Genomic DNA, 55,429 nt, shown 5'->3' on the forward strand with positions numbered 1-55,429 from the left:
GCGCACAAGACGGTCGCATCGTCGAGGCGGTAACGATCGCAACGCCGCTCTGGCAAGGCCTGCACAAGCTGGCTTCAGCCCTCGACGAAACGGCTCCGATCTACGGGGGTGCGGATCTCAACGCATTCACCATGACAGGCGAACTGTCGGACATCTTTCCGTCCCGCGATGTCGGCGTAGCGGCTCTGCTGGGTCAGATTTCCACCCATTTCCCCACAGACAAAAAGCTGGTCTATGCCGGACCATCCGGTTTCGTCGGGGTCGAGCAGGCAGCGCAGTTAGGCGCCGATGTGGCTTCCGCCAATTGGCACGCGACAGCCTTGTTGGTGGCAAAACTCGCCGGCGATGCCCTGTTCATCGACATGGGCTCCACCACCACCGATATCATTGCCATCAAGAACGGCGCCGTGGCCAATGACGGCTACACCGATGCCGGACGGCTTCTAACCGGCGAATTGGTCTATACCGGCTTTACCAGGACATTCCTGTTCGGCGTAGCCTCGTCGGCTCCCGTCCATGGCAGGCTAACGCCGCTGATGAATGAGTATTTCGCCTCGATCGCCGACGCGCATCGCATCCTGGGCGTGCTCGACGAGGACGACGACAGGCACCCTCCCGCCGACGGCAAGGAAAAGACCGTGGACGGCTCGATCGCGAGGCTGGCGCGCATGGTGGGGCGCGACGCCACTGACCTGACCCCGCCGGAATGGGGTGAAGTCGCGCGCTGGTTCAGCGAGCAGCAACTGCGCAAAGTGCACGATGCAGCGTCTCTGGTTGCCGGGACCTTGCCGCGGGATGTCCCGATCGTCGGGGCCGGAATCGGTCGCTGGCAGATCAGGCGACTGGCCGAACGCATGGAACGCAGCTACGTCGATTTCGCCGACATCATCCCCGCCGATGACACCGTTCGCGGGCAAGCGAGCAGCGCGGCCCCCGCGTCCGCGGTAGCGCTTTTGGCGGGATATCCGTTGTAAGCAGGGTGCGGCGCTCGGCCTAACCCCGCGCGTCCTCGCTCCGGGAATCTTTGGCGGTCAAGTGATCGCTGACACGCTGCATCAGCCAGCCCCAGGCTTCCTTTTCACCGTCGCCTGCCGTCTTTTCGATGGCGATCGAAAGGTAGGCGATTTCCGCCTCGATCTTGTCGCGCGGCAGCATGCCGAGCCGGCTGACCAGGATGGCCAGCTCAAGCACCGCCGCCTTGGCTCGATTGAGGCCGGTGAACGGCGCAAGCGCTTCCTCCCGCACCACGCGGCAGAAATGGCGGGGGCGCACGCCATTGTCATCGACCGCCTGGACTTGGAGACCCGAATACGCCAGCGACGCCTCGAGCCTCGGGACCGGAAACCCGTCAACCGGAACGGTTGGCCAGTGCTTGCGGCCTGTCAGGCAGCCGGCAAAGACACGCACGTCGTCGGTATAATTGGCGATGGCGAACGGCACTTCGGCGAGATTGTCGAGCGTGACCGACGGCCGGAAGGGCGCAATCACCCAGCCGTCATTCTCGGCGATAATGCCGATCGGCGCGATGTGGACGTTGCCTGCCTTGTTGACCGTCGTGATGATCGATTCGCGAATGTAGGGCATGGTCCTAGCGCTCCTTCCTTGCGCGGAGCGTCTGGCCCGGCTCGGCAAGACGGGTACGGTCGGTTTCAGGAGCCGGCGCGGCAACGCCCCATGCGAGCGGTTCGTCCTGCACATAACGCTTGCCGAGGCGCCACGCGATCTCCGCTTTCATCAGTTCCGCGCCGAGATAAAAAGCGTGTGCGCCATCGGCGTTGACGTCCAGCCCGGCAAAAAGTTCGAACGCATCCGTGGCAACCGCATGCCCTTTGCTATTGAAAACATGGATGCCGTCCTCCGCTACCGCGATCCGGAAGTTGGCGTCGCGCACCTGGGCCGCCAATGCCTCGATATCGTCGGTTGAGGCTGTGAAAGGCTTGCGATCGTGGACCTGCAACAGGCCTGGGTGATAGCCGCGCGGCAACGCGCCGTCCGTGCAAGCAGCCAACATGACGCGGCGGGCGATATCGTGCTCCTCGATCGTCCGCACCGTGTGTGGGCTGACATGCACCGCCAGCACGTTTCGGATCCGGAGTTCCGAGCAGAGTCCCGCTAGAACGGCCGTAACACCGGAACTGTCCGCGTCGGTCAATTCGGTGAGATTGCCGGTACCCATCAGCAATTCGGCGTCCGGCCAGCGGCGCCGCGCCTCGATGAAGCGCCCGAGTGAAACGGCGAAGCCGAAATGGATCGGGTCGAGCACGGGATCGGCAATGAAGGCAACGCCGGCCTTTTGAGCGGCTTCGATGGCCCGGCCGAGCGAATCCAGATCGCCGGGCGTGGACGGTATCAACACTGCCGTAGCCCTATGGTCGAAGATCAACGGCAGCGTGTTCTCATCGAGGCTGAGAAGATAGTCCGCGCCGGCGCGTGCCCCGATCGTCAGTTCGTCCACGCTGGCCGAATCGACGCTGACCATAAATCCCCGTGCCTTGAGCGCTCGCACAGCCTCCGGCAGCAATGGAAACGGCGTCTCCGGCAGGCAGCCCAGATCGATGACATCGGCGCCGGCCGCGGCCAACATCGAGGCCCTCGCCATCAGCGCCTCGACCGGCAGCATCGGCGCATCGACGATCTCGGCGAAGATGCGCATATCGTGGCGCGTCAGATCCGGCGGTTTGCCCGCCCGGCCAAGGAAGGCCGGCAGGTCAGCTATCTCGTCGGGGCCGCGCACAAAGGGCACGCCGAAATGCTCCGACAGGTGCTCGATGTTTCCCCGATAGCGTCCGGGCAGGATGACGCGGCCGACGTCTCCTGTCAGAGTGAGGCGACGCTTCACAATTTCCTCGCTCATCAGCGCGGCGACCTTGACGCCGACGTCGACGATTTCCCACGCGAATGCGGTTCTGCCCAGCCCGGCCAGCAGCCGTTCCAGCCGCGCCTTGGCCAGATGGCCGGTAAGAAAAACCAGCCGCTCAGCCATCGCTTGCGAGTTCGGCCCGGCGCCGTGTGAGCGAGGCTTCGAGATCAGCGAGCGATTCGACCACCTGGGTCCGCTCGAAACTCTTCAACTGCTTGGTATTTTCCAGGTCGATCCTGCGCGGATAGACCTTGACCAGCCCGTGCGGTGCCTGGGTCTCGAGTTCCGGCGCGGTGTCGCAAGCAAAGACGATGGCTGGCACACGGCACTTTCCGGCTTGGGCAAAGACATTGGTGGCGAGCGTGTCGGAAATGCCATGCACGCATTTGGCGACCGTGTTGGACGTGGCCGGCGCCACCACGACCGTGTGATAGACACCGTGGTAGAATTCGCCGACAGGGATCGCACTCGCGGTCTTGTCGTGCAGCACGCGCGTCGTCTCCGGGAAATCAAGTTTGAGCTTGTACATGCGCAACACTTCGTTGGCAGCCTTCGACACGAAGACATCGCAATGTTCGAGTTGGCGAACAAGTGCGAAGCTCTCCGTAAAGAAATGCCCGGAACCCGTCAAAACCCATGCCCAGCGCGGCACATGCAGCTTCACCATCGGCTATCCCGCCTTCTTTGCCGACGACCCTGTTGAAGCCACGATCCTGGTGCCGGGCAGCTTGCCCAACGCGAGCATCGCGCCGGCCTCGGCAGCATCCTTCGGACCGGCGAGATGGAAATCGACGCCGTCGGGCAGCATGGCGGCAAAGCCGGGGTCGACAATGCCTCGGGTCCTCAGGCTGTCAGCTGTATCGCTGTCGAAGAATGCACCGGTCTGCTTGATAAGCAACAGCGCGTTTGCGCCAAGCTTGCCTGCAAGCCAGGCGGCCAGAGAATCGGAGGTAATGTCCCACGAGGCCGGAACATCCAGCGCCGGCAGTGCCAGGGATGACGGCAGCCACACCGGAACCTTGCCCGCCTCCAACGCTCGCCCGATCTCGTCCAGCGACCGTGCCGGCGTCAGCCTTTCGTCCCGGTCGAGGATGACATGGCCGAACTGTTCCATGGCCAGGATCGCCATGGCATGAGCGGCGGTATCGGAAAAATCCATGCGTGTCTGCGTCTCGCGCACATGGTCGGCAAAGAGGCCGCCGCCGGGTACGATGACGATCGGCAGCCTGGAACCCGCCAGCGCTGCGATCCAGCTCTTCATCTCCGCCGCATGGGCCGTGCTGCCGCCAAGCTTGACGATGGCCCGTCGGAGCATTTCGGGGCGCTCCTGGCGCGGCCGGAAAACAACGCTCCGGTCTTTTCGGCCGGCAGTGCCGGAGGCAGCGCCGCGTCCCGCCGATTGGCGCTTGCGTTCGATCTCGACGCCGACGCCGCCAGGGCCGAGCTCGAGCTTTTCCACCCTTACCGTGACGCGCACGACACGCTGGTTCTCCAAGACGTGCGCTGCCACCTGCTCGGCCAAAGCCTCGCTGAGCTGGATATGGCCTCGGGCGACGATGGTGCGAATGCCGTCCATGATGATGTCGTAGGAGAACACATGGCGCATGTCCTCGGGATGGTCGGTAATTTGCAGCACGTCGGCGGTCACATCAAAGCGCACTTTTTGAGTATGGCCATGCTCGAAGCTGTAGGCACCGATCTGGACCGGCAGAACAAAATCCCGCACAAAAATCCTGTCCGTGCCCAGTGTCGGGTCGGTGTCCGGCGAATAGCCTCTCGCCGCCAACAGGCGATAGTCGATACTCGATTGACCGCCGGTCCCGGATTCCGCCGGGATCAACTCGCGAATCTGCGAGACCGCCTCGGCGCTGATCGAACTCGTGCGACCGGAATGGCCACACAGCGCCCCCCGAAAGCCGAGAAAATCGGGAGCAAAAGGCAAGACGCGCGGAATATCCGGAGCTTCCAGCGATCCACTCAGGCCGACAATCAGACCGAGCGATTTCGTGCGATCGACGAATCCCGGAATACGCTCCGGCGGCAGATGATCGAGCAGCCGGCCCTTCCCCTTTTGCGCGGTATCGACCATCACGCCATGGAAGCGATGCCTGGCGAATATCGGCAGAAGTTCGAAGTCCGGCGCCAGATCGGCAAACAGCACGGCAATCAGCTTCGTTCGTGCGGCGAGCGGTTCGAGCGCCTGTGCGCAGGCGGAGATATTTGCCGAAGGAAAAAATCCGATCTTCACATAGTCGACGCCGGTCGCCGCGATCTCTTCGGCCTTGATGCGGATCGTTTCGGGCTCCATCGGCAGGTCGCCGCAGACCGCGCTGACCGGAGCCCGACCAGCGATGAACGAAATCGTTCGGCGCATGGTTTCCGTGGACACCGCGCCCAGAGCTCCCGCCTTCGGGTCCTTCAGGTCGACGATGTCGACACCACCAGAAAGAGCGATCTCCGCCTCTTCGATGCCGGTGACGCTTGCCAGCATTCTGGTCATTTGAACAGTTTCTCCAGTTTGGAGGACAAGACGTTTTTATAGAGGCAGTCGATCCCCCTGCGCCACGTCTCGCCGGTGTTGCCATGCGAATCGACGCTGGCGACCTTCCGCACCGTTCTGGCAGGCGCGAAAAGTCTTCCGATAGGGTTTGATAAATTTTGCGGGTCGGCTAAGTTGATCATGGGCACCTTGACTTGGCGCGGGTCCGGCAACCGTCGAACCTTTGCGCAAGAATGGGTAATTACTATCGATGACGAGCGCGGTGCCAGGCACTCTCGCTGCCTTTTTGTGCTTTTTTTCCCTGACCGTCAACGTTTCCGACGCGACAGGCCAGGAAACGGTGGCGAAGCCGGAAAAAAAGACAACCGAAATCAAGATAGGCTATTTGCGGGCCTACGCACCGCAATTGACGCTTTCCATGCTCGACCTGCCGCCACGTGACGAAGGTGTCGCCGGCGCCGAGGTGGCGATCGGCGACAACAATACGACCGGAAAGTTCACCAACCAGAAATTCAGCCTCGACGTGACCGAGATCAAGCCCGACGGCGACGCGGTTCAGGCATTCGAAGGCATGATCGCCAAGGGCGACCACTATGTGGTCGCCGATCTTTCAGCCAAACAATTGCTGTCGATCGCCGACATCGCCCGCGACAAAGGCGTGCTGATCTTCAACGTCGGCGCCACCGACGACAGCCTTCGCGAGGAGGACTGCCGCATCAACGTTTTCCATATCGCGCCGACGCGCAGCATGCTGGCCGATGCGCTGGCGCAGTATCTCATGGTGAAGAAGTGGCCGAATTGGGTGCTGCTCTATGGATCGCATGAGCAGGATCGTCTCTACGCCGATGCGTTGCGCCGCGCGGCAACCCGCTTCGGCGGCCAGATCGTCGCCGAGAAGGAATTCAAGGATACCGGCACAGCCAGGCGCACCGACACCGGCGCAACGCAGATACAGCAGCAGATTTCCGTGTTCACGCAAGATCTCCCGGAGCATGACGTGGTGCTTGTCGCCGACGAAAGCGAGGTTTTCGGGACCTACGTGCCCTATCGCACCTGGACGCCGCGGCTGGTCGCCGGCACGGCCGGTCTGGTTGCATCGTCATGGCATCCCGCCAGCGAACAATGGGGCGGCATCCAGATGCAGAGCCGCTTCTTGAAGACGGCGAGCCGGCGGATGCTTTCAAAGGACATGTCGGCCTGGACAGCGGTGCGTGCCGTCGGCGAGGCCACCACGCGCACCAAGGGCGACGATGCGAAAAAGATCAGCGACTACATGCGCTCGGACGACTTTTCGGTTGCTGCTTTCAAGGGGCAGAAGCTGACCTTCCGCAAATGGAACCTCCAGCTTCGCCAGCCGATCTTGCTTGGCGATACCAAGTCCGTCGTCTCGACATCGCCACAAGAGGGCTATCTTCACCAAGTCTCCGAACTCGACACGCTCGGTGTCGATCAGCCGGAAACGAAATGCGCTCTCAAGTAGAGTCAATCGGGAGGAATTTGCGTGCAGAAACGAGCTTGCGCATTCGCCATTCTCGCGGCCGGCCTGACGGCCAGTCCGGCATCGGCCTATACGGCCTACGTTTCCAACGAGAAGGACAACACGATGACCGTCGTCGACACGGCGACGATGCAGGTGGTGAAGACAGTTGAAGTCGGCCAGAGACCGCGCGGCATCACCATCTCGCATGACGGCAAGTTCGTCTACCTATGCGCCAGCGATGACGATACGGTCCAGATCATCGATACCGCGACGCTTGAAATCGTCGGTACGCTGCCATCCGGCCCCGATCCCGAATTGTTCGTGCTCTCGCCGGACGGCAAGACGCTTTATGTCGCCAATGAGGACGATAATCTCGTCACCGCCATCGACGTCGAAAGCAAGCAGGTCCTGGCCGAGATTCCGGTCGGTGTGGAACCGGAAGGCATGGGTGTCAGCCCCGATGGCAAGACCATGGTCAACACCTCGGAAACCACCAGCATGGCGCATTTCATCGACACCAGCACGCATGAGGTGACCGACAACGTGCTGGTCGACACGCGCCCGCGCTTCGCCGACTTCAAGCCCGACGGCTCCCAGGTCTGGGTCAGCGCCGAGGTCGGTGGCACTGTCAGCGTCATCGACAACGCCAAACGCGAAGTGGTGAAGAAGATCCAGTTCGCGATTCAGGGACTGCGGGCCGAAACCATCCAGCCGGTAGGCATCGCCATCACCGCCGATGGCAAGAAAGCCTATGTCGCGCTCGGCCCGGCGAACCATGTCGCGGTGATCAATACCGACACCTACGAGGTGGAGAAATACATCCTCGTCGGCCAGCGCGTCTGGCATCTGGCCTTCACGCCCGACCAGAAAACGCTGATCACCACGAATGGCAATTCCAACGATATCACCTTCATCGACACGGCCACCGACGAGCCGGTCCAATCGCTCACCGTGGGCCAGCAGCCCTGGGGTGTGGTCATTTCGCCCAAATAGCAGACATTGATCATCGGGAGGCTCAAGACATGAAACTTTTCCGCAGGTTTTTCTTCGCCGCCCTCGCCGGATTCGTCCTTGCTCCGACCGGAGCAAGCGCCGACGACGCAACACCAAAACCGTCGCGTGCCAGCAAGAACCTGCCGGAACTGATTATTGGTTCGGCCGATTCCACTTACGCCGTCAATCAGAAGGATTTCGAGCTGATCGCCGGCCAGGGCTATCGCTGGAAGATCACCTCCAAGGGCGGTTTCGAGTACAAGTTCGTCACCGACCTCTTCCGCAATGTCTGGATGGACCAGATCGTCATCAACGATTTGGAAGTGCATATGGACGGCGGACCAGCCTGGCTGGAATTCGACGACGCGGGGACGATCCAGGTGCAGTTCCATACCGTTCGCCCGGGCGAATATACCTGGTCGGTTCCCGACCTTGCCGACAAGGGACTGAAGGGCAAGATTACGATCAAGTGAGACAAAAGGCGATCAAGGCGCCAGATAGCCAACGCGTCCTGAAGGAGCGGCCCGGCATGCAGCATATGAGGAAAAGCGGTCCGGGAGAAGAGGTGGCGGCGCTCGATGTCGGTGCCGTCAGCCATTCCTATGGCCAGAAGCGGGCGCTCAACGACGTCTCCTTCTCGATCGCGCCGGCGACTTTCACCGTTCTGCTCGGCCTCAACGGGGCCGGCAAGACAACGCTGTTCTCACTGATAAGCCACCTCTACGACACGCGTCACGGATCGATCCGCATCTTCGGCCATGACATCCGCCGCGCATCCGGCGGAGCACTCAGACGCGTCGGCATCGTGTTCCAGGCACGCACGCTCGACCTCGACCTCAGCGTCTACCAGAACCTCTCATACCACGCCTCGCTGCATGGCATTGGCGGACGCGAAGCTCGCCAGCGCATTGCCGCGCTGCTTGAAACGGTCGACATGCAGGGCCGCCAGCATGACAAAGCACGCAGCCTCTCCGGCGGTCAGATGCGGCGCATCGAAATCGCCCGGGCGCTGTTGCACCGCCCTTCCCTGCTCCTGCTTGACGAGGCGACCGTAGGCCTCGACATTGAGTCTCGCGCGGGCATCCTCGCCACCATCCGCAAGCTCGTCCAAGCCGAGGGCATCGGCGTGCTCTGGGCCACGCATCTGATCGACGAAGTCGAAGACGCCGACCATGTCGTCATACTGCGGCGGGGTGATCTGGTCGCGAGCGGCAAGGTGTCGGATGTGATCCGTGCGAATGGTGGAAATTCGATTCGCGAAACCTTTTCGAAGCTCAGCCGCGTCGATGCGGCGGGCATGGCGGAGACGTCGCCATGAGCGCTCCTGCGATGCCTGGAAAGCTCGCCGGCATCATGCCGGTGAGGTCTGAGCCATTCGGCCTGCGCCACTATCTCATTTGCCTGAAAGGTGTCGTCCTGCGCGAGTGCCTGCGCTTCCTGCACCAGCGCGAACGCTTCATTTCCTCGCTGGTCCGGCCGCTCGTCTGGCTGTTCATCTTCGCCGCCGGCTTTCGCCAGGTGCTCGGCGTGTCGATCATCCCACCCTACAAGACGTATGTGCTCTACGAGGTCTATATCACGCCGGGCCTTTGCGGCATGATCCTGCTGTTTTCCGGCATGCAGTCTTCGCTGTCGATGGTCTACGACCGCGAGATGGGCAACATGCGCATCCTGCTGGTCAGCCCGTTTCCGCGCTGGTTCCTGCTGGTGTCGAAGATGCTCGCGGGCGTGGCCGTATCGATCGTGCAGGTCTACGCGTTCCTGATCGTTGCCTGGTTGTGGGGAGTCAAGGCGCCGCCACTCGGCTACCTCTATGTGCTGCCGGCACTGTTCCTGTCGGGCATGATGCTTTGCGCGCTCGGCATGCTCTTGTCTTCGCTGATCAAGCAGCTCGAAAACTTCGCCGGCATCATGAACTTCGTCATCTTTCCCGGCTATTTCGCGTCTCCGGCGCTCTATCCCTTGTGGCGCATCCAGGAGGCGAGCCCGCTGCTCTACAAGATCTGCCTCTGCAACCCGTTCACCTATGCCGTCGAACTGATCCGCTTTGCCTTTTACGGGCAGATCGAATGGCTGTCGCTGGGCATCGTGGCCGGCTGCACGCTGCTGTTTCTGGGCGGCGCCATCATCGCATACGACCCTTCGCGCGGTTTGGTGATCCGCAAGCAGGACATGGGAGGAAACGCCTGATGGCGCGAATGAGACTTGTTCACACTCTCGTTGTGGTCGCCACGCTTGCCTTCATGGGAGGCGCCGGCGCGGCAAACACCGATCCCGACTGGCCCTGCATACAGCGTAAGGTGCCACGGCTCTCGCTTGGCCAGATCTGGAATGGGCCGGAGCTTCCCGCGACCGCGAAAGATTGGGCGAAGGATGCCCGTGTGTCGGCGCTTGTCGAGGCGGTGGCAGCCCGGCGGACGCCGATTGCCGAAGCCCAGAAAGAGATCAAGGATTTCGCGACTTCCCTGCCGCCCGAACAGGTCGCACCAAAAATGACGATGCTGGTGCAGGGAATGTTCGACCATATGGACGCCGAGCGTTCGCACGTGATCTCCGGCATCTCCCGCTATGCGCACAAACAGCTCGAAATGGCGGCACAGTTGCGCAAGGAAGCATCCGAAGTCGACGCGCTGCGCGCCAAGGCCGATGCGGATCCGGACGAAGTCGAACGGCGAACCGACCAGCTGAATTTCGCGACGCGAATTTTCACCGAACGGGTCCAGTCGCTGACTTATGTCTGCGATGTGCCCACGATAATCGAGCAGCGGCTTTACCAGTTGTCGAAGACCGTCTCGGAAACGCTCGTCGTCAAGAAATAGACCTTGGCCGCCTGCCTCATGACCCCCTGCCAGGCAGCACACGCCAGCGCTGCACGAAATAACCGGGATGCGTCTCGATCCACCGAGCCACCAGCGGCTGCGCCTGCATGAAGGCAGTCCCGGGATTCATCGCCAGACCGTCTACCATTTGTTCGCGTTGTTCGCAGGTCCGCGGTACATCCGTCAGACAGACCATCATAACGAGTGTGTAAAGCATTACCCCTTTTCCCCATCGAATTCCCGAACCCTACCCGGGAGGTTTCCGAACAGTCTGCAGGGGTTGCACATACAGATCGCTTACGGGTGTGAAAGGACGTGGCCCCCGCTCTTTCGCACTGCAACATAACATGTCGCTTATATAACACCAACGATCGCGGGCGTTCTCCACCGGACTTTCGTCCGTTGCGTTCGTAAAATGTCATCCCGCCTTGTCTGGATACAGCTTTCCGAAAAGGGGCAGGTACATCGCGCCCTTGCGCATCAGGAAATCGTTGAACGTGGCCATGGCCGGCGAGATTGCGTGATCGGTTCGCATCACCGAGAACCATTGCCGGCGGATCGGCATGCCGACAACGTCGAGGATGACAAGCCGGCCTGCTTCGGTTTCCGCAGCGATGGTGTGGGCAGAGATGAAGGCGATGCCCAGACCAGCCATCACCGCCTGCTTGATCGTTTCGTTCGAGGCCATCTCGACACCAAGGTCGTCGATGCGCCCAGGCACGTCGCTCAGGAATATTTCCAACGAGATGCGGGTTCCGGAGCCGGGCTCGCGAATAAGGAAATGCTCCTCCGCGATCCGCTCCTTAGAGATATCTCGCGCCGCGACCAACGGATGGTCGGGCGGCGCGATGATGACCAGCGGGTGATCGCCGAAGACCGAAGCACGCACCGGAACCTCTTTCGCCGGGCGCCCCATCAGCGCGATGTCGATGTCGTGGTTCCTGAGGTTGTCGATCGTCTGGGCGCGGTTGCCGATGGCGAGCCGCATGTCGATGTCGGGATGGTCCTTCATGAACGCAGCCATCAGCCGCGGCGCGAAATATTTGGCGGTGGAAACGACGCCGAGCCTCAAGCTGCCGGTGCGTACGCCCTTGATGGCATCCATCTTGTCTTCGAGCAAACCGAGATGCTCCTCGATAGCCTGCGCTGTCTCGACGAAAGCCCGACCTGCGGCAGTGGGACGCATGCCGTCCGACGTTCGGTCGAACAGAGCCAGCTGGAATTCTTCCTCCACTTGCCGCAACTGGATTGTCAGCGCTGGAGGAGACAGGCCTAACATCTTGGCCGCGCTGACAATTTTGCCGCACTTGATGATTGCCTGGACGGTCTTGAAATGCTTGAGCGTGAGGTTCCTCATGCCGCATACTAAATTATTTTTAGTGGCTAGGTAAAGTTATTGAATTTTACTTATCTCGCGACGTTTGTTTCCATTCCTCCAGTCCAGCCGCTCCGAGGAGATGCGGCCGGACCGGGAGGTTACGATGCCAGCGGCAACGCTCGACGCTTTTCTGAACTCCTATCTCGGCCAGCCTGACGAATTCCGCTCGGGAGTTGTGACGACCGTCCGTCAGTTGACACAGGCCGCCATCAAGGTCCGCAACACCATCAATCAAGGGGTGCTCGGCGCCGCCTTTGCCGAAACCCGTGGCGCCAATGCCGATGGCGACGTCCAGAAGGATCTCGACGTCTTCTCCGACGACATCTTCCTCGACGCCATGCGCCGCGCACCGGTCGCGCTTTACGCCTCCGAGGAACTGGAGCAGCCGGTCCTGCTCGACAGGCAAGCGCCACTCGCCATTGCGATCGATCCGCTCGACGGCTCGTCCAACATCGACACCAACGTGTCGATCGGAACGATCTTCTCGCTCCTGACCGCAACTGGCGCGCCGGACGCTGATCCGGCCGCCTCTTTCCTGCAGGCGGGCGTGAACCAGCTAGGCGCCGGTTTCTTCATCTATGGGCCGCAGCTGGCACTCGTCCTGTCGCTCGGCAGCGGCACACATGTCTTCGTCTTCTCGACAAGGCTCGGCACCTTCGTCCAGGCCTATGAAAGCCGGATCATTCCGCAACGCACTCAGGAGTTCGCCATCAACGCCGCCAACTACCGGCACTGGGACGAGGCCGTGCGGCTCTATGTCGACGACTGCCTGGAGGGCACCGAAGGACCGCGCGAGAAGGATTTCAACATGCGCTGGATCGCCTCTCTGGTTGCCGACTGTTACCGCATTTTGATGCGCGGCGGCGTCTTTCTCTACCCCGGCGATCGACGCAAGGGCTATGGTCAGGGACGGTTGCGCCTCGTCTACGAGGCCAACCCGATCGCCTATCTCATAGAACAGGCTGGTGGTGCCGCCACCGATGCGATCAACCGCATCCTGGAAATCGAACCCGAGAGCCTGCATCAGCGCGTGCCGATGATCTTCGGGTCGGCGCGGGAAGTCGCGCGCATCACCCGCTACCACACAGAGCCGAGCAACATCGGTGAGCGTGCGCCGCTGTTCAGCCGCCGCGGCCTGTTCAGAGCCTGAGCAGCACCATGTCAGCCAAGCACCCCATCATCACCATCACCGGGTCGTCGGGCGCCGGCACGACCTCGGTCAAGCGCATCTTCGATCTGATTTTCCGGCGCGAGAACATCGAGGCCGCTTTCATCGAAGGCGACGCCTTCCACCGCTACGATCGCGCGGCGATGAAGGCAAAGGTGGCCGAGGAGGAAAAGGCCGGCAACCCGAACTTCACCCATTTCAATGCCGCGGCCAACGAACTCGGAATTCTCGAAGAGGTGTTCGCGGAATATGGCCGCCGCGGAACGGGCAAGACCCGCACCTATATTCATGATGAGGAAGAGGAAAAGCAGCACGGCACGCCACCGGGAACCTTTACCGAATGGCGCGAATTCGCTCCCAGCGACCTGCTCTTCTACGAGGGGCTGCACGGCTGTGTCGTCACCGACACGATCAATTTGGCCAAGCATGCGGATCTCAAGATCGGCGTCGTGCCGGTCATCAATCTCGAATGGATCCAGAAGATCCATCGCGACCGTTCGACACGCGGCTATTCCACCGAGGCGGTGATGGACGTGATCCTGCGCCGGATGCCCGACTATGTCCGCAACATCGTCCCGCAATTCTCGCAGACCGCCATCAACTTCCAGCGCGTGCCGATCGTCGACACGTCCAACCCGTTCATCGCGCGCTGGATCCCGACGCCCGACGAATCGATGCTGGTTATCCGCTTCGCCAATCCGCGGGGCATCGATTTTCCGTATCTGCTGTCGATGATCCACGACTCGTTCATGTCGCGGCCAAATTCCATTGTGGTGCCAGGCAACAAGCTCGATCTTGCCATGCAGTTGATCCTGACGCCGCTCATCCTGCAATTGATTGAACGCAAGAGCCGTGTGTCGTGAGGAGGATGCAATGACCAGCCAAACAGCACTGAAGCCCGTCACCACAACCGCTCCCGTCTCGGAGCGCGACATGGCGAACGCCATTCGCGCGCTGGCGATGGACAGCGTTCAAAAGGCGAATTCGGGTCACCCTGGCATGCCGATGGGCATGGCCGACGTCGCAACGGTGCTGTTCAACCGCTTCATCAATATCGATCCGTCGAGGCCGGACTGGCCCGACCGTGACCGTTTCGTGCTTTCAGCCGGCCACGGCTCGATGCTGCAATACGCACTGCATCATCTGCTCGGCTATGAAGACATGCAGATCGAGGAATTGCAGCGATTTCGGCAGTTGGGCAGCCGCACCGCCGGACATCCGGAATACGGCCATGCGCTTGGCGTGGAGACCACCACCGGACCGCTCGGACAGGGCATTTCCACGGCGGTCGGCATGGCGCTGGCGGAACGTATGCTTGCCGCCCGCTACGGTGCCGATCTGGTCGATCATCATACCTATGTCATTGCGGGCGACGGCTGCCTTCAGGAGGGCATCAGTCACGAGGCGATAGACCTCGCTGGTCACCTGAAGCTTTCCCGCCTGATTGTTTTCTGGGACGACAATGCGATTTCCATTGACGGGCCGACCTCCCTCTCCACGTCGATGGACCAGCCGGCGCGCTTCAAGGCCGCCGGCTGGGATGTCCAAAGCGTCGCCGGCCACGACATGGAGGCAGTCGCCGCGGCAATCGAGGCGGCGCGGCGGTCGGATCGGCCATCGCTGATTGCCTGCCGCACAGTGATCGGCATGGGTGCCCCCAATCTCGGCGGTTCGGAAAAGACGCACGGCGCACCGCTGGGTGAAGCAGAGATCGCCGCGACGCGCGAAAACATCGGCTGGGCCCACGCACCGTTCGATGTGCCGGATGATATCCTTTTCACCTGGCGCGAGATTGCCGGTCGCGGCGAAGCGATGCGGCGCGCCTGGGAGCAGCGGCTTGCCGCCTCGCCGCGGCGCGAGGCCTTCGAGAGCGCCGTCGCCGCCGAACTGCCCGACACGGTCTTCGAAGCGCTCGACGCCTTTCGTCGCGAACATGTCGAGAAGGCAACCAAGGTGGCGACGCGAAAAGCCTCCGAAATGGCGCTGGAGGCCATCAATGGCGCAACGGAGTTGACCGTCGGCGGCTCGGCCGATCTGACGCATTCGAATCTGACGATCACCAAGGACATGAACCGCATTGCACCGGGTGACTATGCCGGCCGCTATATTCACTACGGCATTCGTGAGCACGGCATGGCGGCCGCCATGAACGGCATCGCGCTGCATGGCGGTTTCGTGCCCTATGGCGGGACGTTCCTGTGCTTCGCCGATTATGCGCGCGGCGCGATGCGGCTCTCGGCGCTCATGGGCCAGCGCGTCATCTATGTGATGACACACGATTCCATCGGCCTCGGCGAGGACGGCCCGACGCACCAGCCGGTCGAGCACCTTGCGATGCTGCGTGCCACGCCTAATCTCAACGTCTTCCGCCCGGCGGATGTCATCGAAACGGCGGAGTGCTGGGAACTCGCGCTAAAGAGCAAGGATCGGCCGAGCGTCCTGGTGCTGTCGCGCCAGAACCTGCCGATGCTGCGTCGGTCGCACAGCGACGAGAACCGCTCCTGCCAGGGCGCTTACATCCTGCGGGAGCCGGCAAGGCACCGCGCCGTCACCCTGATCGCCACCGGCTCGGAGGTCGAGATCGCGGTTGCTGCCGCCGAAAGGCTGGAGACTGAGCATGGCGTCGCCGCCGCCGTCGTGTCGATGCCGTGCTGGGAGCTTTTCGAGGAGCAGGAAAGCGCCACCCGCAAGGCCGTCCTCGGCTCGGCGCCGCGCGTCGCGGTCGAAGCAGCAGCCCGGCTGGGCTGGGACCGCTGGATCGGCGAGACCGGTGCTTTCGTCGGCATGACCGGCTTCGGCGCCAGCGCCCCTGCCCCCGACCTCTACCGGCATTTCAACATAACGTCCGAAGCGGTTGCTGCAGCGGCACTGAAGCTCATCATCTAGGAGGATTCACAATGGCTCGCATCACCCTTCGCCAGCTTCTCGACCATGCCGCCGAGCACGGCTACGGCGTACCGGCATTCAACATCAACAACATGGAACAGGGCCTCGCCATCATGGAAGCGGCCAAGGCCTGCGACGCGCCTGTCATCATCCAGGCTTCGCGTGGCGCCCGATCCTATGCCAACGACATCATGCTGGCCAAGATGATGGAGGCGCTGACCGAAATCCACCCGACCATCCCGCTATGCATCCATCAAGACCACGGCAACAGCGAGGCCACCTGCCTTTCCGCGATCCGCCACGGCTTCACCTCGGTGATGATGGACGGATCCTTGATGGCGGACGCCAAGACGCCGGCCAGCTACGACTACAACGTCGCCATAACCGAACGCGTCGCACGCATGGCGCATTGGGTCGGCGCTTCCGTCGAAGGCGAACTGGGTGTGCTCGGCTCGCTGGAAACCGGTCAAAGCGAGGCAGAGGATGGCCACGGCGCCGAAGGCGCGCTTTCCCACGACCAGTTGTTGACCGATCCCGATCAGGCGGTCGACTTTGTGACCGCAACCCAGGTCGACGCGCTGGCGATCGCCTGCGGCACCTCGCACGGCGCCTACAAATTCACCCGCAAGCCGGACGGCGATATCCTGGCCATGCAGGTGATCGAGGCGATCCACGAAAAGCTGCCCAACACGCATCTGGTCATGCACGGCTCGTCCTCGGTGCCGCAGGAGCTGCAGGACATTATCAACAGATACGGCGGCGAGATGCCCCAGACCTTTGGCGTTCCGGTCGAGGAGATCGAGCGCGGCATCCGCTACGGCGTGCGCAAGGTCAACATCGACACCGATTGCCGCATGGCCATGGCCGGGCAGTTCCGCCGCGTCGCGACGGAAGACCCGCGCGAGTTCGATCCCCGTAAATTCCTGAAACCCGCCATGGACGCCTTGCGCGACCTTTGCCGGGACCGGTTCGAGCGTTTCGGCACGGCGTCCAACGCCTCGAAGATCAAGGTCATCGCCATGGACGAGATGGCGAAACGTTACGCCGCGGGAAAACTCGATCCCCATATCGCAATCGCGAAAGCCGCCTGAGCAACAAACAGGAGACCTGTCATGAACAAGATCGACATACTGCCAGCGGGGACGCTCAAGGAAGGCAAGGAACGCTACAAGTCAGGGGTCATCCCCTACAAGAAGATGGGTTACTGGGAGCCGGACTACAGGCCCAAGGAGACCGATCTGATCGCCATGTTCCGGATCACGCCGCAGCCGGGCGTCGACCACGAGGAGGCGGCCGCGGCCATCGCCGGCGAATCCTCCACCGCGACGTGGACCGTGGTGTGGACCGACCGACTGACGGCTTGCGAGCTCTATCGCGCCAAGGCGTTCAGATCCGAGCCGGTGCCGAACACCGGTCCCGGAACCAAGACCGAGCAACAGTACTTCGCCTACATCGCCTACGACCTCGACCTGTTCGAGCCGGGCTCGATCGCCAATTTGACCGCATCGATCATCGGCAATGTGTTCGGCTTCAAGGCAGTCAAGGCGCTGCGGCTGGAAGACATGCGTATCCCGGTGGCGTACCTCAAAACCTTCCAGGGGCCGGCGACAGGCATCGTGGTGGAGCGTGAGCGGCTCGACAAGTTCGGCCGGCCGCTGCTCGGCGCGACGACGAAGCCGAAGCTCGGCCTGTCGGGCCGCAATTACGGCCGCGTCGTTTACGAAGCGCTGAAGGGGGGCCTCGACTTCGTCAAGGACGACGAGAATATCAACTCGCAGCCCTTCATGCACTGGCGCGACCGCTTCCTCTACTGCATGGAGGCCGTGAACAAGGCGTCGGCTGCCACCGGCGAGGTCAAGGGCCATTATCTCAACGTCACCGCCGGCACGATGGAGGAGATGTACGAGCGCGCCGAATTCGCCAAGCAGCTTGGTTCCTGCATCGTCATGATCGACCTCGTCATCGGCTACACGGCGATCCAGTCGATGGCCAAGTGGGCACGCCGCAACGACATGATCCTGCACCTGCACCGTGCCGGCAACTCGACCTATTCGCGCCAGAAGAACCACGGCATGAATTTCCGCGTCATCTGCAAATGGATGCGCATGGCCGGCGTCGACCACATCCATGCCGGCACGGTGGTCGGCAAGCTGGAAGGCGACCCGCTCATGATCAAGGGATTTTATGACACGCTGCGCGAGGAGCGCACGCCGCAGAACCTCGAAACCGGGCTGTTCTTCGATCAGGAATGGGCCTCGCTCAACAAGGTGATGCCCGTCGCCTCGGGCGGCATCCATGCCGGCCAGATGCACCAGTTGATCCACTATCTCGGCGAGGACGTCATCCTGCAGTTCGGCGGCGGCACAATCGGCCATCCGGACGGCATCCAGGCAGGCGCGACGGCCAATCGCGTCGCCTTGGAAGCGATGATCCTGGCCCGCAACGAGGGGCGCGATTATTTGCGCGAAGGGACCAAGATCCTCGAACAGGCGGCCAGATGGTGCACGCCGCTGAAGGCTGCCCTGGAGACCTGGAAGGACGTCACCTTCAACTACGAATCGACCGACACGGCCGACTTCGTGCCAACAGCAACGCCCAGCTTCTAGACGAAAGGAACCATCGTCATGATGACCAATCCGGGAAACAAGGTCACACAGGGGCAGTTCTCGTTCCTGCCCGATCTGACCGACGAACAGATTTCGGCGCAGATCAAATACGCGCTGAAGAACCATTGGGCGGTCAGCGTCGAGTACACGGACGATCCGCATCCGCGAAATACCTATTGGGAAATGTACGGCAACCCGATGTTCGACTTGAAAGATCCGGCGGGCATACTGCTCGAGGTCAACGCTTGCCGGAAAGCCTGTCCGAACATGTATGTGCGGGTAACCGCCTTCGATTCGACCAAGGGCTGGGAAGCCCCGCGCATGTCGTTCATTGTCAACCGGCCGCCCAGCGAACCCGGGTTCCGGCTGCTGCGCCAGGAGCGCGACGGCCGCAGCCAGGGTTATTCGATCGTGCCTTATGCGACCGACAGGCCCGAGGGCGAGCGGAGCTAGCTGAACCATGCTGAACGCGATGACCAAGGACACTGCCGCACAGGACGCGACGGTTGATCTGCAGGCCGAGTTCGAGGCGTCCAACATCGACGAGGTCATGGACAAACTCGACCGTGAACTCGTTGGCCTGAAGCCGGTCAAGACCCGCATCCGCGAGATCGCCGCTCTCCTCCTGGTCGACCGGCTTCGCCGCAAGTTCGGGCTGACCTCGGGCGCCCCGACGCTGCACATGAACTTTACGGGAAATCCCGGCACCGGAAAGACCACCGTGGCGCTGAGGATGGCCGAAATCCTGCATCGTCTGGGCTATGTCCGCGAAGGCCACATGGTCGCCGTGACGCGCGACGATCTCGTCGGGCAGTATGTGGGCCACACCGCGCCCAAGACCCGCGAGGTGATCAAGCGTGCCATGGGCGGCGTGCTTTTCATCGACGAGGCCTACTATCTCTACAAGCCCGAGAACGAACGCGACTACGGCCAGGAATCGATCGAAATCCTGCTGCAGTGCATGGAGAACAACCGTGACGATCTGGTTGTGATCCTTGCCGGCTACAAGAACAAGATGGACCGCTTCTTCGACAGCAATCCCGGCATGCGTTCGCGCATCGCCCATCACCTCGATTTCCCCGACTATGGCGTCAGCGAACTGAAATCGATCGCCGAGATCATGCTCGCGGAGCAGAATTATCGCCTCAGCGAGGCGGCGTCCCGTGCGCTCGAAGAGTATCTTCCGATCCGTATGAGGCTGCCGCATTTCTCCAACGCGCGTTCGGTCCGCAATGGGCTCGACCGGGCACGGCTGCGGCAGGCCAACCGGCTTTTCGCATCGCGCAGCCAGGTGTTGACCAAAGCCGATCTTATCACCATCGAGGAATCCGACATTCGCGGCAGCCGCGTGTTCGCGGAAGGGAAACTCGAAGGCGAACCGGAGACGAAGATGCGCTGACGGGATGGAGCCGGCTGGCGCAGCGACCAACACCCGCAGACAGAATTGGAGACGACGACCATGGTCACCAGGACAATCATCGCACCCTCCGTGCTTTCCGCGGATTTCTCGCGGCTCGGCGACGAGGTCGAAGCTGTCGTGCGGGCGGGTGCCGACTGGATCCATCTCGACGTGATGGACGGCCATTTCGTGCCCAACATCACCTTCGGTCCGCCGGTGATCAAGGCGATCCGCGACCGAACGGACAAAATTTTCGACTGCCATCTGATGATCGCGCCGGCCGACCCCTATCTGGCCGCCTTCGCCGACGCCGGCTGCGACATCATCACGGTGCACGCCGAGGCCGGGCCGCATCTCGATCGTTCCCTGCAGGCGATCAAAAATCTCGGCAAGAAGGCCGGCGTATCGCTGAATCCTTCGACGCCGGAGAGCGCCATCGAATATGTGCTCGACAGGCTCGACCTGGTGCTTCTGATGACGGTCAATCCAGGCTTTGGCGGCCAGGCCTTCATTTCCGCGGTCATCGAGAAGATCAGGCGAATCAAGGCACTGGTTGGCCACCGCCCGATTGACATCGAAATCGATGGCGGCGTCACGGCCGAAACCGCCCCGCTGGTCGCCGCGGCCGGCGCCAATGTGCTGGTCGCCGGGTCGGCCGTGTTCAAGGGGGGCACCGAGGCAGCCTATCGCGCCAACATTGGAGCCATCCGACAGACGGCCGACGGTGCGATCCGGAAAGCCGCATAACCATTCCATCGGAGGCAAGCATGGCGGCCGTCCCCCCTGTGTGCGATTTCGACTGGCGCGCCATCGATGCCGTTTTGCCTGGCGTCGACGGCAGGTCGCATTCGATCTTCAGCCAGGCCGGCCCGAACGGCCTGGTCGTGGCCTTCATCTGCAATCACTGCCCTTATGTGAAGGCGGTGATTTCACGTATCGTGTGCGATGCCAACGATCTTAAGGCCGAAGGTATCGGCTTTGTCGCGATCAACTCAAACGATGCCGACACCTACCCGGAGGATTCCTTCGACCAAATGAAGCTCTTCGCCACGACGAACGGCTTTAGCTTCCCTTACCTGCACGACCACCGCCAAACTGTGGCGCGCGATTACGCAGCCGTGTGCACTCCCGATTTCTTCGGGTTCAACAGCGAGTTGGGACTGCAATATCGCGGTCGGCTGGACGCCTCGCGACGAGAAGCCGGAGCGCCCGGGCTGAGACGCGACCTGTTCGAGGCGATGAAGCAGGTTGCCCGAACCGGCGACGGGCCGCTGGACCAGATCGCCTCGATCGGCTGCTCGATCAAGTGGAAGGATGCCGCATGAACGTCGGTGCAGGTAGGCCGCTTCGATCGCCGAAGGCGATCCTGTTCGATCTCGACGGCACGCTGGTCGACTCGGCACCGGACATAGCGGCCGCCGTCAACGAACTGCTGGCCAGTCGCGGTCTGCCGCCGCTGCGCCTGGATCAGGTCACGGCCATGATCGGCGGCGGCGTCAGGAAATTGATCGAGCGAGCCTTCGCGGCGTCGGGAGCGCCACTGCTCGGCAACGCTCTCGATGAGGCCAACCGCGTCATGGCGCCTATCTACCGCCGGCATCTGACCGGCCTGACAAGGCTGATGCCTGGAGTCAGGGAGGCTCTCACCCACTTTCATTTGGGCGGAGTAAGCATGGGGGTGGCAACCAACAAACCGCAGTTGGCGACCCGCGAAATCCTGCTTCATTTCGGATTGACGGAATATTTCGGCGCAATCGTTGGCGGAGACGCGGTGACATTCCTGAAACCGGCGCCCGATGCCCTGCTGCTGGCGTTGGCACAGCTTGGGGTCGACCCCGGTGACGCGCTGCTGGTCGGAGACAGTGGCGCCGACCTGGGTGCCGCACGCGCCGCCGGCATGCCCGTCATTCTGTTGCGCGGCGGCTACAGCCACATTCCGGTGGAAGAGCTTGGCGCCGACCTCGTTTGCGACAGCCTTTTCGATCTGCCTTCGGCCATGCAGAGGCTGCAAGCCGATGCGTGATCAAGGCGTCCGCCGGCCGAACGCAAATTCGAACGGCCGGCTGCGCTCTATTTCGAGAATTGCTTCAGATAGGCAATGACATTGGCGATGTCTTCGTCCTGCTTCAGGCCGACAAACGCCATCTTTGTTCCTTTGACCATGGCCTTGGGATCGTGAAGATAGGTCTTCAGCGTGGGTTCATCCCATTTGACGCCGGACTTGCCTGCCGCGACCATCGCCTGAGAATAGCTGAACCCCGGGTGCGTGCCGGCCGTTCGGCCGATGACGCCGTTCAACGACGGGCCGACCTTGTTCTTGTCCTGGTCGGCGGTATGGCAGACCTTGCATTTGGCGAAGACCTTCTCACCAGCCGCCGCATCCTGTGCCTGGGATTGGCTCGCGATGAAGGGCACAACGGACATGACTGCGAAAAATGCGATTGCGCGCATGGTATTTCCTCATTGATCGTCTGGGTGCCCTGGACGATTTGCGCATGCCGATCCTTTGATCCGTCGGTATGCGCCTTACGCGGTGGAGTGGAAATTCCGCTTCTCCCGTGAAGCCGCGCCGCGTGACTCGGAAGCTAATTGGCATGTTGTGAAAGTCAATCGTACAAAGGTTTAGGGGCCTGCGAGCTCAAGAGACCTTTCCATTCGTCTTTGTTGACGGCTATCGGGCGAGCGCGTAGCTTGACCTCATTCCGGTTTCTCCATTGGCACCTCGGGAAATCCGGCAAGTGGCGGTTTGTCCTGGCTCCTGGTTGGGCTGGACCCGCCGAGATGGGCGTTTGGGAACGCGCAAGAGGTGCTGAATGGACATGGTCGATCTCATATTGACGGTTTGCCTCAGCGCCAATCCGAGCAATTGCCGAGACGAACATCTCTATTTCGAGAGCCGCGGCACTCTGTTCCAATGCATGATCCTTGCCCCCAGCGAAATCGCGAAATGGTCTCAAGAACACCCGAACCTCAAGGTCATGCGCTGGAAATGCGCATTTCCGAGCAAGGAACGAGCCATCTGATTTGGCAGCGCGGAACCCTGGGGAGGAGGTGTCATGATGGTTTCACGGCGCATGACGCTGCGTCTGGCGGTTCTCGGGACAGCCGCTGTTCTTGCTACCAGGCCGGTCGTTGCGGCAGCCAGGATTCGCCTCGGTGTGCTGAAGTTTGGAACCGTGAGTTGGGAACTCGATACACTAAGGCAGCACAAATTCGATGCCGCCAACGGGATCGATCTGGAGATCATCGACTTCGCCGGCGAGGATGCAACCAACGTCGCGATGCTGGCTGGCGCGATCGACATGATCGTCTCCGACTGGCTGTGGGTCTCGCGCCAGCGCTCCGAAGGCGGCGACCTCACATTGACCCCCTATTCGACCGCCGTGGGGGCGATCATGGTGAAGGAGGATTCGCCGATCCGGACGATCGCCGATCTCAAGGACAAGAAAATCGGCGTCGCCGGCGGCCCGCTCGACAAGAGTTGGCTGCTTATACAAGCGCTGACCAGACGCGACCTCGGCGTCGACCTGTCGGCAGCCAGCGACATCGTCTTTGGCGCGCCGCCGCTGATTTCGGAAAAGGCGATACAGGGCGAACTCGATGCGGTGCTGAATTTCTGGCATTTTTGCGCGCGTCTCGAGGCCAATGGCTTCCGTCGATTGATCGGCGTGAACGACGCGGCAAAAGCGCTTGGGGCTCTGGGACCCGTGTCGGCGCTCGGTTACGTCTTCCATGACCAATGGGCGAGCGAAAACCCCGATGCCGTCAGGGGTTTCGTGAGGGCTTCCGCGCAAGCCAAGGACTTGCTGGCCAGATCCGATGACGAATGGCTGCGCCTGGCGCCGATCACTCGCGCGGAAGGCAAGGAACTGGAAAAGCTGCGCGATCGCTACCGCCAAGGCATTCCCAGACGGTCGGTCGCCGAGGAAGCGGCCGACGCCGGCAGGCTATACCATGTGCTTGCGGCGATCGGCGGCGCGAAACTTGTCGGCAGCGCGCCGGAGATGGCGCCCGGCACGTTCTGGCCGGGACCCGAGAAATGACCGCATTGGGAACCGACGGCACGCGTGACGCCCCGCCGAGCATGTCCGGCCGACGCAGCCTGGCGACGGCACTGGTGCCCGCGCTGACCGTAGCGGTTTCCCTGCTCGCGCTTTGCCTGCTGTGGAACCTTGCGGCAAGCGTCTGGCCAAGCCGTGCCTTTCCAGGACCTGCGCAGGTCTGGCAGGTGCTTCTCAGGGAGGCTGCGGGCGGCGACCTCTTTTACCATCTCGGCGTGACTCTCGGCCGGGTCGCCGCGGCATATATCGTCGCCATGATCATCGGATCCGTCATCGGCGTTTTGCTCGGCAGCCATCGTCGCGTCGACCGTTTTTTCAACCCGTGGGTGATCCTGTTCCTCAACATCCCGGCGCTGGTGGTCATCGTCCTCGGCTACATCTGGTTCGGCCTCAACGAGGCGGCGGCGATCGGCGCGGTGGCGGTGAACAAGATCCCGAATGTCGTGGTGACGATGCGCGAAGGCGCTAGGGCGCTTGATCCAAGTTACGCCGAAATGGCCACCGTCTATCGCTTCGGCCGCCTTGAACGCATCCGCCATATCCTGCTGCCGCAATTGCAGCCCTATCTTGCCGCCGCATCGCGATCCGGCATTGCCCTCATCTGGAAGATCGTCCTGGTCGTCGAACTGCTCGGCCGCTCGAACGGTGTCGGCTTCCAGATCCATCTCTATTTCCAGCTCTTCGATGTCGCCGCCATCCTTGCCTACACGCTGGCTTTCGTGGCGGTGATGCTTGTCATTGAACTTCTCCTGGTGCAGCCCGTTGAACGACATGCAACCCGTTGGCGCCGTCGTCCCGCTTAAGGTCGACATCGCCGAAAAGACCTTCAGGTCCACGCGAGGCGTCTCGATCACGGCGCTTCAGGACCTTTCCTTCGAGGTCCGGCAAGGCGAATTCGCCTGCTTGCTGGGACCGTCGGGCTGCGGCAAAACCACGACGCTGCGTATCCTGCTTGGCTTGGACCAAGACTTTTCCGGCTCCTTTCAGTTGCCGCAAGGAGGTTCGAACCGCATCGCCGCCGTATTCCAGGAACCGACCCTGCTGCCGTGGCGAACGGTGGAACAGAATGTCAGGCTGGCGTTGCCGAAAAGCTTGAGAGCGAAAAATCTGGACGGGCTGTTCGACACGCTCGGCCTCGCCGGCATGCGCTCGCTCTATCCTGCCGAACTGTCGCTCGGCCTTGCGCGCAGGGCAGCACTTGCCAGGGCTTTCGCCACCGAGCCGGCGGTGCTTTTCCTGGACGAACCTTTTGTCTCGCTCGACGAACAGACCGCCGAGCGGCTTCGGCATCTACTTTTGACCGTGTGGTCGGCACGGCCAACGACCGCCTTGATGGTGACGCATAATCTACGCGAGGCACTGATGCTGTCGGACCGCATCATCGTGCTCGCGCCACGGCCAACCCATGTGCTCGGCGTGTTCGACGTACGGCTGCCACGGCAACATCGCAATTCGCAGGTGATGAGCGACCTCCTGCGGTCGTTCCATCATAGATTTCCGGACGTCACCTGATCGCCTGCAGGCGAGATGCATATCGGAGACCTTCATGTCGATCGATCGGCTAAGACGCAGGCTTGTGAGTGGCTTCACCTGCACCGCTGCCAGCGCCGCCTTGCTGCCATGCTGCCTCGGACGAGCCGTTCTGGCCGCAGGCGGCCGCTTGCGGTTCTCGACCAGGCAAATCGCCGACGGCGTCTTCGCCTTCCAGGGCGCGGATGAATTGATGACCGCCGCCAACAACGGTGCGATCTGCAATCTGGGCGCCGTCATCGGCACCGATGCGGTTGCCGTCATCGACAGCGGTGGCAGCCTGATCGAGGCGCACGCCTTTCTCGCCGCGATCGGAAAGGTAACAGCAAAGCCGGTTCGCTTCCTGATCAACACCCACATGCACCCCGACCACATCTTCGGCAATGCGGCATTCCGGGAGATCGGCGCGACGATCGTCGGTCATCGCAATCTGCCGCGCGCCCTCGACGCGCGTGGAGCGTTCTATCTGCACAACTATCGCGAACAGCTTGGCGAGGCGTTGATGGAGGGGATCGAGATCGTGCCGCCGACCATGCTGGTCGACGATCGCCTGCAACTCGACCTCGGCGGGCGCATGATCGAACTGCGGGCATGGAAGGCGGCGCACACCGACAACGACCTGACCGTATTCGATACCGCGACGAGAACGCTCTTTGCCGGCGATCTCGTGTTCATGGGCTCCTTGCCGACGCTCGACGGATCACTGCTTGGATGGCTCCGCCAGATGGATGCGCTCACCGCGATCGACGCCGCGCGCGTCGTTCCAGGTCATGGTCCTGTAACGGCCGACTGGCCACAAGCGCTGGCGGGGGAGCGACGCTATTTCGAGATTCTGGCGCGCGATATCCGCAAGGCGATCGCCGACGGAACGCCGCTGCGCGAAGCAGTCAAAACCGCTGGCGAAACCGAACGGGATAATTGGCACCTGTTCGACGATTACAACGAGCGCAACGCAACGGCCGCATTTGCCGAACTCGAATGGGAATAGACGATGCCGACATGCGTCCAGCACTGTAAGGCACGGCGATTTGCCAAGACGTCGCCAAAGGCTTATCCTCAACGCCAGCCTGGGCACCACCTCTCTTGCATTGGTGGAGGCATCGAAATGCAAAATCACGCTTACTCGAGCCGGCAGCTCGCTTTGCTGCTCGCATCCGTTTTTGTCGCGATCATCTTGGCCATCGGTACGCTGCTCGGCTCCTCGGGAACCGCCAGCGCACAGCAAACAACCGCGTCCTCGGACAGGATCTGGCAGGATTTGAAGGGCGACGTGTTCGGCGATCGGGCAATTCTGGTCGATACCGGCGTCGTCAGGATCGAAGCGCCGAAGCGGGCGCAGGATGCCGCCATCGTGCCCGTCGACATCTATCTCGATCCAGCCAAGGCGCCGGACGGCATCAAATCCGTTACCTTGATCATCGATGCCAACCCTGCACCGGTGGCGGCAACGTTCCAGTTCGGCAAGGATGCCGGCGTGACGCATCTGTCGACGCGCGTGCGCGTCAACGACTATTCCTATCTGCGTGCCATCGCTGAGACGCAGGGCGGCCAACTCCATATGATGCAGACCTTCGTCAAGGCATCAGGCGGATGCTCCGCCCCTGCGGTCAAGAACCAGGACGAGGCCAACGCGACGATGGGTCAGATGAAGCTGCGCCAGTTCCCGCCCAAAGAGACGATGACCAAGACTGAGGAACTGCAGTTGATGATCCGGCATCCTAACAATTCGGGCCTGCAGCGGGATCCGCTGACCCAGTATTTCATACCGGCGCATTTTGTTCAGAAACTGTCGATCTCGCAAGCCGGCCGGCCGATCCTCTCCATGGAAGGTGGAATATCGATTTCGGAAGACCCCAATTTCCGGTTCGATTTCACCGTGCATGGCAACGGCGAAATCCAGGTGGAAGCGACCGACACGGATGGCAAAACATTCCGCAATCAGTGGCCGCTGGAGACAACAGGTCTCTAAAGTATCCCTCTTGCGCCGTAATGCCGGATGCTTGCCAGCTCGATCCCCGAAGTGAAGCTCATTTCGGGAGGATCATGTCCAGGCAAAGGATGGAACTCCATCCGGCTTGCGGAGGGAGCAGGCTCTAAAAGCAGCGCACGTCGGCTTCCGACTGCGCGCGCTTCAATTCGGTACGGGCGGCCTTCGCCGGTGCGCTTTCGCGAAACAGCCCAGCGTTTTCGCCTGTGGTCAAAGACATACTCTTGAAAGTCTCGGCCCTCTCATAGTGGTCGTACGGAAGGATCGAGGCGATGACGTCGATCGAGCAGGAACAGCTTTCCAGCGCCTTACGTGTCTGGCCGTTCGTCTGCATGCAGCCGAGCACGTAATCGGCAATCGTTGCTGTCGGGTAATCTCCCGCGGCGCCCGCCGAGTTTGCGAAGGCCAGCGGCGCGGCCAGGAGCAGCGGCAAGGTCGAAAATCCAACATATCTGATCATGGGAAAACCTCCGGTTAGCCTGGGCGCGATGTGCCAAGTCGGGATCACCGTGGCAGTTGGCAACGAGCCGCAGAGTCAGTCAAGCGCCCATGGCTTCCGTATACGACCAAAGGAGGAATGCGGTACTCATCGACCGTGGTTCCGCATGGCGGCCTGATGGCCCGCTCCACACCCCAACTCCAACGATCATCTCATGCTTGGCCCACTATCGATTCCCCATGCAGCACGTAGATGGCTAGGTCGGGACCTCGAAGTGAATACCGCTAAATAAAATCCTTGCTTAGGTGAAATGTAAAACTCAAAAAATAATCAAATTTTATGCGGCCAACCGTTACTTAGCTAGTAGAAATACTTTATATAACAAATACCGTCCTAGTTATTTCCTTATATTGCACCGCATCATTTACGATATTGCGGTGCAAAAGACACCCAGGCTTTTTTGCTTGCCTAGCGTTTTGCGATGACATAGCCTCACCCTGTTTCCGGCTTCAAGGGCGTCACCGTCATTAGGGAGCGGCGACAGTCTTTCGTAGGCCAAGGTGAGGTGGGCAGTAACGGTGCCCTCTGCACATCTGGCTTAGGTCGTGACACGCTGCCGGAAATATTTCCCCCCCGTGAATCGCTTGGGCAAGCCCTTGTGGGCTCAGCAAATGATTCATCACTATGAACCTCGGGAGGAATTCGGATGCGTGTACTTACGAAAGCTACCTATATTCTAACCACTGCGGCGTTTCTGTCGCTCGGCGCGGCCTATACGGCGTCGGCTAACGAGGACCTTGCAAAGCTGGCTTCGGATTCGAAGAACTGGGCAATGCAGACGGGTGACTACGCCAACACCCGCTATTCCAAACTCAACCAGATTACTGCGGACAATGTGAAGAACCTGCAGGTCAAGTGGACCTTTTCCACCGGCGTGCTGCGAGGCCACGAGGGTGGACCGCTTATCATCGGCGATGTGATGTATGTCCACACGCCTTTCCCGAACAATGTCTTTGCGCTCGACCTCAAGAATGACGGGAAGATCCTCTGGAAATACGAACCCAAGCAGGATCCCAACGTCATTCCGATCATGTGTTGCGATACGGTCAATCGCGGTGTTGCCTATGGTGACGGCAAGATCATTCTCAATCAGGCCGACACCACGGTCGTCGCCCTCGACGCGAAGACCGGCAAGGTCGTCTGGTCGGTCAAGAACGGTGACCAGACCGATGGCGGCAAAGGCGAATCCGGTACGGCTGCCCCCGTCGTCGTCAAGGACAAGGTGCTCATCGGCGTCTCCGGCGCCGAATTCGGCGTTCGCGGCTGGCTGGCCGCCTACAATCTGAAAGATGGCAAACTCGCCTGGAAAGCCTATTCGGAAGGTCCGGACGCAGACACCCTGATCGATCCCGAAAAGACCACGCATCTCGGCAAGCCGGTGGGCAAGGACTCCGGCACGAACACCTGGGAAGGCGAGCAGTGGAAGACAGGCGGCGGCACGACATGGGGATGGTATTCCTATGATCCCAAGCTGAACCTGGTCTACTATGGCACCGGCAATCCCTCGACGTGGAACCCCGTACAACGCCCCGGCGACAATCGCTGGTCGATGACGATCATGGCCCGCGATGCGGACACGGGTGTTGCCAAATGGCTCTACCAGATGACCCCGCATGACGAATGGGACTATGACGGCATCAACGAGATGATCCTCGTCGATGGCATGGACGTCAACGGCGCCAAGCACGACGTGCTGGTGCATTTCGATCGCAATGGCTTTGCCTACACCATGGATCGCGCCAGCGGCGAACTTCTCGTCGCCAAAAAATACGATCCGGCTGTGAACTGGGCGACCGAAGTCAACATGGACCCAAAGAGCGATCAGTATGGCCGCCCGCAGGTCGTGGCGAAATATTCGACCCAGCAAAACGGCGAAGACACCAACTCGACCGGCATCTGCCCGGCCGCGCTTGGAACCAAAGACCAGCAGCCGGCCGCCTACTCGCCGAAGACTGGGCTGTTCTATGTCCCGACCAACCATGTCTGCATGGACTATGAGCCTTACAAGGTAAGCTACACCGCCGGTCAGCCCTATGTTGGCGCCACCGTGTCGATGTACCCGGCACCTGGCGGCGACGGCAGCATGGGCAACTTCATTGCCTGGGATGCAGCCAAGGGTGAGATCGTCTGGTCGAAGCCCGAGATGTTCTCGGTGTGGTCTGGCGCGTTGGCCACGGATGGCGACGTCGTCTTCTACGGCACGCTCGAAGGCTACATCAAGGCGGTCGATAAGGACGGCAAGGAACTCTACAAGTTCAAGACCCCGTCCGGCATCATCGGCAACATCACGACCTACGAGCAGGGCGGCAAGCAGTACATCGCCGTTCTGTCGGGTGTTGGCGGTTGGGCAGGTATTGGCCTGGCAGGCGGCCTGCTTTCGCCTGATAACGCCGCTGCCTGGCATGGCGCCGTCGATCAGGGCCGTGCCCAAGGCGATGAGGCCGCCGTCGTTGGCACCGCTGGTCTTGGTGCCGTCGGTGGCTACGCGGCACTTGCCGACTACACGACGCTGGGCGGTCAGCTCACCGTCTTCGGTCTCCCGGATTGATGCGCTGGGAACCTTGAGAACGCCTCAGGTCTTGTGAGACCAAAGGCTTGAAGAACGAGAGCCCGGATCATCCGGAAGCCATGGCCGGGCTCTCGATTCGGTTACGCACCCAAAACACCGATCAATGCCGGTCGCGCCAGCAAAACCGTGTCCATTGGCAAATGAAGGAAGTTTGAATGTCCGTTCGCATTGTAATTTCGGCTTTGGTCCTGGCTCTGCTGCCTCTGGCAAGCTCAGGCGTCGCCCAGGCCGACGACAGCATGGAAAAAGCCAAGGCGGTGAAGGAAGAAGGCGGCAAGTATTTGGATGCGGATGGAAATCCGACCTACAAGATCGAAAACGGAACCGTCGATTGGTACACGTTCAGCGGCTACCGCCGGTATCACTCCGATTGCCATGTCTGCCACGGACAGGATGCAACAGGTTCGAGCTATGCGCCGGCTTTGGTCAACAGCCTGAAAAACATGGATTACGGCACGTTCCTCTCGATCGTCGCCGAGGGCCGCAAGAATGTCGGCGGCGGCAAGGAAAACGTCATGCCTGCCTTTGGCGACAACAAGAATGTCTATTGCTACATGGACGACCTCTACATCTACCTGCGCGCGCGCGCAGATGGCGCGGCGCCCCGCGGACGGCCGCCCAAGCACGAAGACAAGGCCCAGGCGGCGAAGGATGCCGAAGCATCCTGCATGGGTGGGTGACATGATTGGCCGCGATGCATTGAAGCTGCGCGTCGTTCTGCCGATCCTCGGCACGCTCGCCTTGCTGCCGTCGAATGCGCATGCGCAAAGCGCCGGCCTTGGTGCGGCGGGAGAACTGGTCGACCCCGACATCTTGCGCGTCTGCGCCGATCCCTCGAATATGCCCTTCACCGACAAGAGCGGCGAAGGATTCGAAAACAAGCTGGCAGAGCTGGTTGCCGCGAAAACCGGGCGCAAGTCCGTCTCCTACACCTGGTTTCCCACGATCACCGGCTTCGTGCGCAATACGTTGGGGGCCAACCGATGCGACATCATCATGGGCTATGCCCAGGGCGATGAGCTGGTGCAGAACACCAACGCCTACTATCGCTCCGCCTATGTGCTGGTGCATCCGAAAAGCAAAGATATGGAAGGCGTGGAAACGATCGAGGATTCCAGACTCACGGGCAAGACGATCGGCGTCGTTGAAAGCACGCCGCCAACCGCCAACATGGCCGCCAACAAGCTCCTGCGGACCGCCAAGATCTATCCGCTTGCGGTGGATACGCGCGTCACCCCATCCATGGGGGAGGTCATGATCAAGGACATGCTGGCACACAAGATCGATGCGGCGGTGCTGTGGGGACCGATGGCAGGTTACTATGCCAAGGAACTCGGAGCTGATGTGACGATCGTTCCACTGGTGAAGGAAAAAACCGGCTCGCGCATGTCTTACCGCATTACCATGGGCGTACGTCCGTCCGACCAGGAATGGAAGCGGACGCTCAACCGGGTGATCAGGGAAAACCAGGCGGAGATCACCAGGATCCTGCTGAGCTATAACGTGCCGCTGATCGACGAACACGACAACCTGATTACCCAATGAATGGAAGGGAGACTATTTTCTTGCTGGTCGCCGCGAGCCTTCTGGGTCTGACCGAGCCGACATGGGCTGGCGATGTCGCCGAACCCAGTGGTTTCCGGATGGACGACTATCGGGCGCCGGTGCCGCGGACGCTGCAAGGCGCGAGGGTGGTGACGACGGTGGAAGCGGAAGCGCTGTGGCGGGCGAAAAAGGCGATCTTCTTCGACGTGATGCCGGACACGCCCAAACCGACCAATTTGCCGGCAGGGACCATATGGAGGGACAAGGTCAGAAAGGACATCCCCGGCAGCATATGGCTGGCCAATGTGGGATACGGCGCTATTTCGCAGGAGACCGCCAGCTATTTTCGCCAAGGCCTCGAGGCCAAAGCCGGGACGGACAAGTCGCGCGCGATTCTGTTCTACTGCATGACGAATTGCTGGATGTCGTGGAATGCGGCGAAACGGGCCGTCGAGTGGGGCTACAGTTCGGTAATCTGGTATCCGCTAGGCGCTGATGGGTGGGAAGATGCAAACCTTCCACTGGAGGAGAAAAAACCCTACACAACGAACAATTAAAGTAAGGACTGCAATTATTCTCGATAGTTTGTTTTCAACTTTTCAAAACCTATTGTTTCATTTGTCCATTTTGAGACTTGATGGACGAGCCATTGCGTCGGTGCCCTGCAATGGTTGGCTAACGACAGGATCGGTCCCTTCGGGCTGGTATAAGAGGAGAAATGTCATGAAGAAGAACTGGAAAAAACCGACCATGTGTCAGGTTGCCGCTGGCTTCGAAATTTCACGGTATCTGCCTGCTGAAATTACTCCCAAGAAGTAGGCCGCAGAGGTGCGCGTCCCTGGCGACAGGGGCGCGCATCCCCTCGCCCCATGGATTTTCGTGAAAGATTTTGACGCACGCAAAGCGCGCGAAGCGTTTTTTGTGACTGCAAATTGCCTGCAGGTCAGAGAAGCCGGCGCGCGGGCATTTTCATGCATTTGAGGATCATCGGATCGGCGGCGGGCGGCGGCTTTCCGCAATGGAACTGCAACTACAGTCTGAGTCGTGCGGCTCGCACCGGCATGGCCGGCGTGCATTCACGAACCCAGTCAAGTGTCGCCGCCTCGGCGGACGGGTTCGGCTGGGTTCTTTTCAATGCCTCGCCCGACATTCGCCAGCAAATCGCTGCAACACCTGAACTGCAGCCTGCGGGCGATGCGCCGCTGCGCTCGACGCCTATTCGCGCGGTGGTGCTGACCAACGCCGATGTCGATCATATCGCCGGACTGCTCAGCCTGCGCGAGCGGCAGCCTTTCGCCATCTATGCAACGGCGCAGGTTCTGGCGACGCTGGAGGCGAATTCGATTTTCAACGTTCTCGATCCAGCGCTTGTGCCGCGGCGCATCCTGCCGCCGGCGAAAGAATTGGCCATTTGCGACGCAGAAGGCCGCGAGACCGGCGTAATGATCGAGCCCTTTCCAGTGCCCGGGAAGATAGCACTCTATCTGGAGGATAGAGACCATCCGGATGCCAATTTCAGCTCCGACGCAGGTAATACGATCGGAGTCCGAATTGCCGGCATCGGCAGCCGCGGCTCCGTCTTCTATATCCCAGGCTGCGCGCGCATCGATGCGGCCTTGCGCGCGCGTCTCGCCGATGCCGCCTGTCTTCTGTTCGACGGCACGGTCTATACCGACGACGAGATGATCGTTGCCGGCGTCGGTCAGAAAACCGGCGCGCGCATGGGGCATCTGGCAATCTCGGGAGAATCGGGTTCGATCGCCGGCTTGGCCGATGTGAAGGTCGGCCGTCGTGTCTTCGTCCACATCAACAACACCAACCCCATCCTTGACGAGAACTCCGCCGAGCACGCGGCGGTCAAGGCGGCAGGCTGGGAAATCGCAAGCGACGGTATTGAGGTGGAATTTTGAGCGACTTCCGCGATGCAGCCAAAGGCGGACTCTCCACGAACGCTCTCGAAGCCGTGCTGAGGCAGGTTGGCGCCGAGCGCTATCACAATCGCCATCCCTTTCACCACAGGATGACCAGCGGCGCATTGTCGAAGGCCGAGATGAAGGCCTGGGCGCTGAACCGCTATTGCTATCAGGCGGTCATCCCCCGCAAGGATGCCATGATCCTCGTGCATGCCGAGGATCCAGCGTTTCGCGCCGCGTGGCGCAAGCGGATCGAGGATCATGACGGCGAGGACGGCTGGAGCGGCGGCATCGCGCGCTGGCTGCATCTGGCAACTTCGCTCGGCCTGGACGCCGAGGCCGTGAAGAGCGAAAGGCTGGCACTGCCGGCGACGCGCTTCGCGGTGGGCGCTTACCTTTCCTTTTGCACAAACCGGACGTTGTTCGAGGCGGTCGCGTCCTCGCTGACCGAGATGTTCTCGCCACTCATCATCGGCGAGCGGGTGCCGGCAATGCTGGCCAAATACGACTACATCACCGAGGATACACTGGCCTATTTCAGGCAACGGCCCGAACAGGCCTCGCGTGACGCCGACTTCGCCCTCGCCTACGTGCTCAGCCATGCCGATACGGCGGAGCGCCAGCAGCAGGCAATCGATGCACTGGTGTTCAAATGCGATATACTCTGGGCCATGCTTGATGCGCTTCAACACGCCTATGGCGAGCAGGGAAACATACCGCCCGGCGCCTTCCAGCCCGAGGCAGCCCTATGATGGCGCTGCGCGAAAGAGCCGTGGTGTCGCTGCAGTCGATACCTTCGCTGCCGAAGCACGTGCGCATACAGTACGATTCCGTGCGGCAGGCATTCGCCGTGCTTTCACCCGAAAAGATATTCTGGCCGAACGATGTCAGTCTCGATATTTTGCGCCGCTGCGATGGACGGTCAACGGCAGGCGATATCATTGCTGGCCTTGCCGCGGATTATGAGGCCGAACAGGAGGCCGTGGCGACCGACGTCATCGCCTTCCTGCAGGAATGGTCGGACAAGCTGCTGGTGAGGCTATGAGCACGCCCCTCCTCCCTCCAATCGGCATGCTGGCGGAACTGACGCATCGCTGCCCGCTGCAATGCCCTTATTGCTCCAATCCGCTGGAACTGCTGAAGGCCAATCGCGAACTCGACACAGAGACCTGGCTCGCCCTGTTCTCGGAGGCCGCCGATCTGGGAGTGCTCCAGGTGCATCTGTCCGGTGGCGAGCCGACACTGCGCCGCGACCTCGAGCAATTGATCGCAGGGCTTGCGGGGCGCGGCGTCTACACCAATCTGATTACCGCGGGCGTTGGCATCGTCGAGGGCCGTATCGAGGCATTTGCCGAAGCCGGCCTCGACCATCTGCAACTGAGCTTTCAGGGCGCGCGGCCGGCGACCACCGATCGCATCGGCAACCACAAGGGCGCTCACGAAAAGAAGCTGGAAACGGCACGCCGCGCACGCGCTGCCGGTCTGCCTCTTACCATCAACGCACCGATCCATCGCCATAACATCGAGGAAGTGCCGGAATTCATCGATCTCGCCCTTTCGCTGGGCGCGGAGAGGCTCGAGATCGCCAATGTGCAGTATGCCGGCTGGGCGTTGACCAATCGCGACCAACTGATGCCCGAGCGTGAAGCGGTCGACAGGCAGGCGGAGATCGTTGCGGAGGCACAGGAGCGACTGGCCGGCATCATCAACATCGATTTTGTGACGCCGGACTATTTCGCGATCTATCCCAAGCCGTGCATGGGCGGCTGGGCGCGGGACGCCTTCATGGTGACGCCTGACGGCACCGTACTGCCCTGCCATGCCGCACAGACGATCCCGTCGCTCAGCTTCGAGCGTTTCGAACCACGCAGGCTGTCCTCGATCTGGGCCGATTCACCGGGGTTCAATGCCTTTCGCGGCACGGACTGGATGCAGGAACCCTGTCGCGGCTGTGAGCGGCGCGAGATCGACTGGGGCGGCTGCCGCTGCCAGGCGATGGCGATCGCCGGCGATGCCGCTGCAACGGACCCGGCTTGCGCGAAATCGCCGGTCCATGCTCGCATGGCAATGCTGATCGACGAAGCCAAGCGCATTGCCACAGCCCCTTCGAGAGAAGAACCATTCGTCTACCGGCGGATCGGCGCCATGACCGAATCCGCCTGACCTGGCGAGAAAGCGCGTCTCACCCCCTCCGCAAAACGCGAAGCGTCTGCTCGTCAAACAATGGCTCGTCCTGGCCGATGCGCACAAACAGCAGGCTGTGCCCCTCATCCGCCGGCACCTCGAAATACTGGACGCCGTCAGGCATTTCGCCCCAGACGCCGCAGGGCGGCTCCGGAATCTCGTTGGGATCGGCAAGTGCTTTCAGCTCTTTCGCATAGGCGGCGTCGGGGCTGAATGTGTAGCGTTTGACGCCGGCGGGTACTGTGCTCTCGGTGTAAGGCGTCAGCACGCAGCGGGCGCTGACAGTCTTGTCGGTTTTTTCCAGGAACAGGCGGCGCAATGCAGCCTCGGCAGTTTCACCTGATATGATGTCGAACAGTTCGACGAGAGGATCGGCCGCGCCGCCATCGCTGTATTTGATGGCAAGCGCGTTGTCGGCGAATTCGAAATGGATCTGGCGGAAGCCGAAGTCGCAGCGTTGCGCCCAGGCGGCCAGCCCGATATTTTTGTCAGACAACCTTTCCCAGACGCATTTGTCGATCGGCGGGCGCGACGGTGCCGGTTCGTCTGCCATCGCGGACATTGTCGCGGATGCAAGCAGGGCGCTGGCCCAGATGATCGATCTCATGGCGCTATTCATCGCTGCATCCTGTTTAGGTAAAGGCATCCCATGAGGAGCCGTCTGGATTGGCATTGGGGAAGTCGGCTGGCACGCTCAAACCAGCCCGAGCAGAAAGGCCGCGCCACCGAGAAAGCCTGCCGAGCAGAGCCATAGCAGCCAAAGCCCCCGGACCCGGCATTCGAGCACCGCCGAGCCGGGGTTGGCGGGGTCATAGTGCACGTCGACCTTGCTGCCTTCGACATACTGCCGTGCCTGGCCGCCGACGAGGCCCGGCAGCGAGGCAGTCACGGTGGCGCCGAAGGCCACACGATCGGCGCTGTAGCGCTGGCCGGCGACGCCATAGGAGTAGACGATTCGGGATTTGAAGACGGTGCGCCAGCGGCCATAGCCTGAATGGTTTCGGAGCGCCTGCAGACCTGAAGTGTCGATGCAGCCAACCACGATCGGCCATTTTGCCGCCTGCTCGGCCAACGCTTTCTGGGCGAAACCCATGCTCAGGATGAACAAGCCCATAAAAAGCAGCAACGCCGCGGCACCGAGATTCTGCGGCTTGGGCAAATGCGGCCCGATCGCTTCCAGAACACCGCCGACGGAAAACACCAGCACAACCGCGCCGAACACTAGGCCGGCCGAGAGTTGGACCATGAACTTGAAGGCGCCGTCCGGCAGGGTGCGCTCGATCACCGCTTTGCTCGGATCGGCCGGATTGTAGAAGACAGTCACCTCCGCGCCGCGGGGAAACTGGGCAAGGGTTTCAGCGACTTCGAAATTCCCCAAATTCTCTTTCACGCTGTAGCGCGAGCTTTGAAATTTCTTGCCGCCGACCTTGTATTCGAAGGTTATCGCCGGAAAATTGCGCATTTCGGTGGTGTCAGTGCTGTCCGAACCAACGCCCGAGTTTCTGACCTCACGTGCCTCGACGCGCGACGAGATGATCTTTCCCGGCGTCGGCAGCCAGCGGCTGAGCGCTTTCACCTCTCGCCATTTCATGAAGGTGATGAACGACAGCGCGCCCGCGACCACGCACGCAAAGCCGACAAGCATGATCTTGAGTTCCAACTCGTCTCCCCCCAGGAGTGCAGGAACTCGCACATAGACAGCATGGCGGCGGCAATGTCTTGTATTTTCGCAAATCTGAAAAGGCTGAGCAGCGCAAACGGCAACAGCCCACGCCGCGTCATGCAGGCTTCACGGCCAGGAACGTGTTCCATTCTTCGCTATCGCGGCCGACGTTGAAATCGTCCCTGATGAGGACGAGCCCGGCGCCTTCGAGACGGGCCGCGAAGTCGTCCCTGCACCAGTAGACCGTATGATATTCGCCTGATGTCTCGCCGTCGCCATTGCGCATCGAGACGAGGAAGGCGCCGCCCGGGCGCAGCGACCCGGCTATCTTGGCAAGCACCTGGTCGGTCTCAACGCGAGGCACATGGATGAGGACGCACAGGGCCAGGACCGCGTCGTAGGGGCCGCCGAGATCATCGGTGATGAGATCGAGCAACTCGCCATGCTTGCCACGCGCGGCCTGCAGTTCCAGAAACCGCTTGGTCGCGTCGGTGCGCCGGACTTTGACACCCAAAGTCTCCAGAAAATCCGCGTCGTATCCGGCTCCGGACCCGACTTCCAGAATCCGGCCGCCTGTACCGGCGATTGCCACCAGGCGCTTGAGCGATGCCTGCTCCCTCTCGTTGGGAGCATGGCGCACGATGGCATCATATTGTTCCGCATAATCCTCGTAAGCGCTGATCGTTTGACGGCTCTGTGCCAGAGCCTCCGATGACACACCCATCTTTTCCTCCCATGCGTCCATGTCGGTCAAAGAGCCGGACACTTTCCTCAGCCAATGCTGCCGGCGGAAGCGTGTCCATCGAGCAGCCCGATGTCGCGTTGCCCAGACCGCGGACATCAGGCAGAGCGAAGTGCGCCGGGACTGACGACTGTCTCAGTTGGCGTCGGCTACCGTCTGCCGGCCGCCGGCCCAGGCGCGCCATTGCCGTTCGTCGCCATGGAAGACATTGAGGTCTATGCGGCCGGTGACGCCGTGCGACAGGCCGGAGCCGGAATACTGCCAGAACAGCCATTTGCGGCCGGGATAGACCTTTGACGGATGCTGGGCCACGGCACGCAGCCAGAACGGATAGTCGAGGAATTCGCCTCTGAGATTGTCGCGGTAGAAATCGGGCGCGGTGTAGATGATGGGCCGCTGGCCGTAATGCCGCTCCAGCTTGTCCATGAACACCTGCATCTTTTCCAGCACCTTTTCGCGCGACGGCCGCCGCTTGCAGCTGGACTCGCCGTTCCACTCGACGTCGATCACCGGCGGTAGCGCGCCTTCGACCCTGGGCACGTTGCGGATGAACCAGTCCGCCTGCTCGCCGGCCGTGCGGCACCAGTAGAAGAAATGATAGGCGCCGCGCTTCAAGCCGACGGCGTCGGCGCTGCGCCAGTTTTTCATGAACATCGGATCGAGGTGGTCACCTCCGTCGGTCGCCTTGATGTAGGCGAAGTTGGCGCCCTGGGCCCGCAATTTGTCCCAGTTGACGTTGCCTTGCCAACGCGAGACGTCGACGCCGTGCACTGCAAGGCGGCGAGGCGAACCCTTGCCGAAATTGATCGGCTTGGCGTCGCGAAATCCGTAACGGGTGAGCGGCCCGGCCAGCATGGCCGGTGCCGCGCGGGTCAACAGCTTGGGCGGCGACACCAAGGCTGCCGGCTCGACCGGCAGCCCGCCGACATCAGGCACTTGGGGATCAGGCACGTCGGGCGCGGCAAACACCCCCGTCTCTTCCTCCTCCGCCAAGCCGAACGGGCGCGTTTTTTCCCCCGGACCGTTGTCAGACATGGGAGCCAATCCGGCCCTTGCCGCCCTGTTGCCCCTTGCCGCCGGAGCAGCGGCGATCGGTGCCGGCGGCCGGATCACGGAACTGGTGGTCTCGTTGGACGGTTTCTGCAAATCCAGCGCATCGACGCCGGCCGTTGACGAGCAGCCGGCAAGGCATAGCGATGCGACCAAAAAACTGACGACGCCCGGAATCCGCATCTGGACCTGTACTCAAAACACAACAGACCGAGGGCAAAACGACAGCCGACGGACAAACCAGATCAGTTATGAATGAGAAATTACCAATAAAGTTTGAATCAAGTTTTTTTCGCCCATACCGCGTGCGGGCAAGCGCGATGGAAACCGGCTAGGATTTTTTGAAAACGCCGATCATCGGCCCGAGATTCCAATAGTCGTCTTTGCGGCCGATGGCAGGCGCAAACAAGCTTGATATCGTGCCGTCGAGGAACAGCGCGTTGTCGCAGCCGAGCGCATCGCGGAACAGACGGGCGAAGGCATGGAAGGTCACCGAGCCATTCGAAATCGCAAAAACCGCGACGCCGTCCTTTCGCACCCCGACACCGTCGCGGGTTTTCCGTGAAGTGCCGTCAGCCTGGAATTTTGGATGCAGCTTGCCGTCGATCACCAGCATCGGCCCCGATTGCGTCGCATAGTCGACTGTCGGGCGCCTTTTCACGAAATCCCTGGTGGCACGGACTGCGGCCTTGCCGTTTCGCATGTAGAAAATGCCGTTCGGCTGCAGGGAAAAATTGCCGCTTCCCGATCCCGTTTTCACCGAGGCCATCTCCTGGCCACGCTCGACATAGAGGCCGACCGGCGCGAGGTTCGGGTGATACATACCGGCATTGATGCCGAACAGCATGGTGCGCCCTGCCGCCTGTTGCGTGGCATGCAGATTGTGCAGCGACTGAAACGGCTTGCCCGCCGCATCCTTCCAGAACAGCTCGAGCTGATATCGTTTTGGATCGACCTCGCAAACGAGATAGCTGGTCGCCTCGAAGGTGAAGTCCCGGCATGGCGGCAGTGAAGCGGTCCACTGGCCAAATCCCATGCCAAATGCCGCCACCGACGGCAGTGCGCCCTTGGCCAATGCCAGCAGCAACGGCAATGATTGCAGGAGGGTCAGGAAATCCATGCGCTTACCGGAATCGAAGTTCGTGGTCCGGTACGGATATAACCTGTTTCAAGCGAGACTGTGAAAGGCTCTGGACTTAGGCAAGCCATCCCATGGCGACGCTCAACAACAAGACGATGCCGAGCAGGCCGCGATAGATGACGAACGGCCAAGCCGAGAAACGCTCCAGCACGTGCATCAGCCCCCATATGGCGAAGAAGGCGGAGATCGACGCAACGACCAGCCCGACAGCAAGCACCGACCAGCCATGGGCGTCGAGATGGACCTTGTGCAGTTCCCAGAGTTCCTTGAGGCCGGCGAGCGCGATGGCAGGCAGCCCGAGCAGGAATGAGAAGCGCGCCGCCTCGGCCCGCTTGAAGCCGAGCCCCAATGCCGCCGTCAGGGTCGAGCCCGAGCGCGACACGCCGGGAACAAGCGCGCCGATCTGGGCAACACCGACGAGCAGCGCATCGGTCAGCGACGCGCCCCCCATGCTGCGCCGGTGACGAGCAAAGATCTCGGCCAGCGCCAGCAGGATCGCCATTGCGATGCAGGCCCAGCCGATCACCGTCAGGCTGCGTAGCGGCGAATTGCAGGCGTTGAGCACGCCAGACAGCGCCACGCCGGCGATGACGATCGGGATCGTCGCCAGCACGATCCAGAGCGCCAGCTTGAAATGCCGGTCGGCGAAATCGCGTCGCGCCAGAGCGTTGAAAGAACCAAACAGGATATTCCTGACATCACTCCAGAAATAGCTGACCACCGCGGCAAGAGCCGCGAGTTGCATGGCGGCGGAGAAGGCGGAGCCGGGATCCTGCCAGCCGAGCACGGCCGGCACGATGCGCATATGGGCGGTCGAGGAAATCGGCAACAGTTCGGTGATGCCTTGCACCACGCCGAGGAACGCCACCTTGGCGAACCCCAGGCCGACGAAGCCCGTATCCAGGCCTTGTGTGCAGATATCGGCCAAAATCGAATTCCGTGCATGAGAGATCGGAGTTGCGTGGACCGACCATCGGTCAATCCTGGGCAAGCCTTATCGTCATGGGCCGGATAATCAATTTACGGATTTGTAAGCTGGCGTGCCGAAGTGCACGCCGTTCGAAACCGGCCCACCTTGGAGCCGGCTTGAGATACACAGCGAAAATCGCAAAGCGACTACGGGCAGAGCCAGAGTTTCTGGCATGTCCTGGCGATCACATGCGCCGGCGGCACTTCGGGCTCATCGGTCGAAGGCCGGCGAGCCCGTTCGAGCAGCATGCGCACCTGTTCGGGGCGCACACGATCGCGCTCCATCACAAGCAGGACCATCGGATCGCTCAAAAGCTCGTCCAGGGTGCTGATGCTGTCGTTCATCCGTCGTCTCCTCGAATGCCGTACCCGCGACCCATAAATAGGGAGACAATGATGGCCCGCCAATGACGCTTTGCCGGCTATCTCGTGTCGATTTGGATTAAATTTTGGCCATGCTTGCGCTCTCCCCTGGCCCTTGGCGCTGCGCGTCGATCCACTCCTTCCACAACAAGGGGAGAAGGGAAAAATCAGCCTGGCGGAGGGGCGCCTTCGTATTTCGGCAGGCTGTCATCGAGCACCACCCAGGGCTGCTTCGAGCCCGTGAAAATATGCATTTGCGGCTTGAAAACCGTGGGATCGTCGAGCCATGCGAGTGGGGGTGAAGCCATGACGCCGAAAGCCGTCATGGCAGCCACGGAAAGCGGCTGCCCGCTAACAGCCGGCGGCCTTGGCGTTCACTCCGTTTCGCCGACGACCTCGTCCCAGGTTTTGACCTTGGTCTGGCCGTTGAGGAACGGCAGCGCGGCGGCCGTCAGTTCGGGGGCGAAGAAAGTGTCGTAGTGGGTGCGGTTGGGCAGGATCGCCAGGCGGTTTTGCGACAGGTTCTCGCGCATCCAGCCGGCATCCTTCAGCCCGCCGCCGAGCATCTGATAGAACTTGATCTCGTGTTCGGGCTTGTACATATCGCTGTCGCCATAGACCAGCATGACCGGCATCTTCAGCTTGGCGACGTCGGCCGCGTAGTCGCGGTTCTGACGCATGAAGCCGCCCAGCGCATCGAGGAGCTTCGGGAACTCCTCAGGATGCGGCGCCACGGCGACGTAGGATTTGTACATCGGCGTCTCCTTCATGAACTCAGCCGCGGCCGCGCTCACCTGTGCCTGCTGGGGACGCATCTCGTCATAGAAGCCGTCCGTGGCGTAGCCGGTCGATACCAGGACGAGGCGGCGCACCGCTTCGGGATTCTGGACGGCCATGCGGAAGGCGACGCCGCCGCCCAGCGAATAGCCCATGACATCGACCTGATCGTAACCGAGCGCCTTGACGATGGCGGCCATGTCGTCGCCCATCGCCTCCACGGTGAATGGGCGGTCGCCCAGCGCGGTGCGACCGTGACCCTGCAGGTCGACGCCGATGACGGTGCGGTTTTCGGCAAGTTTCGGCAGGATCGGCGCGAACATATCCGTGGTGCCGAGACCGCCATGCAGCAGAAGCAGCGGCTCGCCCTTACCATAGATGGCATAATAATAATTCAGGCCGTTGATCGGCAGCAGGCCGGACTTTTCCGGCTTCGGCAGTGCGTTCGTCTCAGTCGTCATGGCGGGTTTTGTCTCCTCCGCATTGGTGGTGCCTGGGCAGCCAACGAGCGCTGCAACCGAAGCAAGAATGGCGAAAAACAGGGTTTTGGACATATCGATCTCCTCTCGTCATGCCGGTATCAGAGCGTCATGCGGATCAAAGCGTTTTGGCGAGTTCTTCGAGCTGGTCGGCGCACTGTCCCCAACCCTCGTGGAAACCCATCTTCTCATGCTGTTCGCGGTCGGCGACGCTCCAGTGCCTGACCCGAGCGATGTAGCGGGTCTTGCCATTGCCCTCGTCCTCGAAGGTCAGCGCGACGGTCATGAACGGCTTTTCCGAAGGCTGCCAAGCCTCTGTGTAGGCGTCGGTGAGGACGATCTTCCTGCCGGGAACGACTTCGAGGAAGACTCCCGGGTTGGGGAATTCGTTGCCGTCCGGGCTAGCCATGACGACAAGGCTCGAGCCGCCGGTGCGCACATCCATCTCGGCGCGAGGCGTCGTCCACGGCTTTGGCGAGAACCAGCGCGTAATCAGTTTCGGGTCAGTCCAGCAGCGATAGACGTTTTCGCGCGGTGCATCGATGATGCGGGCGAGAACCAGTTCACGGTCGTTGGTGGGGGCGATGTCGAGCTTGATGGTCATGATGGCATCCTGCGTTTGATCTGGCTTCCGTCCCAAGGACGAGCCGATGAACCGCAAACCGACATCGCCCGCAAAGAAAATGTCGACACCGTCTCGATGGGCCGAGACGTCACCCACCTTCGTCATCAATGGGCGAAGCAGGAGCGCAGCGACGCAGCGCAGACCCGAGGATGACGAAGCGATAAAAACCTCTGCGCCGAGAAACCGGACGTGTCAGTGGCGTTTGGCTTGCACCAGATAAGCCTCGATCTCGGTCTCGCCGAGCCACCTTGCCGCCTCCAGCCGGTGCAGGCCTTCGACGAGGATGTGGCGCTTGCCGTCATGGCGGACCTGGATCGGCGTCTTCATGCCGTTTTCCAGGATGTCCTCGGCCAGATGGCGGACGGTCTCGGGATGCAGCGTCTTCTTGCGCGCCGTCGGCACGTAGATCTCGTCGACCTTGACCTTTTGCACTCTGAGCATTCCGACCCCCGTGGCGGAAACGCCGCCTCCCCTGAGATAGTCCGTTTGATGGAGGCGGCCAAGGGTGCGGCTAACGAATGCTGGCCCGATCGTTTCTATTTGACGCGTGACCGGCAGATCGCCGAAATGGCGGCCCTCGACCTTTTCAGGTGTTCATGACCCATCTGCCGACCGAATTCCCCGATTTCGGACTGACACCGGAGCAGCGCCGCCACGCGGTGCGTGGCCATTATTACGAATGGCCGGGGATGGATGGCGAGCGCGGCGAGATCTGGTGCTACAGCGACCGGTTTTCCTATCGCGCCGGAGAGACTGTGGCCTTGCATGTCAGCTCGACAGCTGCGACGTTCGGCATGACAATCATCCGGGATGGCGGCAGCGAAACCAAAGTGTTCGAGAAATCGGGCATCGCAGCACGCTGGCAGGAAAGTCCGGAACAATGTTCGGCTGAAGGCTGCGGCTGGGACGCTTCGCTCGAATTCCGTGTCGAGAACGACTGGCCGTCCGGAGCCTATCGGGTCACGCTGACCGCAGACGGGCGCGACGGCAAGCCGATCCAATACCACCATATTTTCATCGTCAGCCCGCAGCCGGGCCGTAAACCCGGCCGTGTGCTGCAGGTGGCGGCGACGGGCACCTGGCTGGCCTACAACACCTGGGGCGGCTCCAACCACTACCAGGGCATCACCGGGCCGGACCGCAACCAGTATTCGCCCATCGTGTCGACGCAACGCCCCTGGTGCCGCGGCTTCGTCGTGCTGCCGAAAGATGCGCCGCGTGTGCCGCTGGAAGTCGCCGTGCCGCCGAAGACGGTGCCGCGTTATCCGCATATGGAATGGGCGCTCGCCACCGGCCATTCGAAAAAGTACGCCTCGTCGGGCTGGGCGAGCTACGATAGCCACTTCTTCCGCTTTGCCGAGCGGGCCGGCTATCAAGTCGATCTCGCCAGCCAGCATGATCTCCATTTTTCGCCCGAAATTCTCGACGGCTACGACTGCGCCGTCTTCGTCGGCCATGATGAATACTGGACCTGGGAAATGCGCGACGCCGTCGACGCCTATGTCGAGCGCGGCGGCCATGCGGCGCGCTTTGCCGGCAATTTCATGTGGCAGACGCGGCTGGAAGACGAGGCCCGCCGGCAGGTCTGCTACAAATATCGCTCGCGTGCCGAAGACCCCGCCTATCTCCCAGGCGGCGACGTCACCCGCGCCACCAATTCCTGGGAAGCGCCGGAAATCGGCCGGCCGGGTTCGGCGACCTTCGGGCTCAACGCGACGCGCGGGGTCTATACCGGTTGGGGCGGCTGCGCGCCGCGCGGCGTGCGTGGTTTTCCGGTCTATAGGCCCGAGCATTGGGCCTTTGCCGGCACCGGCATCTACTATGGTGACCTGCTGGGCGCCGACAGCCATGTCTATGGCTATGAGGTCGACGGGCTCGACTTCGAGATACGCGGCGGCCTGCCCTACCCGACCGCTACCAGCGGCGCGCCAGACGGCTTGCAGGTTCTCGCCGTCGCCATGGCGAGCCAGGTCGAGGAAAGCGCCGATATCCCGATCGAGGACCAGTTTCTCACCGACGAAGACGGCCGCTTCACCGCCGAGACGCTGTTCGGCGAGGCGAGCGACGCCAATCTGGAAAAGGTCAAACGCGGCAACGGCATGATCGTCAATTTCCCGCGCGGCAAGGGCGAGGTGTTCCACGCCGGAACCTGCGAATGGGTCGCCGGCCTGCTAAGACAGGACCCGATGGTCGAACGCGTCACAAAAAATGTCCTCGATCGTTATCTCGGAAAGTCCTGACATGTCGAAAGTCCAGACCGCCACGCAAGCCACTGACGCCCGGCGAGACTCGCATCTGTTCTATCTGTCCAGCCTGCGCCGGCCGCTGATCGACCGTGCCGAGGGCATCTATATGTGGACGCAGGATGGCCGCCGCTTCATCGACGGCTCGAGCGGCCCGATGGTTGCCAATATCGGCCATTCAAACCGCAATGTGCTGGATGCCATGAAGCGGCAGATGGACCGCGCCACCTTTGCCTATCGGCTGCATTTCGAGAACGAGCCGGCCGAGGAGTTGGCACGCGAACTGGCCGGCAAGCTGCCGGAAGGCATGGACCGAATCTTCTTCGTCTCGGGCGGCTCGGAAGCGACCGAATCCTGCATCAAGCTGGCGCGGCAATGGGCCGTCGCCACCGGCCAGGTCAGCCGCTGGAAGGTGATCACCCGCTTCCCCTCCTATCATGGCGGCACGCTGGGTTCGCTCTCGGTCACCGGCGACGATGCGCTGGCCGAAACGTTCGAGCCGATGATGCGGGCGATGCCGACCGTGCCGGCGCCGAATGCCTGGCGCGACCGCGACAACCTCTCGATGGACCAGCGCGGCATCCGCTATGCCGACATGCTGGAGGAGAAGATTCTTGCGGAAGGTCCAGACAGCGTGGTCGCTTTCATCATGGAGCCGATCGGCGGTGCGGCGACCGCGGCACTGGTCGCGCCGGACAGCTATTACCCGCGCATCCGCGAGATCTGCGACCGCTACGGCATCCTGCTCATCCACGACGAGGTGATGAGCGGCGCCGGCCGCACCGGCAAATTCCTCGGCGGCGACCACTGGAACTGCAAGCCCGACATCGTCGCGCTGTCGAAGGGGCTGGGTTCGGGCTATGCGCCGCTTGGCGCGCTCGCCGCCCCGATGCGGCTGGTGCAGCCGCTGCTTGACTCCGGCGGCTTCCAGCACGGCCACACCTATGCCGGCAATCCGCTGGCCTGCGCCGCCGGGCTTGCCGTGCTCGGTGAAATGGACCGGCTTGGCCTGATCGCCAATGCGGCCGCCATGGGCGACGTGCTGATGGACGAGCTGAAGGGGCTGGCGAAGCGGTTTCCGTTCATCGCCGACGTGCGCGGCAAGGGCCTGCTCACCGGCGCGCAGATGGTTGCTGATCCAGAGACGCTGAGGCCGATCGACCAGACCAAGAAAGCCACGCAGCGGCTGCTCGACCTCGCCTATGAGCGCGGGCTGATCATCTATGGCCGCAGGGTCAAGGGCGGCGTCGACGGCGACAATTTCATGGTCGCGCCGCCGATGATCGTCACCAGCGAACAGGTCGGCGAGATCGTTTCCATCATCGGCGACTCGCTGGAGTCGCTGGCTGCCGAACTCGACCTGCCGGTCGAAGGCTGAGGCGACAAAGATGGCGCCTAGAAAAGTCATCATCACCTGCGCCGTCACCGGCTCGGTGCACACGCCGTCGATGTCGCCCTATCTGCCGGTGACGCCGGACCAGATTGCCACTGAGGCGATCGCCGCTGCGGAAGCCGGGGCCTCGATCCTGCATCTGCACGCCCGCGACCCGAGGGATGGCCGCCCGACCGCCGATCCGGACGTCTACATGCAGTTTTTGCCGCGCATCAAGCAGGCGACCGATGCGGTGATCAACATCACCACCGGTGGCTCGTCGCTGATGACGCTCGATCAGCGGCTGGCAGCCCCTTTGCGGGCCGAACCCGAAATGTGCTCGCTCAATATGGGCTCGATGAATTTCGCGCTGTTCCCGATGCTCGACAGGCCGAGGGAATGGCAGCACGAATGGGAGCCGAAGCTGCTCGAAGCGACGCGCGACACCATCTTCAAGAACACGTTTGCCGATATGGAGGGCGTGCTGGAGAGGCTGGGCAAGGGCTGCGGCACGCGCTTCGAATTCGAATGCTACGATGTTGGCCATCTCTACTCGCTGGCGCATTTCCGCGACCGAGGGCTGGTGTCTGGCCCATTGTTCATCCAGTTCGTGCTGGGCATTCTGGGCGGCATCGGCGCCGATCCCGACAATCTCGTCCATATGAAGCGGATCGCCGACAAATTGTTCGGCGACAGCTACCAGTTCTCCGTGCTGGCCGCCGGCCGTCAGCAGATGCCGCTGATCTCGATCGCGGCGGCCATGGGCGGCAATGTCCGTGTCGGGCTGGAGGACAGTCTCTATGACGGCCGCCAGCTGGCGAAATCCAATGCCGATCAGGTGCGCCGCATCCGTGGCATTCTCGACGGGCTGTCGCTGGAGGTTGCAACGCCAACCGAAGCACGCGACATGCTGGCGCTCAAGGGCGGCGACCGGGTGGCGTTTTGAGAGACGACCGTGATCAATCCAACATCCAATGACGTCCTCTTACGCCCCGGCCGGATCGAAGACGTCGAAACCATCCACGCGGCGATCCTGAAGCTCGGCACGCATATCGGTGCGCCGGAGGAAATCATCTCCACACCCGACGATCTCAGAATGTACGGCTTTGGCGAAAAACCCGCCTTTTCGACCCTGATCGCCGAAGTCGGCGGGGAATTTGCCGGGCTTTGCCTGCATTTTCCGATCTTTTCAACCTGGATGGGGCGGCCTGGAGTCTATGTGCAGGACCTCTATGTCGAGGATCGTTTTCGCGGCCGCAAGATCGGCGAGCGGCTGCTGCGGCACGTTGCGGCGCAGTGCCGGAACGAAGGCGGCGTTTATCTCCGACTGTCGGTCGACACCGACAATGAAGGTGCCAAGACCTTCTATGAAAGGCTGGGCATCGCCTGGTCGAGCTATGAGCAGACCCAAAAAATCATCGGCGAGGCGTTCTTTGCCTTCGCCGATGCGCCCCAAAACGAGAATCCGGAATGAAAGCCTTCTATGCCGAGGAACAGAAGCGTCACGACCCCAAGGCCTTTCTGTCAAGCGGTGCGGCACAGCCCAATCCGGAAAAGCCGGAGCGCGTGGAGAGATTGTTAGCCGGCGCAAAATATGCTGGCTGCACGATCGAGCGGCCTCGGGATCATGGGCTCGGCCCGGTCGCGGCTGTGCATACGCCCGAATACCTTGATTTCCTCGAGCATATCTACACGCGCTGGCAGCGCATCGAGGGCGCTTCGGCCGAAGTGATCCCCAACATCCATCCGATCGCGCGCAACGGCTCCTACCCGGCCTCGGCAGTCGGCCAGGCCGGCTACCACATGGCCGATACTGCTTGCCCGATCTCGGGCGAGACTTGGCAAAGCGCGCTGTGGAGCGCCTGGAGCGCGGTCGACGCGGCCGAGGCGGTGATGTCAGGCGCGCCGGCCGCCTATGCGCTATGCCGCCCGCCCGGCCACCACGCCTTTGCCGATGTCGCCGGCGGCTTCTGTTTCATCAACAACTCGGCCGTCGCGGCGCAGGTTCTGCGTAAGCAGGCCGCACGGGTGGCGATCCTCGATGTCGACCTGCATCACGGCAACGGCACGCAAGGCATCTTCTACGCACGGCCGGATGTGCTGACCGTCTCGCTGCATGCCGATCCGGTGCGCTTCTATCCGTTCTTCTGGGGTCATGCCGACGAGCGCGGCGAAGGGCCCGGCCTCGGCTACAATTTCAACCTGCCGCTGCCGCGCAAATCCGCCGACGCGGCGTTTCTCGAGGCGCTCGAGGTGGCGTTCCAGCGCATCCGGGCCTTTTCGCCGGACGCGCTGGTCGTTGCGCTCGGCCTCGACGCGTTCGAGGGCGATCCGTTCGGCGGACTTTCGGTGACGACGCCTGGCTTCTCGCGCATCGGCGAGGCTATCGCCAAGCTCGATCTGCCGACGGTCATCGTCCAGGAAGGCGGCTATCTCTGCGACGAACTCGGCGACAATCTGACTGCGTTCCTCACCGGCTTCGGCGGCAAGACGCGGTGAATGCTCAAGCCAGCGTCAGGAGCGCTGCTGCCTGAGCATGGCGATCACACGGTGTACGCTCTCCAGCGTCTCGTCGATTTCGGCTGCAGTGTTGTAGTGGGCGATGCCGATACGCACGACGCCATGCTCGGCTGGAATGCCGAGCTGGTGGACGATCTCCCAGGCGTAGTTATGGCCGGACCACAGGAAGATGTTTTCGGCATTCATCTGCCGCACGATCGTTTCGGGCACGATGCCATCGACGGTGAAGGAAACCGTCGGCACGCGCTCGCCGAGCCGCTTCGGATCGGTAATGCCCCGGATGGTCAGGCCCTCGATATCGGACAGGCCATCGATCAGCTGTTGCGCCAGCGGGTTTTCATAGGCGATCGAAACCGCAAACGCCTTGGCAATCTTCTGCCTTCTTGAACCGCCCTCGCCCGCCGCCGCGCCAAGGTCGGCAAAGTAATCGACCGCGGCCGTGAGGCCGGCCATCAGCTCGATCTGCGGCGTGCCGAGTTCGAACCGCTCCGGCAAGCCGTTGGACGAGCAGCGGCATTTGTAGGGCTGCAGGTCGTCGATGACGTCGCGCCGGCCCCACAATATGCCCATATGGGGGCCGAAGAATTTGTAGGCCGAACAGATCAGGAAATCGCAGCCGAGTTCCTGCACGTCGATCAGGCCATGCGGCGCGAACTGGACGGCGTCGACATAGACAAGGGCCCCGGCATTCCTGGCTATGGCGGTCAGCGCCTTCACCCGGTTGATCGAGCCGGTCAAATTGCTGGCGTAGTTCAACGCGACCAGCCGTGTCTTCTCGGAAAGCAGACCAGCCAGCGTCGCCTCTTCGACCTGCCAGCTCTTTTCGTCGAACGGCAGCCAGCGCACGACGAGCCCGAGATCCTCGGCCAGCTGCAGCCAGGGCGACACATTGCCCTCATGGTCCATGCGGGTGAGGATGATCTCGTCGCCGGGCTGCATCGTGCGGCCGAGCGTGCGCGACATGTGATAGGTCAGCGTCGTCATGTTGGCGCCGATGATGATTTCCTCAGGGCTCGCCGAGCCAAGGAAATCGGCCATGGCCTGGTGCGCTTCATCAACGACCTGCTGTGCGGCAAGCGTCGTTTCGAAATAGCCGCCAAGGTTGGCATTGGTGGTCAAAAGGCAGCGCGACACGGCGTCCGCGACCGCCTGTGGCACCTGCGTGCCGGCAGGGTTATCGAGATAGATGCGGCGGCGGCCCTTGTCGGTCAGGAAGAGAGCCGGAAATTTTTCACGCACTGCCTCGACTGGAAAATTCATTGCTGCCCGCTCCCATTGTGCTCATTCAGTATTCGGAGACTGACGACCTGTTCAAGGACAGGGATTGCCGACCCGCTGGTGGATCGCGTCCACCGCCTTCTGCATTTCTTCGGTCCAGGTGACGTCGACGGAAGACAGCGCCATGTCGAGCTGCGAAAGCGTCGTTGCGCCGACGATGTTGGAGGCTACGAACGGCCGGCTCGAGACATAGGCATTGGCAAACAGTGCCGGCTCCAGGCCAAAGGAGCGCGCCAGCTCATTGTACTCAAGTTGCGCTTCAGCGGCACCTGGCGTCTCGTAGCGCTGGCCGCGATTGAACAGCTGCGAGCGGGACCCCTGCGGTCGCGCGCCATGGTCGTATTTGCCGGTGAGATAGCCCTGGGCCAGCGGCGAATAGGGCAGCAACGACACTTGCTCGCGCTCACAGACCTCGGCGAGGTTTACCTCGAAAGTGCGGTTGACGAGATTGTAAGCGTTCTGGATCGACGCGACGCGCGGGCCGATGCCCTTGTCGGCTTCGGCAAGGAACCGCATCACGCCCCAGGAACTCTCGTTCGACAGCCCGAAATGGCGGATCTTTCCAGCCTTCACCAGTTCGTCGAAGACGCCAAGCGTCTCGGCGATCGGTGTTTCGTCGGCCGGTGCGCCGACGGAATCGGCGCGCGGCGACACGGCGCCGACGCGCGTCGGATTGGCACCCCAGGGGATATCCCGCTCCGGCCAGTGGATCTGATAGAGGTCGATATAGTCGGTGCCGAGCTTGGCCAGCGACTTGTCGATGGCGTCAAAGATATCGGCGCGCACCAGTTGCGACGGCCTGTCGCCGCGAAACCATGCGTTGGCCGTGCGGCCGACGACCTTCGAGGCCAGGATCACCTTGTCGCGGTTGCCCTTGGCCTTCATCCAGCTGCCGATGATCCTTTCGGTCCGTCCCTGCGTCTCCGCCTTGGGCGGGATCGGATAGAGCTCAGCGGTGTCGATGAAATTGACGCCACGCGAGAAAGCCAGGTCCATCTGGGCGTGGCCTTCGGCCTCGGTGTTCTGCTGGCCCCAGGTCATGGAGCCCAGGCAGATCTGGGTCACAAGAAGATCGGTCCGACCGAGACGGCGTTTGTGCATGAAATTCGGCTCCGGAGGAAGGCTGGCGCGACTGCGCGGAGGAAGCCGCATCTATAGGCAAAGCAGAGCCGCTCTCCAAGCCTCGCCAGACCGACTTTTGCGTGAACCAGCCGGGTTAGCGGCGAGCACCGGCTAGTGCACGGCGCTTGGCCTCGTCGATCAGCATGTTGGCCACTTGCATTCGGATCATGGCGCGCTGGCGCAAATGCGGGGCGACACGGTCGGGATGGTTGGCAAAGGCAAAGCGGCGGCGCATGCGGCTGAAGTCGGCGATTTGCTTGGGCTGATCGAGGCCAAGTTCGACGGCGATGGCTTCGGGATCGATCGGCGGCAGCTTTTCCTCGGGCTTTGGCTCTTCGCCGGCGAGAGCCAGCTTGGCATGATCGAGCAAGGCGGCGAATTCCGTCGCCAGATCCGCGCCCGCCTCGCGATATTCGGCAGCGGAAACCTTGATGCGGCCGGAATGGAGTTCATCGGCCACCGAAAGATAGTCAAACGGGATGGATGGACGAGCGCCGGCCTCTTCGCCCTCGCCATTCTTGTCGGGGGCGATGAAGAGGTCGTCGAGCAACGAAGCGAAATCCCGCTTGGCGCCAGTAGCGATGTCAGCCTCCCCCTCGCCCGACCATTCGGGTATCAAAGCATAGAACCGGCTCGTTAAAAATGCATGGCACCGATCTTAACGAATTTAGCCTTCGCCTCGTCTACCGCTTCACCCACCGCAATCCCAAAAACAAAAGCCGGACTGCATTTTCACGCAGTCCGGAATTCGCCAGGAGTGGCGAGGAAAAACCGGCCATGTAGCCAGCATTCGAGGCTACGATACGCACCGGCCAAAAGTTTCGCCGGGTTGCAGAAAATGGCGAAAAAATTCGCCAAGACAAAAATTCGCCAAGACATGGCAGGTATGCAAATGCTGCACTGCACAATTGTCACGATTCACCTATATTGGCTGGCGTGGAGGACCAATTTGGGGCTTGAATCATGGGTTTCTTCACTGAAATGTCCGCCCGGCCGCGGCCGCAGGAGCATCTGAGATACCGCTCGGCGCTCGCGCTGCTTCATTCGATGAGCAATGCCGACCGTGCCGACATCGGTATCAAGCCGGCCGACTTCCCCCGCATCGCCCGCGAAATGTCCGTTCGCTAGGTACTTCCGGAGATGTCCCGGATCGATCCGGGACATCTCCAAAAAACTCAATTCCCTAGCGCGATCCCAGGAACGTCGCCTTGCCCAACGGCACGCCATTGTGGCGAAGAATGTCGTAGGCCGTGGTGAGGTGGAAATAGAAGTTGGGCATGGCCACATGCAGCAGATACTGCAGGCCGGGCATCGAACTTTCCCGTCCGCCAAGCTTCAGCTCGATGATCTTGTCGTCGGAGCCGTCGAACTCGGCAGCCGAAAAAGTCGCCAGAAGGTCGAGCGTCTTCGTGATGCGAGCCTGGACATCGGCAAAACTCGCCTCGTTGTCCTCATATTTCGGCACTTCGCGGCCGGCGAGCCGTGACGGCGCGCCCTTGGCATGATCGGTGGCGATCTGCACCTGCCTGGTCAAGGCGAACATGTCTGGCGCGAGCCGCGCCGTCAGAAACACCTGCGGGTCGATCTTGCGGTCAAGCGCATTCTGTTCGGCGGTCGCCAGCACATCGGAAAGCGCTTTCAGCCTGGCCGAAAACACCGGCACGGACGCCTCATACATCGATATCGTCACGTCAAATCTCCTGTCCGGCCGAACGCCGGCGGACGCGACGTAGCGCCTTCGCGCGCGATTCTTCAAGTCCGTCGAGCCTGCGTCACCACGTTGCCGCAATCGCCGTCGTAGAATCCTCTATCGAGCGGAGGTTCCCGATGAGACGCGCCCTTTTCGCAGCGACTGCCTTTCTCTCCCTGGCACCGATCGGCCAGACGGTATTGGCTGCCGACGATGCCCCCGAAGCACCCTATATCGACGATCGGTCGAGCGCCGACGCGGTTGTCCGTTCGCTGTATAGCGCCATCAGCCGGCACGAATTCGCCCGCGCATGGGGGTATTTCGGCGATACAAAGCCGGCAAAGGATTTCGATAGTTTCGTCAAGGGCTATGATGGGACGGACAAGGTCGAAGTCCAGACCGGGACGGTTTCCGACGAAGGCGCGGCTGGCAGCATTTTCTACAACGTCCCCGTCGCCATCCGCGCGACGGACAAGGCTGGCGGCGAAAAGGTCTTTGCCGGGTGCTATACGCTGCGCCAGGTGAATGCCCAGACCCAGGTGGAGCCACCCTTCGATCCGATCCACATCGAGAAAGGGGCACTGAAGCCCTCCACTACCGATTTCGAGGAGGCGCTGCCGCCAAGCTGCGGCGATGGCCCGCCACCGCCAAAGAAAGACACCGCACTGGAGCAGGCCAAGAAGGCCTTTCTGGCAACCTATGGCGACCAGTGCGACAAGCAGTTCCTTGCCAATGAGCCGACCGTTTTTTCGATTAAATACAAGGACAAGGATGCGCAGCCCGGCGATCCCGACAAGGAGACGCGGCTGTTCCATTTTTCCTGCTCGGCCGCCGCCTACAATGAAAGCTCGGTCTACTATATGACCGACGAGCTATCGGGCGTGCAGCAATTGCAGTTCGCCGAGCCCAAGATGGACATCCGCTACGAGAACAATGACAGCAACGGCAAATTGCTGGGCATGAGTATCGTCGGTTTCCAGACGTCCGGCTGGGCGGTCAATTCCGATTATGACGAGGC

Annotated in this window: 61 protein-coding genes and 1 pseudogene (2 of these 62 only partly in view); 39 read left to right on the forward strand and 23 right to left on the reverse strand. The window is 61.6% G+C overall.

Annotated features, from left to right (window positions below):
* Positions 1 to 974, forward strand: the 3' portion of a protein-coding gene (locus tag EJ079_RS26670; protein WP_127810599.1) for a hydantoinase/oxoprolinase family protein. The gene continues 64 nt to the left of window position 1, outside the view; 974 of the gene's 1,038 nt are visible here — the last part of the coding sequence; its start codon lies off the left edge, out of view; it ends in the stop codon at positions 972 to 974.
* Between the two features lie 19 nt (positions 975 to 993).
* Here the strand turns inward: EJ079_RS26670 and EJ079_RS26675 are convergent, their stop codons facing one another.
* The 4 genes from EJ079_RS26675 to EJ079_RS34025 are packed head-to-tail and all read right to left on the reverse strand — an operon-like array spanning position 994 to position 5,360.
* Entirely contained in the window at positions 994 to 1,584 is a 591-nt protein-coding gene (locus EJ079_RS26675; RefSeq protein ID WP_127810600.1) for a DUF447 domain-containing protein, read from the reverse strand.
* Positions 1,585 to 1,588: 4 nt separating this feature from the next.
* Complete coding sequence (locus EJ079_RS26680; RefSeq protein ID WP_127810601.1) at positions 1,589 to 2,983, reverse strand: DUF6513 domain-containing protein; 1,395 nt, start codon at positions 2,981 to 2,983, stop codon at positions 1,589 to 1,591.
* Positions 2,976 to 3,527 (reverse strand): flavoprotein, encoded by a 552-nt coding sequence (locus tag EJ079_RS26685; RefSeq protein WP_127268111.1) that lies wholly within the window; start codon positions 3,525 to 3,527, stop codon positions 2,976 to 2,978. The genes EJ079_RS26680 and EJ079_RS26685 overlap by 8 nt, the downstream gene beginning before the upstream one ends.
* A 3-nt stretch (positions 3,528 to 3,530) precedes the next feature.
* Positions 3,531 to 5,360, reverse strand: a complete 1,830-nt coding sequence (locus EJ079_RS34025; protein WP_127810602.1) for a (5-formylfuran-3-yl)methyl phosphate synthase — start codon at positions 5,358 to 5,360, stop codon at positions 3,531 to 3,533.
* A 250-nt stretch (positions 5,361 to 5,610) separates the two neighbouring features.
* On the opposite strand from EJ079_RS34025, the gene EJ079_RS26700 reads away from it, so the two are divergent.
* The 6 genes from EJ079_RS26700 to EJ079_RS26725 are packed head-to-tail and all read left to right on the forward strand — an operon-like array spanning position 5,611 to position 10,652.
* Positions 5,611 to 6,840, forward strand: coding sequence for an ABC transporter substrate-binding protein (locus tag EJ079_RS26700; protein ID WP_127810603.1), 1,230 nt, complete (start codon positions 5,611 to 5,613; stop codon positions 6,838 to 6,840).
* Positions 6,841 to 6,861: 21 nt separating this feature from the next.
* A complete protein-coding gene (locus tag EJ079_RS26705) occupies positions 6,862 to 7,833 on the forward strand; it encodes a YVTN family beta-propeller repeat protein (protein WP_127268107.1) in 972 nt (323 codons plus the stop codon).
* A 29-nt stretch (positions 7,834 to 7,862) separates the two neighbouring features.
* Entirely contained in the window at positions 7,863 to 8,306 is a 444-nt protein-coding gene (locus EJ079_RS26710) for a hypothetical protein (protein WP_127269840.1), read from the forward strand.
* Between the two features lie 56 nt (positions 8,307 to 8,362).
* Complete coding sequence (locus EJ079_RS26715; protein WP_127810604.1) at positions 8,363 to 9,151, forward strand: ATP-binding cassette domain-containing protein; 789 nt, start codon at positions 8,363 to 8,365, stop codon at positions 9,149 to 9,151.
* Between the two features lie 35 nt (positions 9,152 to 9,186).
* A complete protein-coding gene (locus EJ079_RS26720) occupies positions 9,187 to 10,023 on the forward strand; it encodes an ABC transporter permease (RefSeq protein ID WP_164873992.1) in 837 nt (278 codons plus the stop codon).
* The gene (locus EJ079_RS26725) at positions 10,023 to 10,652 is read left to right on the forward strand and encodes a hypothetical protein (protein ID WP_127810606.1); all 630 of its coding nucleotides are present in this window, start codon (positions 10,023 to 10,025) and stop codon (positions 10,650 to 10,652) included. The genes EJ079_RS26720 and EJ079_RS26725 overlap by 1 nt, the downstream gene beginning before the upstream one ends.
* 16 nt (positions 10,653 to 10,668) lie before the next feature.
* Here EJ079_RS26725 and EJ079_RS26730 read toward each other — a convergent pair whose 3' ends face one another.
* Positions 10,669 to 10,869 (reverse strand): hypothetical protein, encoded by a 201-nt coding sequence (locus tag EJ079_RS26730; protein ID WP_023810407.1) that lies wholly within the window; start codon positions 10,867 to 10,869, stop codon positions 10,669 to 10,671.
* A 201-nt stretch (positions 10,870 to 11,070) separates the two neighbouring features.
* A complete protein-coding gene (locus EJ079_RS26735; RefSeq protein WP_127810607.1) occupies positions 11,071 to 12,009 on the reverse strand; it encodes a LysR family transcriptional regulator in 939 nt (312 codons plus the stop codon).
* A 124-nt stretch (positions 12,010 to 12,133) separates the two neighbouring features.
* Between EJ079_RS26735 and EJ079_RS26740 the strand changes: the two genes are divergently transcribed.
* Genes EJ079_RS26740 through gph form a run of 10 tightly spaced genes read left to right on the forward strand, consistent with a single transcriptional unit; the run spans position 12,134 to position 22,112 of the window.
* Complete coding sequence (locus EJ079_RS26740) at positions 12,134 to 13,180, forward strand: class 1 fructose-bisphosphatase (RefSeq protein ID WP_127810608.1); 1,047 nt, start codon at positions 12,134 to 12,136, stop codon at positions 13,178 to 13,180.
* 8 nt (positions 13,181 to 13,188) lie between these two features.
* A complete protein-coding gene (locus tag EJ079_RS26745) occupies positions 13,189 to 14,061 on the forward strand; it encodes a phosphoribulokinase (RefSeq protein WP_127395372.1) in 873 nt (290 codons plus the stop codon).
* 10 nt (positions 14,062 to 14,071) lie between these two features.
* On the forward strand, positions 14,072 to 16,084 hold the full coding sequence (gene tkt / locus EJ079_RS26750; RefSeq protein WP_127810609.1) for a transketolase: 2,013 nt from the start codon (positions 14,072 to 14,074) through the stop codon (positions 16,082 to 16,084).
* An 11-nt stretch (positions 16,085 to 16,095) separates the two neighbouring features.
* Positions 16,096 to 17,175 carry a class II fructose-bisphosphate aldolase gene (fba, locus tag EJ079_RS26755; RefSeq protein ID WP_127395374.1) on the forward strand — a complete coding sequence of 360 codons (1,080 nt, stop codon included), beginning with the start codon at positions 16,096 to 16,098 and terminating at the stop codon, positions 17,173 to 17,175.
* A gap of 21 nt (positions 17,176 to 17,196) precedes the next feature.
* The gene (locus EJ079_RS26760) at positions 17,197 to 18,690 is read left to right on the forward strand and encodes a ribulose-bisphosphate carboxylase large subunit (RefSeq protein ID WP_013532056.1); all 1,494 of its coding nucleotides are present in this window, start codon (positions 17,197 to 17,199) and stop codon (positions 18,688 to 18,690) included.
* A gap of 18 nt (positions 18,691 to 18,708) precedes the next feature.
* Positions 18,709 to 19,143, forward strand: coding sequence for a ribulose bisphosphate carboxylase small subunit (locus EJ079_RS26765; RefSeq protein WP_013532057.1), 435 nt, complete (start codon positions 18,709 to 18,711; stop codon positions 19,141 to 19,143).
* Between the two features lie 7 nt (positions 19,144 to 19,150).
* Positions 19,151 to 20,089 (forward strand): CbbX protein, encoded by a 939-nt coding sequence (cbbX, locus tag EJ079_RS26770; protein ID WP_127810610.1) that lies wholly within the window; start codon positions 19,151 to 19,153, stop codon positions 20,087 to 20,089.
* Positions 20,090 to 20,149: 60 nt separating this feature from the next.
* The gene (gene rpe / locus EJ079_RS26775; RefSeq protein WP_127395377.1) at positions 20,150 to 20,836 is read left to right on the forward strand and encodes a ribulose-phosphate 3-epimerase; all 687 of its coding nucleotides are present in this window, start codon (positions 20,150 to 20,152) and stop codon (positions 20,834 to 20,836) included.
* Positions 20,837 to 20,856: 20 nt separating this feature from the next.
* On the forward strand, positions 20,857 to 21,414 hold the full coding sequence (locus tag EJ079_RS26780) for a thioredoxin family protein (RefSeq protein ID WP_127810611.1): 558 nt from the start codon (positions 20,857 to 20,859) through the stop codon (positions 21,412 to 21,414).
* Positions 21,411 to 22,112, forward strand: a complete 702-nt coding sequence (gph, locus tag EJ079_RS26785) for a phosphoglycolate phosphatase (protein ID WP_127395379.1) — start codon at positions 21,411 to 21,413, stop codon at positions 22,110 to 22,112. The genes EJ079_RS26780 and gph overlap by 4 nt, the downstream gene beginning before the upstream one ends.
* A gap of 47 nt (positions 22,113 to 22,159) precedes the next feature.
* Here gph and EJ079_RS26790 read toward each other — a convergent pair whose 3' ends face one another.
* Positions 22,160 to 22,540 carry a cytochrome c family protein gene (locus EJ079_RS26790; protein WP_127395380.1) on the reverse strand — a complete coding sequence of 127 codons (381 nt, stop codon included), beginning with the start codon at positions 22,538 to 22,540 and terminating at the stop codon, positions 22,160 to 22,162.
* 362 nt (positions 22,541 to 22,902) lie between these two features.
* On the opposite strand from EJ079_RS26790, the gene EJ079_RS26795 reads away from it, so the two are divergent.
* From EJ079_RS26795 to EJ079_RS26820, 6 genes are all read left to right on the forward strand, one after another.
* Positions 22,903 to 23,112 (forward strand): hypothetical protein, encoded by a 210-nt coding sequence (locus EJ079_RS26795; RefSeq protein ID WP_127269602.1) that lies wholly within the window; start codon positions 22,903 to 22,905, stop codon positions 23,110 to 23,112.
* Positions 23,113 to 23,145: 33 nt separating this feature from the next.
* Positions 23,146 to 24,132, forward strand: a complete 987-nt coding sequence (locus EJ079_RS26800; RefSeq protein ID WP_127810612.1) for an ABC transporter substrate-binding protein — start codon at positions 23,146 to 23,148, stop codon at positions 24,130 to 24,132.
* A complete protein-coding gene (locus EJ079_RS26805) occupies positions 24,129 to 24,953 on the forward strand; it encodes an ABC transporter permease (RefSeq protein ID WP_127810613.1) in 825 nt (274 codons plus the stop codon). Before EJ079_RS26800 ends, EJ079_RS26805 begins: the two co-directional genes overlap by 4 nt.
* Positions 24,922 to 25,662, forward strand: a complete 741-nt coding sequence (locus EJ079_RS26810) for an ATP-binding cassette domain-containing protein (RefSeq protein ID WP_127811402.1) — start codon at positions 24,922 to 24,924, stop codon at positions 25,660 to 25,662. Before EJ079_RS26805 ends, EJ079_RS26810 begins: the two co-directional genes overlap by 32 nt.
* Before the next feature lie 34 nt (positions 25,663 to 25,696).
* Entirely contained in the window at positions 25,697 to 26,668 is a 972-nt protein-coding gene (locus tag EJ079_RS26815) for a quinoprotein relay system zinc metallohydrolase 2 (RefSeq protein ID WP_127810614.1), read from the forward strand.
* A 117-nt stretch (positions 26,669 to 26,785) separates the two neighbouring features.
* Positions 26,786 to 27,649, forward strand: coding sequence for a quinoprotein dehydrogenase-associated SoxYZ-like carrier (locus tag EJ079_RS26820; RefSeq protein ID WP_127810615.1), 864 nt, complete (start codon positions 26,786 to 26,788; stop codon positions 27,647 to 27,649).
* Between the two features lie 124 nt (positions 27,650 to 27,773).
* Here the strand turns inward: EJ079_RS26820 and EJ079_RS26825 are convergent, their stop codons facing one another.
* Positions 27,774 to 28,127 (reverse strand): hypothetical protein, encoded by a 354-nt coding sequence (locus EJ079_RS26825; protein WP_127810616.1) that lies wholly within the window; start codon positions 28,125 to 28,127, stop codon positions 27,774 to 27,776.
* 685 nt (positions 28,128 to 28,812) lie between these two features.
* Between EJ079_RS26825 and EJ079_RS26830 the strand changes: the two genes are divergently transcribed.
* The 8 genes from EJ079_RS26830 (at position 28,813) to pqqE (ending at position 36,356) form a co-directional block, all read left to right on the forward strand.
* Positions 28,813 to 30,714, forward strand: a complete 1,902-nt coding sequence (locus EJ079_RS26830; RefSeq protein WP_127321098.1) for a methanol/ethanol family PQQ-dependent dehydrogenase — start codon at positions 28,813 to 28,815, stop codon at positions 30,712 to 30,714.
* 176 nt (positions 30,715 to 30,890) lie between these two features.
* On the forward strand, positions 30,891 to 31,415 hold the full coding sequence (locus EJ079_RS26835; protein ID WP_127327544.1) for a c-type cytochrome, methanol metabolism-related: 525 nt from the start codon (positions 30,891 to 30,893) through the stop codon (positions 31,413 to 31,415).
* A 19-nt stretch (positions 31,416 to 31,434) separates the two neighbouring features.
* A complete protein-coding gene (locus tag EJ079_RS26840) occupies positions 31,435 to 32,280 on the forward strand; it encodes a quinoprotein dehydrogenase-associated putative ABC transporter substrate-binding protein (RefSeq protein ID WP_348629721.1) in 846 nt (281 codons plus the stop codon).
* Positions 32,277 to 32,837: a PQQ-dependent catabolism-associated CXXCW motif protein gene (locus tag EJ079_RS26845; protein WP_127267403.1), complete on the forward strand. Its 561-nt coding sequence runs from the start codon at positions 32,277 to 32,279 to the stop codon at positions 32,835 to 32,837. Before EJ079_RS26840 ends, EJ079_RS26845 begins: the two co-directional genes overlap by 4 nt.
* Before the next feature lie 414 nt (positions 32,838 to 33,251).
* Complete coding sequence (gene pqqB, locus EJ079_RS26855; protein ID WP_127810617.1) at positions 33,252 to 34,190, forward strand: pyrroloquinoline quinone biosynthesis protein PqqB; 939 nt, start codon at positions 33,252 to 33,254, stop codon at positions 34,188 to 34,190.
* Positions 34,187 to 34,945, forward strand: coding sequence for a pyrroloquinoline-quinone synthase PqqC (pqqC, locus tag EJ079_RS26860; protein WP_127810618.1), 759 nt, complete (start codon positions 34,187 to 34,189; stop codon positions 34,943 to 34,945). The genes pqqB and pqqC overlap by 4 nt, the downstream gene beginning before the upstream one ends.
* Positions 34,942 to 35,238, forward strand: a complete 297-nt coding sequence (gene pqqD, locus EJ079_RS26865) for a pyrroloquinoline quinone biosynthesis peptide chaperone PqqD (protein ID WP_127810619.1) — start codon at positions 34,942 to 34,944, stop codon at positions 35,236 to 35,238. Before pqqC ends, pqqD begins: the two co-directional genes overlap by 4 nt.
* Entirely contained in the window at positions 35,235 to 36,356 is a 1,122-nt protein-coding gene (gene pqqE, locus EJ079_RS26870) for a pyrroloquinoline quinone biosynthesis protein PqqE (RefSeq protein WP_127810620.1), read from the forward strand. Before pqqD ends, pqqE begins: the two co-directional genes overlap by 4 nt.
* Before the next feature lie 19 nt (positions 36,357 to 36,375).
* Here the strand turns inward: pqqE and EJ079_RS26875 are convergent, their stop codons facing one another.
* The 4 genes from EJ079_RS26875 to EJ079_RS26890 form a co-directional block, all read right to left on the reverse strand.
* Positions 36,376 to 36,873 (reverse strand): hypothetical protein, encoded by a 498-nt coding sequence (locus EJ079_RS26875; RefSeq protein ID WP_245481742.1) that lies wholly within the window; start codon positions 36,871 to 36,873, stop codon positions 36,376 to 36,378.
* Positions 36,874 to 37,071: 198 nt separating this feature from the next.
* Positions 37,072 to 38,037, reverse strand: coding sequence for a DUF3592 domain-containing protein (locus tag EJ079_RS26880; RefSeq protein ID WP_245481743.1), 966 nt, complete (start codon positions 38,035 to 38,037; stop codon positions 37,072 to 37,074).
* A gap of 118 nt (positions 38,038 to 38,155) precedes the next feature.
* The gene (locus EJ079_RS26885; protein ID WP_127810622.1) at positions 38,156 to 38,764 is read right to left on the reverse strand and encodes a class I SAM-dependent methyltransferase; all 609 of its coding nucleotides are present in this window, start codon (positions 38,762 to 38,764) and stop codon (positions 38,156 to 38,158) included.
* 153 nt (positions 38,765 to 38,917) lie between these two features.
* Positions 38,918 to 39,817, reverse strand: coding sequence for a glycoside hydrolase family 25 protein (locus tag EJ079_RS26890; protein WP_245481744.1), 900 nt, complete (start codon positions 39,815 to 39,817; stop codon positions 38,918 to 38,920).
* On the opposite strand from EJ079_RS26890, the gene EJ079_RS34030 reads away from it, so the two are divergent.
* Entirely contained in the window at positions 39,816 to 40,091 is a 276-nt protein-coding gene (locus EJ079_RS34030) for a hypothetical protein (protein ID WP_245481745.1), read from the forward strand. The two genes, EJ079_RS26890 and EJ079_RS34030, sit on opposite strands and share 2 nt — an antisense overlap.
* Positions 40,092 to 40,163: 72 nt before the next feature.
* Here the strand turns inward: EJ079_RS34030 and EJ079_RS26895 are convergent, their stop codons facing one another.
* The 7 genes and pseudogenes from EJ079_RS26895 to EJ079_RS26925 all read right to left on the reverse strand — a co-directional run bounded on the left by EJ079_RS26895 (position 40,164) and on the right by EJ079_RS26925 (position 44,627).
* Positions 40,164 to 40,952, reverse strand: coding sequence for a phosphodiester glycosidase family protein (locus tag EJ079_RS26895; RefSeq protein ID WP_127327552.1), 789 nt, complete (start codon positions 40,950 to 40,952; stop codon positions 40,164 to 40,166).
* Positions 40,953 to 41,028: 76 nt separating this feature from the next.
* The gene (locus EJ079_RS26900) at positions 41,029 to 41,901 is read right to left on the reverse strand and encodes an undecaprenyl-diphosphate phosphatase (RefSeq protein ID WP_127269867.1); all 873 of its coding nucleotides are present in this window, start codon (positions 41,899 to 41,901) and stop codon (positions 41,029 to 41,031) included.
* A 188-nt stretch (positions 41,902 to 42,089) separates the two neighbouring features.
* Entirely contained in the window at positions 42,090 to 42,287 is a 198-nt protein-coding gene (locus tag EJ079_RS26905) for a hypothetical protein (RefSeq protein ID WP_013532087.1), read from the reverse strand.
* Positions 42,288 to 42,472: 185 nt separating this feature from the next.
* A pseudogene (locus EJ079_RS26910) lies at positions 42,473 to 42,589 on the reverse strand (GFA family protein); the annotation flags it as partial.
* A 90-nt stretch (positions 42,590 to 42,679) separates the two neighbouring features.
* Positions 42,680 to 43,636 carry an alpha/beta hydrolase gene (locus tag EJ079_RS26915; protein ID WP_127810624.1) on the reverse strand — a complete coding sequence of 319 codons (957 nt, stop codon included), beginning with the start codon at positions 43,634 to 43,636 and terminating at the stop codon, positions 42,680 to 42,682.
* Positions 43,637 to 43,679: 43 nt separating this feature from the next.
* Entirely contained in the window at positions 43,680 to 44,165 is a 486-nt protein-coding gene (locus tag EJ079_RS26920; RefSeq protein ID WP_127269871.1) for an SRPBCC family protein, read from the reverse strand.
* Between the two features lie 213 nt (positions 44,166 to 44,378).
* Positions 44,379 to 44,627 (reverse strand): ParB N-terminal domain-containing protein, encoded by a 249-nt coding sequence (locus EJ079_RS26925; protein WP_127269873.1) that lies wholly within the window; start codon positions 44,625 to 44,627, stop codon positions 44,379 to 44,381.
* A 155-nt stretch (positions 44,628 to 44,782) separates the two neighbouring features.
* Here EJ079_RS26925 and EJ079_RS26930 point away from each other — a divergent pair, with 155 nt between their 5' ends.
* From EJ079_RS26930 to EJ079_RS26950, 5 genes are read left to right on the forward strand one after another with little or no spacing between them, the layout of a single operon-like run.
* Positions 44,783 to 46,426, forward strand: coding sequence for a N,N-dimethylformamidase beta subunit family domain-containing protein (locus EJ079_RS26930; RefSeq protein ID WP_127810625.1), 1,644 nt, complete (start codon positions 44,783 to 44,785; stop codon positions 46,424 to 46,426).
* Position 46,427: 1 nt separating this feature from the next.
* Positions 46,428 to 47,807 carry an aspartate aminotransferase family protein gene (locus EJ079_RS26935; protein ID WP_127810626.1) on the forward strand — a complete coding sequence of 460 codons (1,380 nt, stop codon included), beginning with the start codon at positions 46,428 to 46,430 and terminating at the stop codon, positions 47,805 to 47,807.
* A 10-nt stretch (positions 47,808 to 47,817) separates the two neighbouring features.
* Positions 47,818 to 48,747: a 3-keto-5-aminohexanoate cleavage protein gene (locus EJ079_RS26940; protein ID WP_127810627.1), complete on the forward strand. Its 930-nt coding sequence runs from the start codon at positions 47,818 to 47,820 to the stop codon at positions 48,745 to 48,747.
* Between the two features lie 12 nt (positions 48,748 to 48,759).
* Positions 48,760 to 49,275, forward strand: coding sequence for a GNAT family N-acetyltransferase (locus tag EJ079_RS26945; RefSeq protein ID WP_127811405.1), 516 nt, complete (start codon positions 48,760 to 48,762; stop codon positions 49,273 to 49,275).
* The gene (locus EJ079_RS26950; protein WP_127810628.1) at positions 49,272 to 50,300 is read left to right on the forward strand and encodes a histone deacetylase family protein; all 1,029 of its coding nucleotides are present in this window, start codon (positions 49,272 to 49,274) and stop codon (positions 50,298 to 50,300) included. The genes EJ079_RS26945 and EJ079_RS26950 overlap by 4 nt, the downstream gene beginning before the upstream one ends.
* Before the next feature lie 15 nt (positions 50,301 to 50,315).
* Here the strand turns inward: EJ079_RS26950 and EJ079_RS26955 are convergent, their stop codons facing one another.
* The 3 genes from EJ079_RS26955 to EJ079_RS26965 form a co-directional block, all read right to left on the reverse strand.
* Positions 50,316 to 51,581: a cysteine desulfurase-like protein gene (locus EJ079_RS26955; RefSeq protein WP_127810629.1), complete on the reverse strand. Its 1,266-nt coding sequence runs from the start codon at positions 51,579 to 51,581 to the stop codon at positions 50,316 to 50,318.
* A 51-nt stretch (positions 51,582 to 51,632) separates the two neighbouring features.
* Complete coding sequence (locus tag EJ079_RS26960; protein WP_127810630.1) at positions 51,633 to 52,700, reverse strand: aldo/keto reductase; 1,068 nt, start codon at positions 52,698 to 52,700, stop codon at positions 51,633 to 51,635.
* A gap of 115 nt (positions 52,701 to 52,815) precedes the next feature.
* The gene (locus tag EJ079_RS26965) at positions 52,816 to 53,271 is read right to left on the reverse strand and encodes a hypothetical protein (protein WP_127321613.1); all 456 of its coding nucleotides are present in this window, start codon (positions 53,269 to 53,271) and stop codon (positions 52,816 to 52,818) included.
* Between the two features lie 413 nt (positions 53,272 to 53,684).
* On the opposite strand from EJ079_RS26965, the gene EJ079_RS26970 reads away from it, so the two are divergent.
* A complete protein-coding gene (locus tag EJ079_RS26970) occupies positions 53,685 to 53,849 on the forward strand; it encodes a hypothetical protein (protein WP_127810631.1) in 165 nt (54 codons plus the stop codon).
* A 55-nt stretch (positions 53,850 to 53,904) separates the two neighbouring features.
* Here the strand turns inward: EJ079_RS26970 and EJ079_RS26975 are convergent, their stop codons facing one another.
* On the reverse strand, positions 53,905 to 54,411 hold the full coding sequence (locus tag EJ079_RS26975) for a DUF1993 family protein (RefSeq protein WP_127396334.1): 507 nt from the start codon (positions 54,409 to 54,411) through the stop codon (positions 53,905 to 53,907).
* A 137-nt stretch (positions 54,412 to 54,548) separates the two neighbouring features.
* Here EJ079_RS26975 and EJ079_RS26980 point away from each other — a divergent pair, with 137 nt between their 5' ends.
* A protein-coding gene (locus EJ079_RS26980) for a DUF1176 domain-containing protein (protein WP_127810632.1) crosses the window boundary here: on the forward strand, positions 54,549 to 55,429 show its 5' portion. Its footprint extends 172 nt past the window's final position; only the first 881 of its 1,053 coding nucleotides appear in the window; it begins with the start codon at positions 54,549 to 54,551; its stop codon lies beyond the right edge, outside the window.

The sequence above is a fragment of the Mesorhizobium sp. M7A.F.Ce.TU.012.03.2.1 genome (assembly GCF_004006095.1).
Taxonomy (GTDB): Bacteria; Pseudomonadota; Alphaproteobacteria; order Rhizobiales; family Rhizobiaceae; genus Mesorhizobium.

Coding starts and splice junctions, on each gene's coding strand:
- EJ079_RS26805 (WP_127810613.1), top strand. CDS start 24,129: ATGACCGCATTGGGAACCGACGGCACGCGTGACGCCCCGCCGAGCATG.
- EJ079_RS34030 (WP_245481745.1), top strand. CDS start 39,816: ATGGGAGCCAATCCGGCCCTTGCCGCCCTGTTGCCCCTTGCCGCCGGA.
- EJ079_RS26710 (WP_127269840.1), top strand. CDS start 7,863: ATGAAACTTTTCCGCAGGTTTTTCTTCGCCGCCCTCGCCGGATTCGTC.
- EJ079_RS26835 (WP_127327544.1), top strand. CDS start 30,891: ATGTCCGTTCGCATTGTAATTTCGGCTTTGGTCCTGGCTCTGCTGCCT.
- EJ079_RS26815 (WP_127810614.1), top strand. CDS start 25,697: ATGTCGATCGATCGGCTAAGACGCAGGCTTGTGAGTGGCTTCACCTGC.
- rpe (WP_127395377.1), top strand. CDS start 20,150: ATGGTCACCAGGACAATCATCGCACCCTCCGTGCTTTCCGCGGATTTC.
- pqqD (WP_127810619.1), top strand. CDS start 34,942: ATGATGGCGCTGCGCGAAAGAGCCGTGGTGTCGCTGCAGTCGATACCT.
- EJ079_RS26760 (WP_013532056.1), top strand. CDS start 17,197: ATGAACAAGATCGACATACTGCCAGCGGGGACGCTCAAGGAAGGCAAG.
- EJ079_RS26925 (WP_127269873.1), bottom strand. CDS start 44,627: ATGCTCAGAGTGCAAAAGGTCAAGGTCGACGAGATCTACGTGCCGACG.
- cbbX (WP_127810610.1), top strand. CDS start 19,151: ATGCTGAACGCGATGACCAAGGACACTGCCGCACAGGACGCGACGGTT.
- EJ079_RS26960 (WP_127810630.1), bottom strand. CDS start 52,700: ATGCACAAACGCCGTCTCGGTCGGACCGATCTTCTTGTGACCCAGATC.
- gph (WP_127395379.1), top strand. CDS start 21,411: ATGAACGTCGGTGCAGGTAGGCCGCTTCGATCGCCGAAGGCGATCCTG.
- EJ079_RS26885 (WP_127810622.1), bottom strand. CDS start 38,764: ATGGGTGTGTCATCGGAGGCTCTGGCACAGAGCCGTCAAACGATCAGC.
- EJ079_RS26675 (WP_127810600.1), bottom strand. CDS start 1,584: ATGCCCTACATTCGCGAATCGATCATCACGACGGTCAACAAGGCAGGC.
- EJ079_RS26795 (WP_127269602.1), top strand. CDS start 22,903: ATGGACATGGTCGATCTCATATTGACGGTTTGCCTCAGCGCCAATCCG.
- EJ079_RS26825 (WP_127810616.1), bottom strand. CDS start 28,127: ATGATCAGATATGTTGGATTTTCGACCTTGCCGCTGCTCCTGGCCGCG.
- EJ079_RS26830 (WP_127321098.1), top strand. CDS start 28,813: ATGCGTGTACTTACGAAAGCTACCTATATTCTAACCACTGCGGCGTTT.
- EJ079_RS26735 (WP_127810607.1), bottom strand. CDS start 12,009: ATGAGGAACCTCACGCTCAAGCATTTCAAGACCGTCCAGGCAATCATC.
- EJ079_RS26905 (WP_013532087.1), bottom strand. CDS start 42,287: ATGAACGACAGCATCAGCACCCTGGACGAGCTTTTGAGCGATCCGATG.
- EJ079_RS26895 (WP_127327552.1), bottom strand. CDS start 40,952: ATGGATTTCCTGACCCTCCTGCAATCATTGCCGTTGCTGCTGGCATTG.
- EJ079_RS26845 (WP_127267403.1), top strand. CDS start 32,277: ATGAATGGAAGGGAGACTATTTTCTTGCTGGTCGCCGCGAGCCTTCTG.
- EJ079_RS26780 (WP_127810611.1), top strand. CDS start 20,857: ATGGCGGCCGTCCCCCCTGTGTGCGATTTCGACTGGCGCGCCATCGAT.
- EJ079_RS26935 (WP_127810626.1), top strand. CDS start 46,428: ATGTCGAAAGTCCAGACCGCCACGCAAGCCACTGACGCCCGGCGAGAC.
- EJ079_RS26920 (WP_127269871.1), bottom strand. CDS start 44,165: ATGACCATCAAGCTCGACATCGCCCCCACCAACGACCGTGAACTGGTT.
- EJ079_RS26685 (WP_127268111.1), bottom strand. CDS start 3,527: ATGGTGAAGCTGCATGTGCCGCGCTGGGCATGGGTTTTGACGGGTTCC.
- pqqB (WP_127810617.1), top strand. CDS start 33,252: ATGCATTTGAGGATCATCGGATCGGCGGCGGGCGGCGGCTTTCCGCAA.
- EJ079_RS26790 (WP_127395380.1), bottom strand. CDS start 22,540: ATGCGCGCAATCGCATTTTTCGCAGTCATGTCCGTTGTGCCCTTCATC.
- EJ079_RS26745 (WP_127395372.1), top strand. CDS start 13,189: ATGTCAGCCAAGCACCCCATCATCACCATCACCGGGTCGTCGGGCGCC.
- EJ079_RS26930 (WP_127810625.1), top strand. CDS start 44,783: ATGACCCATCTGCCGACCGAATTCCCCGATTTCGGACTGACACCGGAG.
- EJ079_RS34025 (WP_127810602.1), bottom strand. CDS start 5,360: ATGACCAGAATGCTGGCAAGCGTCACCGGCATCGAAGAGGCGGAGATC.
- EJ079_RS26955 (WP_127810629.1), bottom strand. CDS start 51,581: ATGAATTTTCCAGTCGAGGCAGTGCGTGAAAAATTTCCGGCTCTCTTC.
- EJ079_RS26950 (WP_127810628.1), top strand. CDS start 49,272: ATGAAAGCCTTCTATGCCGAGGAACAGAAGCGTCACGACCCCAAGGCC.
- EJ079_RS26940 (WP_127810627.1), top strand. CDS start 47,818: ATGGCGCCTAGAAAAGTCATCATCACCTGCGCCGTCACCGGCTCGGTG.
- EJ079_RS26890 (WP_245481744.1), bottom strand. CDS start 39,817: ATGTCTGACAACGGTCCGGGGGAAAAAACGCGCCCGTTCGGCTTGGCG.
- EJ079_RS26730 (WP_023810407.1), bottom strand. CDS start 10,869: ATGCTTTACACACTCGTTATGATGGTCTGTCTGACGGATGTACCGCGG.
- fba (WP_127395374.1), top strand. CDS start 16,096: ATGGCTCGCATCACCCTTCGCCAGCTTCTCGACCATGCCGCCGAGCAC.
- EJ079_RS26720 (WP_164873992.1), top strand. CDS start 9,187: ATGCCGGTGAGGTCTGAGCCATTCGGCCTGCGCCACTATCTCATTTGC.
- tkt (WP_127810609.1), top strand. CDS start 14,072: ATGACCAGCCAAACAGCACTGAAGCCCGTCACCACAACCGCTCCCGTC.
- EJ079_RS26970 (WP_127810631.1), top strand. CDS start 53,685: ATGGGTTTCTTCACTGAAATGTCCGCCCGGCCGCGGCCGCAGGAGCAT.
- EJ079_RS26700 (WP_127810603.1), top strand. CDS start 5,611: ATGACGAGCGCGGTGCCAGGCACTCTCGCTGCCTTTTTGTGCTTTTTT.
- EJ079_RS26820 (WP_127810615.1), top strand. CDS start 26,786: ATGCAAAATCACGCTTACTCGAGCCGGCAGCTCGCTTTGCTGCTCGCA.
- EJ079_RS26915 (WP_127810624.1), bottom strand. CDS start 43,636: ATGTCCAAAACCCTGTTTTTCGCCATTCTTGCTTCGGTTGCAGCGCTC.
- EJ079_RS26725 (WP_127810606.1), top strand. CDS start 10,023: ATGGCGCGAATGAGACTTGTTCACACTCTCGTTGTGGTCGCCACGCTT.
- EJ079_RS26715 (WP_127810604.1), top strand. CDS start 8,363: ATGCAGCATATGAGGAAAAGCGGTCCGGGAGAAGAGGTGGCGGCGCTC.
- EJ079_RS26680 (WP_127810601.1), bottom strand. CDS start 2,983: ATGGCTGAGCGGCTGGTTTTTCTTACCGGCCATCTGGCCAAGGCGCGG.
- EJ079_RS26800 (WP_127810612.1), top strand. CDS start 23,146: ATGATGGTTTCACGGCGCATGACGCTGCGTCTGGCGGTTCTCGGGACA.
- EJ079_RS26740 (WP_127810608.1), top strand. CDS start 12,134: ATGCCAGCGGCAACGCTCGACGCTTTTCTGAACTCCTATCTCGGCCAG.
- EJ079_RS26810 (WP_127811402.1), top strand. CDS start 24,922: ATGCAACCCGTTGGCGCCGTCGTCCCGCTTAAGGTCGACATCGCCGAA.
- EJ079_RS26765 (WP_013532057.1), top strand. CDS start 18,709: ATGATGACCAATCCGGGAAACAAGGTCACACAGGGGCAGTTCTCGTTC.
- pqqE (WP_127810620.1), top strand. CDS start 35,235: ATGAGCACGCCCCTCCTCCCTCCAATCGGCATGCTGGCGGAACTGACG.